This is a genomic window from Bifidobacterium commune (assembly GCF_900094885.1).
In the GTDB taxonomy this organism is placed as follows: Bacteria; Actinomycetota; Actinomycetes; order Actinomycetales; family Bifidobacteriaceae; genus Bifidobacterium; species Bifidobacterium commune.
In genome coordinates, this window is sequence record NZ_FMBL01000001.1 from 671908 (window position 1) to 729578 (window position 57671).

Genomic DNA, 57671 nt, shown 5'->3' on the forward strand with positions numbered 1-57671 from the left:
ATGTTGTCGAAGTTGAAGCCAATGGCTTCAAGCTGTTCACGTCCCTCTGGACGAATCATATCGGTTGTCCAATGCGGTTGCCAGGTCCAATCAATGCGGAACTCCTCGACAAGACCCGCCAATGTGGATGCGCACTCATCCTCAAGCAAATCTGTCAATGGACATGCCGGTGTGGTCAGTGTCATCGTAATGATGGCACGTCCCTTCTCATCAATCTCAATACCGTACACAAGACCAAGATCGATGACATCAATGCCAAGCTCGGGATCAATGACCTGATGCAATGCCTCGCGCACATCCGCTGCCGTCGCCTTGCCGATATCACTGAACGAAGTCAGTGGTATACCGGTCTGCTCATCCTTCACCGTGTTGCCGACAAACTTACCTTCTTCAGGCTCATTCGGTTGGTCCGAATCGTTAGATCCTGTGCTGCTTTTATCGCTAAATGCTCCCACCGCCCTTGGATTCGCGACAGCCGCCTGACCCATTTCATCGCTGCCAAGTGACTTAACCGCCGAGTCCAACACCGACGACTGCGGAGCAGGAACGAGATTGTCGTTATCCGTCATATTACTTCCTTTATTATTTGCATCGTTGGAATAAAGTTCCATTGTCATCGGGACTCAACTTGCAGCCAACGCTTTGGCAAGAGAATCCTTGAGCCCGGCCCAACCCAACAACGCACATTTGATACGCATCGGGTACTTGGAAACACCTTGAAACACGACCGCATCCCCCAACGCTTCCTTCTCGTCGGCATCGTCAAGTCCTGCACCACGCGATTGCATGAGCTGCTGGAACGCGGACTCCAACTGCATGGCCTCTTCAACGGTTTTGCCATCAACCAAATCAACCATCATCGACAAGCTTGCTGTCGAAATGGAGCAGCCGCTGCCATCCCAGACAAGACGTTCGATTCTGCGCGGTTCAGAATCAGAAACCTCAACATGAACCGTCACCTGGTCTCCGCAAGTCGGATTGAACTGATGAGACTCACCCGGCGTGCAATATTCATGGTTGGCCTGAACACCCGTTTCCGCTGTTGCGCTACTTTCGCTCGTAACGTCGAGAGCGAACTGTTCCTTGCCATGCGGATTCTTTGAAGCATCAAGAATGACTTCCTGATACATCTGTTCAAAATCATCGCTGCTCATACCAAAATCACTCATATTCAAACCCCAAAGAACAAACGAACTTCATCGGCCGTTTCAACCAGTTGCCGAGCTTCCTCGGCGGTATTGTACACGCCGGTTGAGGCTCGATTGGAGGCAAACAAGCCGAAATGACGATGAACCGGTTGAGCACAATGATGCCCAACACGCACAGCAATTCCCTTTGAATCGAAGAACTGGCCGACATCGTGTGGATGCACGCCCTGTACATCGAACGAAACCGTACCAATGCGGTTCCGTTCATCCACTGGCCCCAATACACGGAAGCCAGCAATATCGTTTAGTTTCAAAAGCTCTGCAGTTATGGAGCGCTCATGAGCCTCGATATTCGCCATGCCGATCTCGCGCATCCAGTCAGCTGCCGCACCAGCCGCAACAACCTGCGCAACCGGCTGTGTCCCCGCTTCAAAGCGCTCCGGCGGCTGCATATACTGAGCCGGTTTATCCATCCATGCAAGCTCGACCATCGACCCTCCGAAATTGGCCGGGGGCAACGCCTCCAGTAGGTCCCGCTTGCCGTACAGGAAGCCGACTCCGGTCGGGCCGTACATCTTATGAGCACTCCACACCGCAAAATCGACATCCATCTGATGAAGGTCAATGTCCAGATGCGGCACAGACTGGCATGCATCCAAGATGAAGAGGGCCCCAACCTCATGCGCCCGCCTAATGATGAGTTCAACATCCGTGATGGCGCCAGTTACGTTGCTTACATGGGTGATGGCGACGACCTTCGTCCGTTCGGTAATGATCTCATCGGCCATATCCGAACGAATCCTACCGTCATCGGTCAAATCGAACCATTTCAACGTGGCACCAGTACGCAAAGCAAGCTCTTGAAACGGCAGCAACACAGAATGATGCTCAGCTTTGGAAACGACAATCTCATCACCCGGCTTGAGCGCGAACCCTGCAGCCTCATGTCCGCCTCTACCTTGCGAGGCATTGCCGAATGAAGTTGCCAGAAGGTTCAACCCGGCAGTGGCTCCCGACGTGACAACGATTTCCTCTTGTCCTTCCCCATACGCAGCACCGACTAGTTTGGCGACCTTTGTCCGGGCTTCTTCGAATGCAACGGTGCTGCGTGAAGCGAGTTCATGAGCCCCCCGATGCACACCGGCATTGATGGTCTCGTAAAAATTACTTTCAGCATCAATCACACACCGAGGCTTCTGTGCTGTGGCAGCCGAATCGAAGTAAACAAGCGGATGCCTATGAATCTTTTGCCCCAGAATGGGGAACTGATCCCTGATGTCATTAAAAGCCACCATCATCGACCTCTTATCGTGATTAGAATTATAACTTCCGGCTCTCAAGGCGGGAACACCGCACACCTTCGACACGTTAGCAGTCGAAAAGCAGGCATTACGCCCGACAAGCCGAGCATAGCCGGAGTTCCACCGGTTGTCGAGTGAAATACAACAACCGGCGAATCTGCAATTCATTTTTTCGCGCCCCGCATCATGCCTTGGGGCAACCAAAGATCGACAGGCTTGCGGACACCCAAGACACAAACCGCAAGCTTGAAAACCGGCTTATGCCAAAGCGGATTCTTTAGAACCTTCAGGCAGATACTCGTCATAACCGTTCTCTTCAAGTTCATCAGCAAGCTCAGGACCACCGGTTTTGACAAACTGACCGCCAGCGAAGACGTGAACAATATCTGGCTTGATGTACTTGAGAATCCTGGTGTAATGCGTGATGAGCATGATACCGAGACCGGTGTTCTCCTTGGCACGGTTCACACCGTCGGAGACAATGCGTAGCGCATCAACGTCAAGACCGGAATCAGTCTCGTCCATAACAGCGAACTTCGGCTTCAATAGCTCAAGCTGCAGGACTTCAGCACGCTTCTTCTCACCGCCGGAAAAACCCTCGTTGACTGAGCGTGAAGCAAACTTCTTGTCCATGCGCAAGTTTGTCATAGCATCTTGCAGTTCCTTGGTCCACGTACGAATTGCCGGAGCCTTACCGTCGATTTCAGTTTTCGCAGTGCGTAGGAAGTTCGTCATGGACACGCCCGGCACTTCGACCGGGTACTGCATAGCCAAAAACAGACCGGCCTTTGCTCGCTCGTCCGCCGTCATCTTCAGCAGATCTTCGCCATCAAGCAACGCCTCACCCGAATCAACGAAGTACTTCGGATGACCGGCCAGCGTGTAGGCCAAGGTCGATTTACCCGAGCCGTTGGGACCCATAATCGCATGGGTTTCACCAGAACGGACGGTCAGGTTCGCACCCTTGAGAATCTGCTTGCGACCTTCCTTCGTCTCCACAGATGCATAGAGATCTTTGATTTCCAATGTTGACATTTACTTATCCTCCAATACAGCTTGCATTTCCGCGCTTTCACCGCGGGCAAGCCTACGCTCAATAACACTCATAAGGTGCTCTGCGATGCTTGGCACACCAATTTGTTCAATCAAATCCGCAAAGAAGCCACGAACCACAAGCTTTCTGGCTTCCGATTCCGTGATGCCGCGCGACTGTAAGTAGAACAGCTCCTCATCGTCGAAACGACCGACGGAACTGGCATGTCCGGCTCCGACGATGTTGCCGTTCTCAATCTCGAGGTTCGGCTCGGAATCAGCCACCGGTCCGGGGGTCAGCACGAGATTGCGATTAAGCTCGTAGGAGTCGGTGTTCGGAGCCTGTGGCTTGATCAGTGCATTGCCCACCCAAGTCGAGTGTGCATCTTCGCCGTCAAGTGCTCCCTTATAAACCACTCGAGATTTGCAATCAGGATAGTTATGAACAACCATCGTGCGGTGCTCCAAATGTTGTCCCGCCTCAGCAAAGTAAATGCCTAGCATGTTCAGATCGCTTTGCGGTCCGCCGAAGTCCTGATCCATGCGCATCCGGACCACGTCTCCCCCGAGGGTTACCACACCATGACGCAAAAAGGCATTGGCACCAACTCGGATACGGTGATTTGCCACATGCTTGGATCCTTCGTCCCATTCCTGAACAAACGTTATCGAGACATGCGAATCCTTGCCAGTGTTGATTTCCACGCCTTCAGCAAGACGAGCCAACCCTTCGTGCCGTACGACGATATCGCAGTGCGTACCATCAGTGACATCAAGCACCAGATGCAGAGCGTCAAGATCAGTGCCATGCCCCTGAACATCAACCAGTACCGGCTGGTCCAAGTCTCCTGAAACGCAGACAACGACGGCTTTATCACCACTGTTCCATTCGACCGCCGAAACACGATCGTTGGGCTTCATCACGGTTCCTGACGGAGCCTCTCGGCGATCGACAACCGACTGGCTGACCCTGCTCCCATCGATTGTGCTTCCGTCGATATTGCTCACACTGACTGCGGTTTTGCCACTAGGCGTGAAAACCTCGAAGAACTCGCTAATGCGCTCAACAGGTGTATATCGCCAATCTTCTTGCTTACGTGTCGGCACAGCAAAAGCGTCCACGTCGAACGAGCGCGGCGAGTTGTCGGCACTCGACGGCATTGCTGCTGGCAATGTGTAGGGATCTTTGGGATCCGCGACCGGAATATTGATTTCTTGTTCGGCCATAAATCAGCCCACCGATCCTTCCATTTGCAACTCGACAAGCCTATTGAGTTCCAACGCATATTCCATGGGAAGCTCACGGCTAATCGGCTCGACGAAACCACGAACAATCATGCCCATCGCCTCCTTCTCCTCAAGCCCACGGCTCATCAGATAGAAAAGCTGGTCTTCCGAAACCTTGGAGACGGTCGCTTCATGCGCCATCGTCACTTCATCTTCGCGAACGTCGACGTGCGGGTAGGTATCGGAGCGAGAATAATCGTCAACCAACAACGTATCGCAGGACACCGAGGAACTCGACCCCTCGGCACCGTCGACGATTTTGACGAGCCCTCGATAGGCACAACGGCCGCCTCCACGCGAAATGGACTTGGCTACGATGGTGGAGCTCGTGTGCGGAGCCAGATGAATCATCTTGGCGCCCGTATCCTGATATTGTCCTTTGCCGGCAAAGCTCAACGACATGGTGGATGCCTTGGCATAAGGCTCAGCCAGAATGCAGGCCGGGTACTTCATGCTGGCCTTTGAGCCGATGTTGCCATCGACCCATTCCATCGTGCCGCCCTCCTTGACGTAGGATCGCTGGGTGACAAGGTTGAATACGTTGTTCGACCAATTCTGCACGGTAGTGTACCTAACGCGCGCGTTCTTGCCCACGATGATCTCCACATTGGCCGCATGAAGCGAGTCCGTAGCGTAGATCGGGGCTGTGCAACCCTCAACATAGTGGACGTATGAGCCTTCCTCAGCGATGATAAGTGTGCGCTCGAACTGGCCCATATTAGGAGTGTTGATGCGGAAGTAGGCTTGCAGGGGGATGTCCACGTGCACACCCTTAGGCACATACACGAACGAACCACCGGACCATGCGGCTGTGTTCAAGGCGGCAAACTTGTTGTCATCATAAGGAATGACCGTTCCAAAGTACTTTTTGACAATGTCTGGATACTCACGCACCGCAGTATCGGTGTCGGTGAAAATCACACCCTGATTTTTCAGGTCTTCCTGAATGGAGTTGTAGATAACCTCGGATTCATACTGCGCCGCAACGCCAGAGATCAGACGTTTCTTCTCCGCTTCGGGTATGCCGAGCTTGTCATAGGTGTTGCGTATGTCATCTGGCAAAGCCTCCCAGCTTGTCGCAGGCTTATCGACAGGCTTGACATAATACTTGAAATCGTCGGCGTCAAAATCGGAAAGATCGACACCCCACTTTGGTACCGGTTTCTCGATGAAGGCACGATAGCCCTTCAGACGCATGTCCAACATCCACTCCGGTTCGCCTTTATCGGCAGATATGGCGCGAACCACGTTCTCGTCGATACCCTTTTTCGCAGCTTCGCCAGCGGCATCGGAATCATGCCAACCATAGTTGTACTCGCCGAATTCCTCGATGATCTCGTCATCTTGTTTGATTTTGTCCTCGTTGACACGCTCACGATCAGCCACATATTGGCTCATCTCCGTATCCGACGCGGCGTTTGGTTTCAGTTTCTCTGTCACCGTACGCTGCCTCCTATCATTGATTACACTCGCTTATAAATCTAACAGAATCGAGTTCTCTTTACCTGAAAATATAAGCAAACAAAGCTAACAACACAAGTGATTTATTTCACGTCAATTTATAGCACCGCACATTCCGCACAAGGTTTCCTTTTATCAAGTATCGCCCCAAAAAATCACAAGACCCCACCGAAGCAGGGTTTTGTGATTTTTGCTGTTCCACAGCCATTGCCGTGACCTAATGAATCGGCTACTAACTTCGCACTCAGTCCTCCACAAAACCACTCTTGCGAGCTTGCTTATGTTCGAGCGCAGCCTTTACCAAACCTTGGAACAACGGATGAGGCTTGGTCGGACGCGACTTGAACTCGGGGTGTGCCTGTGTTCCCACATAAAAGGGATGTACATCACGTGGCAACTCGACAAATTCGGTAAGATCGCCGTCGGGGCTTTGCCCTGAAATATCAAGCCCGCCTTCACGCAGTCGGTCCTTGTATGCAACATTGACTTCGTAACGGTGACGATGACGTTCAGTGACATTGGTCGTACCATAAAGATCAGCAACCAGCGAACCATCCGTCAAAACCGCAGGATACGAACCAAGGCGCATGGTATGCCCCATATCACCATTGGCAAGGATATCTTTCTGCTCCTCCATCGTTGCAATGACCGGATTCTTGCAATCGGTCTCAAACTCTGAGGAACCAGCATCTTCAAGCTCAAGCACGTTGCGCGCATACTCGATGACAATGCACTGCAAACCAAAACACAGTCCCAACGCAGGCAACTTGTGCACACGCGCATAACGCAGGGCGCCGATCTTGCCTCCGACACCACGGGTACCAAAGCCGCCGGGAACGACGATGCCGTCCATATCACGCAACGCTGCATCGGCACCAGCTTCAGTTTCACACTCATCGGCGGTCACAAGTTTTACATTTGCTTTGACATAATTGCCAAAACCGCCCGCCTTGACGGCCTCGATGACTGAAAGATAAGCATCAGGCAGATCAATGTACTTGCCCACGATGGCGATGCTGACTTCTTCCTTCGGGTGATGCACACGCTCAAGAAGTTCATCCCATTCGGCCCAATCTACCTCATGCGCAGGCATTTCCAGTTGACGGATGACATAAGAATCAAGTCCCTCATTGTAAAGAATCTTCGGCACATCGTAGATGCTCGGGGCATCCACGCAATTGACGACACCTTCCTCGTCCACATCGCACATCAGGGCGATCTTGTCCTTGATGTCGTTGTTCAACGGACGATCGCTACGCAGCACGAGCGCATCAGGAGTGATACCCAGCTGACGCAGCATCATGACGGAATGCTGCGTGGGCTTTGTCTTGAGCTCATGGGCAGCCGGAAGGTAAGGCACTAGTGAGACATGAACAAACATGCAATTGTGTTGACCAAGTTCGCGTTTGACTTCGCGCGCGGCCTCAAGGAACGGCTGAGATTCGATGTCGCCTACGGTGCCGCCGATTTCGGTGATGATCACATCGACATCATCCGCAGCCTGGGCACGCATTCGGCTCTTGATCTCGTTGGTAATGTGAGGAATAACCTGCACACACTGCCCCAGATACTTGCCGGCGCGTTCCTTCTCGAGCACAGACTGATAAATCTGTCCTGTGGTGACGTTTGCCTTCTGAGAAAGAAACACATCCAAGAACCGCTCATAGTGACCGATGTCAAGATCGGTTTCGGCACCGTCTTCGGTGACATAGACTTCGCCGTGCTGGAACGGGTTCATCGTGCCCGGATCGACGTTAATATAAGGATCGAGCTTCTGCTGAAGGACTCTAAGACCGCGGCTTCTTAATAGACGTCCAAGTGAGGATGCTGTAAGCCCTTTACCGAGGGACGAAACGACGCCGCCAGTGACGAAAATGTGCTTGGTGACATGTCCATGGGAATCATCATGTTGTTCTTTTGCCATGGGACTTCAGCATATCAGTCGCTCTTGACTCGGCGTGTTCGCAGACAAGCCTCCTCCCATCATTCATTCCTCTGACGGCGCAGTGTCTTCACCGGCTTAGGATAGAACGTCATACGGATTCGATTTGAAGCATAAATTCACATTCGTTCACGACTCAAGCAAGAACCGCTGTTTGCTTGGTAAATTGCAGAATCCAACCGTTGGAGCAACGGCGTCAGCATCACTCGGCAAGCAGATGCGCTACGGCGTCGAGAGCGAGTTTGTAGCCGTAGAATCCCATTCCTGTGACCGTCGCGGTGGCCACTGGGCTGATGACACTATATTTGCGGAACATGTCTCGAGCCGAAGGATTGGAGATATGCACCTCAATCAGCGGCAAGCCCGCTTTAGTGACCATTTTTGCTGCATCCGACAGACCATAGCTGTAATGAGTGAACGCCGCGGGATTCATGACCACCGGGGTCTGCTGATCGACAGCCTGGTGCATCCAACCGATAACCTCGGCTTCATCGTCCGATTGGCGCAGTTTCACTTCAAGACCGAGCGATGTCCCCCATCGCTCACAGTCTTGACGAAGCGTTTCCAAATCCTGATTTCCGTACACATCGGGTTCACGTACTCCCAAACGTCCAAGATTTGGCCCATTAACGACAATTACCTTGGTCATTGCATGTCCTTTGCTTATTGATTGATCGTTAACCGATAGCTGTATCGCTGCCCTAACATCGCTTTTATCAACATATGCAAGAGCATTCGAAAAAATCACTCATAATCGTATCGACTCTGAGCTGTCCAAAAAGCAATCATCATGACGTTTGAATCCGATCAAACGCTTCAACAAGTGCTTCCATAGGAGGATCTTCAAGATGAATCGGATGTCCAATACCGTCAAGGATAACGAATCGCAACGTATTGCCACGAGCCTTCTTGTCCTTGTGCATCAATGCCACAACCTCATCCCAGCTCCCGCCGTTCCACGACGTGGGCAAACCAAGAGACGACAAAATCGAACGGTGCAGATCAACATCCTCCTGATCGAGATAGCCGAGAATATGCGAGAGTTCGGCGGCGTAAACACAACCGACCGCTACCGCATTCCCATGACGCCATCGGAAATGTTCAAGCTTTTCAATGGCATGAGCGAGAGTGTGACCATAGTTCAGAAACTCACGCAAACCGGTCTCTTTGAGGTCGTTGGAAACGTGATACACCTTAACTCGTACTGTGTGCTTGATGAGCTCTGAAACCACATCTTCAAGCGATGAGCCAAGGAATGCGTCGCCGTCAAAGTTCCTCAAATCCTCAGCATAATCACGCAGAATCTCAAGAATCTCCGCGTCTCGGATAAACCCTGATTTGGCCACCTCACCAAGTCCCTCGATGAAAATATCGCGCGGTAGCGTCTTGAGCGCACGCAGATCAGCAAGCACGCCGGCCGGGGTATAGAACGAACCGACGAGATTCTTACCCTCTTCGGTATTGATTCCGGTCTTTCCACCCGTTGAGGCATCAACCATAGCCAGCAGCGAGGTCGGGCAATTCACATAACGAATTCCTCGCATCCAGGTTGCTGCCATGAAACCGGCGAAATCGGTTGTTGCGCCCCCACCCAGACCGATGATGGCATCCGAACGGGTAAAGCCCCGTTCTCCAAGCTGTTTCCATATCATTTTCGCCACATCAACGGTCTTGCCGCTTTCGGCATCTGGAATGACCATGTCATGGACTTCATAGCCCGCCTGTCGTAGAAGTGCACGTGCCTGATCACTATGACGCTGTACCGATTGTGTATGAATCAGCGCGATTCTCAACACATCGTCGCCGATTATTTCCACCAAACGGTTCAATGCACCTTCCCCGATGCAAACGTCGTAGGGTTCGATATCCGAACCGGTGACATGGACGATGTGTTCCCGGATCATGTTGCTCAACTTCCTTGCCGCCATGCGCGGCGTCGAACCATGCGTACGTACACGAAGATTGGCGATGTCATGGAACACCGGATCGCGCTCCTCGTACAGTTTCATCCAGCGTTTGTCCGCATCACCATTGAGCATCGGACGATTGCCGCTGCGGGAAGCTCGCTCCATGGCCTCACGCTTGTCTGCTTCCAGATAAACGACCTTACCGCCGTCGGCGGTGTAATCGGCCAACGCTTCTCGGATGTCGACATTCATCGGCGCCCCTCCGCCAAGTGCCAGTAACCCCTCACAGGATTCAAGAAGGTTGATGACCGTCTGCGACTCTAACTTTCTGAAAGCCCGTTCCCCATATTGATCGAAATACCGGGAAATTTTCATCCCGATTTCCTTTTCGATTTCAATATCGGTATCAGTGAAATCAACATCAAGAATTTGCGCCGCTTCACGCCCGACTCGTGTCTTGCCGGCACCAGGCATGCCGATAACCACGGCCAGCGGACGATGATCACTCATGATCGTTGCACCTTATCGCTCTCTGCATCGCATACTTCCCTATTTCGGCATCACACTCGCCAACCCGTTCGGTTTCTGACATTCATCGCATGTGCTGTGGCCAGGAATCGAGATAATTTTGAGCATTACGCCGAGTTTCCTCAACGTTGTCACCACCGAATTTCTCAAGTACGAACGAAGTAAGCGTCAGACGCACCATCGCCTCCGCAACCACAGAGGCAGCCGGCACCGCGGTGGTATCGGAACGCTGATTGATGGCCTTTGCTTCCTCACCCGTCGCAACATCCACTGTACGCAAAGCTCGCGGAATGGAAGGAATCGGCTTCATTGCAGCACGAACACGTATCGGTTGCCCATCCGACATGCCACCTTCGGTACCGCCGGAACGATTGGAATAGCGTCCTATACAACCACTTTCGTCGACGAACATCTCATCGTGAGCTTCGGAGCCGAAACGATCGGCCTCTAGGAAGCCATCTCCAATCTCGACACCTTTGATGGCCTGAATCCCCATCAGCGCCTGCGCCAAAGCCGCATCAAGCCTGCGATCGCTCTCCACATACGTACCCAGTCCGGCAGGGACATTATAGGCGATGACCTCAATTACACCGCCGAGTGTGTCTGCTCGCGACTTGGCCTCATCGACCTTTTCCAACATGCGCTTTTCTGCATCCTTGTCCAATGTGCGGACCGGAGAAGCATCAAGCGTCTCAAGATCATCGGGCGTCGGCAACGGAGTCTCCGAAGAGACTCTTTCACCGCCGAGTGAGACAACGTGCGCAATGGTGCGAATATCAACCGCCTGTTCAAGAAACTTCGCCGCAACGGCACCCAGAGCGACACGAGAAGCTGTCTCACGAGCACTTGATCGTTCCAGCGCGTTTCTCGCATCATCAAAGCCGTATTTACGCATTCCTGTCAGATCGGCATGTCCAGGACGCGGACGGGTCAAAGGTTCGTTGCGTCCAGTCGGCTCAAGATCATGGTCAAGGGGATCGGAGCTCATGACTTCCGTCCATTTGGGCCATTCGGTATTGCCGATCTCGATAGTGAGCGGCGACCCCAAGGTTCGACCATGTCGAAGGCCGGTCAGCATTCGAACCTCGTCCTGCTCAAACTTCATACGTGCGCCACGACCATAGCCCAACCTGCGCCTCGCCAGCGCATCCACGACATCCTGCGAACGTACCTCGATACCGGCCGGAAGACCTTCAATCATGGCAACCAATGCCTCACCGTGTGACTCACCCGCAGTCTGCCAACGCAACATGCCTACTCCTTGTCAAACCTTGACCAATATATTCTCATCTTGAATTTTCCGCATTTTCGCGTTTGCGATTCGCCAAAATATGAATGTAGAACCTATCTTACCGATATGGCCTACATTGAAACACTACCGAGTCTGATCTGTGGACTTTTGCTCGCAATCAAGGACCTTCGTCATTTCCTTGTACCACGCACTTGGGTTGCAATCGGTTCGATGAGTCAATTTGCTGTTTTTGTGCTTGTTGCCGTTATCCGATGTGATCCCGCTGAAGCTTTTCTGCCCCTTTGTTATGCAATCCTCACCGCAACTGTTCAATTTGTTCTGTCTCGGTTCAGGCAGGAGACGTTTGGGTTGGGAGATGTTACCGCATCTTTTATGATGGCCCAAGCCGTCGGCGCTTTCGGACTGATGGCCTATTTGTTTTGGTGGCTCATCATGAGCGGTTTGGGCATACTCTGGATTGCCTTTTGGCAGGTTATGCATAGTGTCAGCAAAGCCACCAAAGCGCCTTTCGTGCCGGTAATCGTGATATCAGCCATCATTGCATCACTGTTGTAAGAGCAAAACTCACTTTTCAGTTGGCATTCGGATTCTGCGTCTTGTACTCTTGGCGAATTTTACTGAATTCATCTTCTGTTGCAACGAATTTAGTCTCGCCCGTCTGCAGATTGGTTGTAACAAAATAAAGCCAATCCCCTTGCACGGGATTCATCGCAGCCTTAATTGCGTCGTCTCCCGGTGTGCTGATCGGCGACGGGGGCAAGCCCTTGTTGATTCGTGTGTTGTAAGGGTTTGAGGCGTCGCTGAGCATGGCGTCGGTTAATTTGTTTGCCGTCACGTTGGCGCCATAAGCAACCGTGGTATCCATACCGAGTGGCATATTATGGTCAATTCGGTTGAGAATGACGCGCACCACCTTGCCGTAATATTCAGAACGATTCACTTCACATTCCGCAATTGAAGCCATAGCGAGGATATTTTCACGTTCTCCCCCGGCAGGCACATGAAGACCGTCAAGCTTGGCAACTCGTTTATCCACGAGTTGCTTCAAAATAGAGCTTGCAGTGGTGCCCTTCTTTTTTACGTCATAAATACCAGGCTCAAACCACCCCTCAAATTTACCACCTGCTTCCGGCGGGAGAATACCTTGTCCTCCTGAGGAAACAACGGCATCAAACTGAGCCTTATCGATTCCGGACAGTTGGACCGCGTGATCGATGACATCGGTGCTGCGCTCTCCGGCTTTGACTTCAAGGAAGCCGGTCGCCTTGGTTTTATCGGATAGTATCTTCACAACAGCAACCGATGGCAAGTGCTTTTTAAGACGGTACATGCCCGGATAGAGAATGCTGTTGTTGGCAGACACTGTGCTCGCGAAAGTATCGGCGTTCTTAACGATATCCGCCTTGACAAGTTTTTGTGCAATTGAGCCCACTCCCTCACCTGTATCGACGGTGAACCAGACGTCTTCAGTTCCGGAACCGGTGTAATCAGTGGACTCGTTCTGAAAATCATGTTCTAGATGCCGGAACGCAGCCTTTGCTCCGAAGAAAGCGCCGCCGCCTACAACCAGTACAACGACAAGAGCGATGGCAGTAATCATCATTTTGCGTCGACGCTTGCGGCGACGTCGCTGACGCATCTCATGACGTGACACGGGCGGTTTCGGGGGCTGAAGATTGTTGGGCTGGGCTTCGTTTGAATCAACCCACTGTGCATGGGTATCAAACAATTCATTGAAGTCGTTAGGCATGAAATCCTCTTTCTGTGCGAAACGTCATTCACACGCATCCAAAGCCGACTGGAGAATAATAACAGCCGACTGTTGGTCTACCACAGGCCTATGGTTTCTACTTTGAACCTTGGCAACGCTTAACTGGCGGTGCGCACTCACCGTACTGAGTCTCTCATCCCGGAAAACGATTTCAGGAATCGTTTTGATCGTATAATCGTCGCTATGGACGGCAACTTCCAAACGTTTAACAAGATTACCCGCCCAACGTCTCGCCTTTTTTGCACTCTTCCCCTCTTCACCGTTCAGCTGGAGCGGTAGACCGATGACCACAAGATCGATATCAGTATGGTCATCGATGAAGTCAACAACTTGGTCCAACGCACGGAATGAGTCACCATTTGCTTCGATATTGCCTTCCGGGTGCGCGAAGGAAAGCTCAGGGTCGCTCATTGCCAAGCCAACCCTGGCATCTCCCAAATCGACACCAAGCCATACCATCGGTAGTTCAGTCCTTGCGCACGACCTGACGCAACGCTTTGAGCGCCTCGTCTATCTTGGATGCGTCAGAACCGCCACCCTGAGCAAAGTCCGGCTTGCCTCCGCCACCGCCGCCGAGTACCTTAGAGGCAACGCGAACCAGATCACCCGCCTTGAAACCGGCTTTACGAGCGTCATCGTTGGTCGCCACAGCAACCATCGGCTTTCCTTCCTCACTGACACCGGAAAGCGCGATAATCGTAGATTTCTTATCTCCGATTTTGGAGCGAAGATCCATCACGGTTTTACGCAATGCGTCGAAAGAGCCGAAATGACCGACATTGGAAACAACCAGTTCCACAACCGAATCAGCATCTGCTTCGGCTTGCGCAACCAACCCGGGAATGGCCGCCTCAAGCCGGGCCTCATACAGTGTGTTCAGTCTCTGATCAGTCTCCTTGACCTTGGCTTCAAGCGAGAGCACACGGTCGTACAGTTCTTCTGGACGAACCTTGAATTCGTCAGCAAGACCGGTGACGGTCTTATGTTGTTTATTGTTGAATTCGTAGGCTTTCTTGCCCATGAAGGCTTCAATACGGCGTACACCAGAACCCACTGAAGACTCCGAAGTGATGACGAACTCACCGACCTTTCCGGTCGCGTTCAGATGGGTGCCACCGCACAACTCACGACTCCAAGCATCCTCGCCAATGGTAACCACTCGTACACGGTCGCTGTATTTTTCACCGAACAAGTGCATGGACCCGAGATCCAAAGCCTCCTGATACCCCATCTCTTCCATGGTAACCGGCAAATCATCGCAAACGCGTTCAACAACACGTGCCTCTACCTGATCAATCTGCTCACGGGTCAAGGCTGCGGGCCATTGGAAATCAAAATGTAGATAATCTGGAGCCACCAGAGAACCGCGCTGAGTGGCCTGATCCCCAAGTACCTCACGCAATGCCTTGTGCAACATGTGAGTGGCGGTGTGAGAACGCGCAAGTCCCCTGCGACGTTCCTCGTCGATGGAGGCATTGACTTGGTCACCGACGCTAAGTGTGCCTTCAGTCAAGCGACAGCTTTGAACAATCAAATCCTTAATGGGCTTCTGCACATCATCGATTTCAAGTACAGCGCCATCGTCGGAAATCATCTCTCCTTCGTCGGCCAACTGACCGCCCTGCTCCGCATAGAACGGCGAACGATCAAGAACAATCTCGACGTTAGCCGGTCCTTCGACCTGTGTTACGCTGCCCGCTCCCTCGACAAAAATGCCAAGGACGGTGGATCGACTGGAATGTTCCTTGTAACCGACGAATTCGATCGGATTGGTCAACGTTTTCTTGAAATCATCGTAAACACTGAGGTCCACATTATGGCGTTTTTTCAGTGCATCGGCACGAGCACGCGACTTCTGTTCGTCCATTAGTTCACGGAAGCCCTTTTCGTTGACGTTGACACCCTGTTCGCCAGCAATCTCGAGCGTGAGCTCAATGGGGAAACCATACGTGTCATGCAGCGTGAATGCATCTTTGCCGGACACTTCACCAGCATTCGACTGCTTGGCTTTCTTAACAGCGGCGTCAAGGATGGTGGTGCCGTTTTCTAGCGTACGACGGAAGGCGTCTTCCTCACCATAAGCAGCCTCTGAAACATCGTGGAACGTATCGTTCAATTCCGGATAGCTAGCCTCCATCGCCTCTTTCGAAATCGGAAATAGAGTTGGCAGCACAGGCTCATTTACACCCAGCATCTTCATCGAGCGCACAGTGCGACGAAGCAAACGACGCAGTACATAACCACGGCCGACATTGCTCGGGCGCACACCATCACTCATAATCATCAGAGCACTGCGGACGTGATCCGCCACAACACGGAAACGAACATCGGACTGTTCATCTTCACCGTACCGATGTCCGGAAAGCCTTTCAGCCGCCTCGATGACCGGATAGATTTCGTCGGTCTCGTAAATGTTTTCCTTGCCCTGAAGCAAGTAGGCAATACGCTCAAGACCAGCACCGGTATCAATGTTCTTGTTGTCGAGTTCGCCAACGATATGCATGTCGGTTTTCGACTTGACATTATCCACCGCGTAGTTCTCGAAAACCAAATCCCAGATTTCGATGTAGCGGTTGTCGTCGACGCTGGGCCCGCCTTCCTTTCCGTACTTGGGGCCACGGTCGACGTAAATTTCGGAGCAGGGACCGCCGGGGCCTGGACCACCTGTGGTCCAGAAGTTATCTTCCATGCCAAGGATTTCCATATGTTCCGAATCCATGCCCTCATTCACCCAGAGCGAGCGCGCCTCATCGTCGTCGGTGTAAGTAGTCACCCAAAGCGTTTCAGGGTCAAAGCCTAAGCCGCCCTTGTCTTGCGGCATCGTCAGCAAATCCCAAGCATAATGAATCGCTTCGGCCTTGAAATAATCACCAAAAGAGAAGTTACCCAGCATTTGGAAGAACGTTCCATGACGTGTGGTCTTGCCTACCTCGTCAATATCGAGAGTTCGCACGCACTTTTGGTTGGAAGTAACACGACGATTCGGAGGGGTCTGTTCACCAAGCAAGTACGGAATGAACGGCACCATGCCAGCTATGGTAAACAATGTCGTGGGATTAGGCGAAATCAACGAGGCCGAGGGAAGGACCAAATGGTCTTGCTTCTCGAAATAATGCTGGAACCGACTGGCGATCTCAGAGGTGCGCATGCTGCTCCTTGCTTCACTCGCAACATTTTCGTTGCGATTCTATTTGCAGATTTAAAATGACTAAATGAAAATATTCGTCTACACAGCATTCATATCTGTATTGACTCCAACCGAACTTGTCACGTCGCAAAGCGACAAAATCGTTGAATGATAAGCTAGGCAACCAATCAGCTGAGCCTGTCGGCGTATTGCGCGTTGAGTTGCTCTTCCCGTGCGATACGTGTTGCGTTGAATTCCTCGAACAGTCCGCGAAGCGAACGTTGCATAACGTGATCTTGATCGGGACCGAGTAGAAATTGACGTGCCTTGTCAGGAGTGTTGGCCCTCACGTAGGCTTCGGCCTTCGATACCGCTATCACCCCAAGAACAGCGCCTACAGATACCCAAAAGAGTCGTTTAAACATCGTTACTTCACTCCGCCTTTCGCATTACCCGCCGTGGATCCTCCCACTTTCGTGTCACCCATCGGGCTCTTGCCTTTTTGGTTCATAAAACTACCTGCTGCGGATTTGAGCGCATAGAACGAAGATGCCACTTTGATGACCGGCTTGCCGAGGAACGAGCTATAGAGATCCGTAAGAGCACCGATGTTGTCCGCCGTGGTCGAAGCAGCGGAAGAGATCTTGTTGATATCCTCAAGCGACTTGTTGACTTGGCGTACGGTAGTCACACCCTCGTCGAGCGCAGGAATAGCATGGTCGCCCGATTCCTTGACGGTCTGCGCAAGCTGGTCAAACAACTTGCCCAGTCTGATGAGCGGATAAATCAGGAACCCTGCCAACACAGCAAATGCTGTGGCGGCAATAAGTCCCGCAATGTCCCCAATACTCATGTAATCCTCTTTCAGCTATAATCTCGTGAGGCTTCAACATTATTACCGTCTCACGTTACCCAATGGCCGCGACGCTGCCCAATAAATCATTGGTTGTAAGAAACCACTTTCACTGCCGATTCGATTGGCCTGTCGGTATCAAAATGCAGCATGGTGACACTGCCATTTGCGGGCCGTTCGGAAAGATCATAGCCTTGGGGCGCAAAGCGATGCATCAGGCTTAGCAACGTATTCCCGTGCGAAATTTGAAGAATATCATCGCCATCCTTGAGTGCAGGATTGGCAGCTATGAGCGCAAATCCCTCCTCCACCCGTTTCCAATATTCATCGTCACTCTCGGCGTCGTGGAACGGATCGGCTTCCTTAAGAAAGTCCCGAGTGGCCGCAAGACCATACCTCTCAACAATCTCGTTGTATGATTTCGCGCCGTGTGGGGCACCAGCCGCCCACCATGCCATGTTCATATCCTGACCTTCGAAATATCCATAGCATTGCTCGCGAAAATGTATATCGGCAACAAGCCGGGGACGAGTATGACCGGCATTCTCATTCATATCGAGAATACGAACGGCGGTCTGCTCGGCACGTGTGGTATCGGAACAATAGGCAAAGGCGAAATCGATGTCTTCAAGCTTTGCTCCAGCCTTGTCCGCGTCCATGAGACCGGATTCAGTCAACGGAGAATTCGACCATCCTTGCAGACGGTTGTATCGATTGAAATAGGTCTGCCCATGGCGAACCAGATGAAGATGCAACAACATAATCGTATTATCTCATATATTAGGCACCGCTACGAGCAACTCGACCATTTTGTTCATACGTTCCCCTAACCTCGAAATATATTTGGAAGCGCCAGGAAAGGAGAGGCAATGACGAACGTGTCATTACGACTCTCGTCGCGTTTCGATTGGCGTGGCTGGCGCAGCTAACACAAACGTTAAGCAAACCAGAACTCACTATCGTGCCTTCGCAGGAACATCATTCATTCAGTCGCATAATTATGTGCTGCAAGCGGTGTCTGTTGAAAACGGCCGTTCTTACATTTTTTGCAGTTGCGGCATTACAACCAACACCACACGTCACCCTGGCCCAGAACACGAACGAACAATCGAAAGAGCAACGAAACCATGAATAACAACCATCATCAACCCGCCCGCGGCAGAGCTTTGACCGCCACCATCATCGTCATTGCACTCATCCTCGTAGGCGACTTCGTCTACCAACTTGGTAAACACAACACATCAGGCGAAAACTCTTCGAAGCATCAAATCGCACGCGTCGGCATCCTGCAATATGTTAGCCACCCCGCACTAAACCAAATTCACAAAGGTGTCGTCGACGGTCTGAAAAAAGAGGGATTTGTAGACGGCAAGAACATCCAGATCTTCGACCAGAACGGACAGGCCGATCAAAGTAAACTCGCAACAATGAGCGAGCAGCTTGCCAACAAGAAGTCTGACGTTCTAGTCGGCATCGCCACTCCTGCCGCACAGGCACTGGCCAATGCCACCTCATCAATCCCAATCGTGCTTGGCGCCGTCACCGATCCTGTTGCAGCAGGACTGGTGAAAGATATGAAAACCCCAGGCAAGAATATTACTGGAGTATCAGATCAGCCACCAGTGACTTCGCAGATCCAGCTCGGCAAAACCCTTATGCCTCAAGCCAAAACAGTCGGTATGCTCTACTCCTCCACCGAAGCCAACTCCAAGTCTCAAATTGATACCGCTAGCAAAGCAGCCAGCGATTTGGGAATGCAGGTGAAGAAATTTGCCGTCCCGTCAAGCAACGAAATAGCCCAAACCGTGCAGGTGATGAGCGACCAGTGTGACTTCATCTATATTCCTTTGGATAACACCATTGCCAACGCAATGCCTACCGTCACCGACGAAGCCAACAAGAAACAGCGTCCCGTAATCACCTCGGTAGATACCATGGTTCGGCAGGGAGGTCTGGCAACCATCGGTGTCAACCAATACCAATTGGGGCTCGAAACAGGACGAATGGCCGCTGAAATACTGAAGGGATCGAGCAAGCCGGCGAATACACCCGTCTATACGTTCAGCACCGGAGACACCATCATTAACAAGGACCAAGCTCGTAAACTGGGCATCGAAGTGCCGGAAAGCGTGCTGAAGAAAGCCATACTCGTAAACACGGAAGCAGGCAAACAGTGATTGTTTCATCCATCGGACAGGGCATGCTCTGGAGCATGCTCGGCTTGGGCATCTTCATGACGTACCGTATCCTCGGATTCCCCGATATGACGACCGAGGGTTCGTTCCCCTTAGGCGGAGCAGTCTGTGTGGCGGCTATCAGCGCAGGCGTGAACCCATTCCTCGCCACATTGCTGGGAGTCTTGGCCGGCATGTGTGCGGGATTGGTGACAGGACTGCTGTACACCAAAGGCAAGATTCCGGTTGTTCTGGCGGGTATTCTCGTCATGTCCGCACTCAATTCAGTGATGCTCTTCGTTATGAAGTCCCCAAATCTTTCCCTGCTGAACCTCCCGAAGATACAGGATGTGCTTATCCCGCTCAATCTTCCGGAAAACTTTGACACGATCTTCATTGCTCTGTTTTCGGTATCGATCGTCATCGGGTTGATGTCCCTCTTCTTCAACACGGAATTCGGCCAGGCATACATCGCCACCGGCGACAACGAATCCATGGCCAAATCGCTGGGCATTCACACAGAGAGAATGACCAATGTCGGACTGATGCTTTCCAACGGTCTTATCGCACTTTCCGGTGCGCTCATTTCTCAACATGACGGTTACGCCGACGTAAGCAAAGGCGTGGGTACCATCGTCATCGGCCTTTCCTCCATCATCATCGGCGAAGTGTTATACGGAGAGCTTTCCTTCCTGCAGCGTATGCTCGCCACGGTGGTCGGCAGCATCATCTACCAACTGTTGATTCTTCTGGTCATCCGTCTCGGCTTTGACACCACGTACCTCAAGTTTTTCTCAGCCATCGTGCTCTCGCTGTGCATGCTCATTCCACAGTTCAAGAGGGCATTGCATCTGAACACGGGATTCGAACAATACTTCAAAAAAAGCAGCGCTGTTGTTTCTAACGGAAAGGCAAAGGCATGAACAGAGCGATCACAGGAGAACTGAACGAAAACGATGCCGTCTTCACATCAGAAAGTGCTGAGAAGCTAGATGCTGGCAATACGAACAACATTCGTCTGGCGCTTGAACACTGCTCAGTGAAGGTTGACAACGGAATCAATGACACCAAAGAAATCCTTGTTGATGCCAATCTTGCGCTAAAACTTGGAGATTTCGTTACCGTCCTCGGAGGCAACGGCGCCGGTAAAAGCACCTTGTTCAACGTCATTTCTGGCGGTATTCGCCCAACCACCGGGCAGGTGTTGTTCAACGGAGAGAATGTTACTTCAACTTCGCAAGAGGTGCGAGCCAAATACATCGCACGCGTTTTCCAAGACCCTAAAATGGGTACGGCGCCGCGTATGACAGTAGCGGAAAATCTGCTGCTCGCTACTCGTAGAGGCCAGAAACGACGGTTCAAGATGCGTGAAATGGCTGCGAATCATGTTCGCTTTCTTGAGCTGTGTAGGGGCATCGGCAACGGGCTTGAGGAACATCTCAACACCCCTGCCGGCAATCTTTCCGGTGGCCAACGACAGGCATTAAGTCTCATCATGGCTACCATCACCAAGCCTGACCTGTTGCTGCTCGACGAGCACACTGCGGCTCTTGATCCAAAAACAGCTAAGCAACTCATGTCCATCACCGCGAGCACCGTCACCGAGCAGCACCTGACTTGTCTGATGATTACACACCGTCTCGATGACGCCCTCAAATACGGCAACCGACTCATCGTGCTGCAAAAAGGCCAAATCGTTCGGGATCTCGACGCCAAAGCGAAGGCGGATCTGACCATGAACGACCTTCTAGAGTTTTTCGAAGACGGCTTCTAAACTCGAGGAAGAATTTGCAGAACCGATATCGGATCCGGCATGAAAAGCCATGCATTTTATTTATGCATTTTCATACCGATTTTGTTATTTTCTGCAGTTCTGCCTGTCTGCAGCAATGAACCAGTATCCGCAGATTCCACCAGTAGCTAATTGGTTGAGAGAAGCGGGTTTCCTATTGTCATACTTATCTTATGAAACGTTTTTTTACCCGCTGGTTTATCATGACGATCGCAGCAGCCGTTATGGTACTGCTCATTCCCAGTATGCACGCGATCGGAACCCCTCCGATTCTCGGCATTGCTGCATTTGCGTTGTCCTTGGCACTGGTCAATGCGGCGGTGCGGCCAATACTAAACTGGGTAACACAGATTTTTGCACTGCCGTTGTCGATAGTTTCGCTCGGACTAATTTCCCTGCTGTTGTACTTGGTCGTCAATTGGTGGTGCATGCGCATGGCATCATGGATTTCTGTATCGCTGTTTGGTGTAGGAGTGATGGTTTCAGGCTTCTTTGCCTCGATTATGGGCACCATCATTATGTCAATAGTCTCAACTGTGGTCAACGCAGTTATCAGACAATAACCGACAGTACAACGCCAAGGGCCCTGTGAGCGCGAAACTCACAGGGCCCTTGCGGTATGTCCTTAACAGGAATGGAATTCAGAAATCAGCGAGCGTAGAACTCGACGACGTACTGAATGTTGACCTCGACCGGAATCTCTTTGGTTTCCGGCTTACGAGTAAGAGTTGCCTTTAGCGAAGTCAGGTTGACGTCCAAGTATCCGGGGACGGCGGGCAGCACATCGCGGTGTACACCTTCAGCGGCAATCTGGAAGGGAACCATGGTCTGGCTCTTCGGACGAACCTGGATGGTCTGGCCCGGCTTGACTCGGTAGGACGGACGATCCACCACGTTGCCGTCAACCATGATGTGGCGGTGCACGACAAACTGACGTGCTTGGGCGGTAGTGCGGGCAAAGCCTGCACGAAGCACCAAAGCGTCGAGACGAGTCTCGAGATCGATGAGCATTGCATCGCCGGTCTGACCCTTGGTGTGGGTACCCTTTTCATAAGCTGCGCGAAGCTGCTTCTCTGAGACGCCGTACTGAGCGCGCAAACGCTGCTTCTCACGCAGACGTACTGCGTAATCCGATTCGGTGCGGCGACGCGTGCGGCCATGCTCACCGGGAGCATACGGACGTTTCTCAAAGATGCGCTGAGCCTTGGGGGTCAGTGCGATGCCGAGAGCGCGCGAAAGGCGCACCTGACGGCGAGAACGCTGAACGTTAGTCATTGCATTGTTCCTTTATATTCTGTCGTTATCTGAACGGAACGCGGAATCGCAAGAAACCGCGCTGAGCCGGCCTCTCCAGTGCTTCAAGGCGCTAAACGCCAACGATATACTCGTTTTATCGAGTGTACCGCCGACCCACTGATGGGCTAAGACTCCAGATAGTGCATACCTTATGGCAAACACAGAAATATATTTTACTCGCAGACTATGGACGATAAAACGGCATGGCTTTGCAAGGTTGCTCTAAAGCACCGAAATAGCCCGATCCAACAACTCTGGTGCACAAAACGCCTTCCGATCAACAACCGCATCAAAGCTGACGCAATTAATGACAACGCTCCTATATCAACCGCCAACCAGTACACGTCACCTGACAATTTACCAATTAGGACGGCCGTCCTGCAAAAATCGACTTACAACTTTTCGATTGGAGCTACGCGAAGCATCAGGCGCTTAATGCCGTCAGATCCGAAATCAACCGTAATGATTGAGTTGCGGCCTTTATCTTGGGTGTCCACGATCGTACCCAGACCATACTGATCATGGGTCACCTTGTCACCGATGGCAAAATCGGAAATGTTCAACTTGTTGTCTTTGTTCAAAGCCGAAGCCGGCACAGCCTTCGTGGAAGCCGTAGGCGTGGTTCGACGCGTAGTTACTTTGCCGCCACGAGTGCCGGTACTGGAACCATACGATGACGAACCGTATCTAGCACGCGAACCGTACGAGGAGGAACCGGGCGAACCCGAGCCGTAACTGCTTCCGGCAGACGACCCGCTGTATCCGGATCGTGAACCGTAGCGTGAAGAGTACCCAGATTTAGAACTGTACGACGAACCTGATCCATAGGAGGAACCCGAACGCGAAGCATAGGAAGAGCCATAATTTGAACGACCAGACCCTCTCGATCGCCCATATGATGACGAGGAGCGAGATCCCCCAAACGAGGAACCGGAAGAGAAACCATCATCATCGCCCCAGCCTCCGAATTCGTCATCGAACTCATCGCCGTCACCTGAGCTCCAGCCCGATCGCATCCGCTCGACACCTGCTTCGCGACGCTTCCATTCAATAAGCTCGTCGGGAATCTCATCAAGGAACTGGCTGGGGAGCATTTCCGCCGCCTGCCCCCACTGCGAACGCACAGCCGCACGGGTGACGTAAAGCCGCTGCTTGGCACGGGTGATGCCCACATAAGCAAGTCGCCGCTCCTCACTGAGTTCCTGCTCATCTTCAAGTGAGCGCGAATGCGGGAACGTGCCTTGCTCCATGCCGGTCAGAAAGACCACCGGATATTCGAGACCCTTGGCGGTGTGCAGAGTCATCAACGTAATCTTGCCGGAATCCTCCCCCTCACCGGGCAGCTGGTCGGAGTCAGCCACCAGCGCCGTCGTTTCGAGAAATCCTGAAAGTGTGGCATCAGGTGTTTTTTGCTCGAATTCGGCAGCAACAGACTGCAACTGGGACAGGTTTTCCACTCGCGACTCGTCCTGAGGATCGGTGGAACGCTGTAATTCTTCGAGAAGCTTGGACTTGCTCATCACTTCAGCAACAATTTCGGAAGGCTTTGTATCATGATCCACCGCAAACTTCGTAAGATCCAGCATCAGGTCACGGAATTCACCGAGCTTGGTACGGGTTCTCGTCGGCAAATCGGCAATCTCGTCCATATGCTCGATGCCATACCAGAATGGAGCATTGTGCTCATCAGCATAGCTGGCAACGACCGATTCCGCACGGGCACCCAGCCCGCGTTTGGGCGTGTTCATGATACGACGCATGTTGACGCTGTCGGCAGGATTCGTGATGGCTTGCAAATACGCAATGGCATCCTTGACTTCACGACGTTCATAGAATTTCGTGCCGCCTACAAGCTGGTAAGGAATTCCCGCGTTGATCAGCGCTTCTTCAAGTGCTCGAGACTGTGCATTAGCACGGTACATAATTGCCATATCCGAATACGCATATCCTTGCTCTGTATGCAGGTTTGCAATTTCATTGGCGATCCATCCGCCCTCCTGTTGAGCATTGTCGGCGGCATAACCGACGATCGGCTCTCCTTTGCCGAGAGCGGTCCACAGGTTTTTGGGTTTTCGTCCAGCGTTCTTGGCAATCACCGCGTTGGCGGCATCAAGAACGGTTTGTGTCGAACGATAATTCTGTTCAAGCATGATAGTCAACGCACCGGGAAAATCCTTCTCGAAATCCTCGATGTTACTGATATCTGCCCCACGAAAAGCATAGATCGACTGGTCGGAATCACCAACGACAGTGACCCACGCCGGCCCTTCACGTCCTGCAGAATCACGTTGGGGTGCGCCGTCCTGCTGCCTATCGATACCACAAAGCTCACGTACCAACAGGTACTGGGCATGGTTAGTGTCCTGATACTCATCGACCAGAATATAACGGAACTTATGGTGATAGTAATCGGCGACTTCCGGATGGTCGTGTAACAGCTCTACCGTCCTGAAAATTAGATCGTCGAAGTCAACGGCATTCGCGGCGGCCAAGCGATGCTGATATTCCGCATATACCACGGCATAAAGTGCTTCAGCATTGCCGTAGTTGCCAAGCTGATAGCCTTGCTGTCCCGGCGTATAGTCCGGAGCATACGTTTTTAGCAATTCCTTCCAGCCGATCATCCTGTTCTTATAGTCGGAAATCTGAGCAAGAATCGCCCTAGGAGTATAACGTTTGATATCAAAGTTCAGGCTTGTGGCGATGAGTTTGATTAGCCTCTGGCTATCTGCGGTGTCGTAAATCGAGAAACCGGAGCGCAGACCGATGGCTTCCCCATCGCGTCTCAAAATACGTACACAAGCTGAGTGGAAGGTTGAAATCCACATGCGTTGGGCCACGGGCCCAATGAGCGAATCAAGACGTTCACGCATTTCAGCGGCAGCTTTGTTGGTAAAGGTAATGGCCAAAACCTGGCTGGGCCAAGCACCGAATTGAGAAAGAATCCACGCGACTCGACGAGTGAGCACACGCGTCTTACCGGAACCTGCACCTGCACCAATCAGTAGCGCCGGTCCACGATACTGCACGGCCTTTGCCTGTTGCTCATTGAGATCACCGACAAGTTCCTTGGCGCTGCGTGCCATAAAATCCGGATCCTGTGCCACACCTGTTCCCTTCGAAAAGCCGTCTGCGAGCGCCCATGATTGGGGCAGACCCGTCTTTAATAGGTCTCCATTTTTATCACACACAGTTGTCATCCATCGATTTTCCCTTGCCGGAAAAAGATTCATATCTCATCGCAAAAGCTCGGGCACTAAAGATTCCAGCGATGTATGCAAAGCCAACGGCACTCATCACAAGAGCACTTTCCCTCGCATTCCCGCCTCGACGGACGTCACCTCCCGCGATTATGCTCATATTCCGTACATTGCCACAACACGAGTGGCATGGTGACAATTTCACAGGAGAGCGAAAAGCTGACATGAAAGAACTTGAAGACCGGATTCGACGAGATGGAACAGTCAAGCCCGGCAACGTACTCAAAGTCGATGCCTTCCTTAACCATCAATGCGACGTAGAGCTCTTCAACAAGATGGGTGCCGAATGGGCTCGCATATTCGCCGGTCGCCGCATCGACAAGATTCTGACCATTGAAGCCAGCGGTATCGGCATAGCAACTATCGTTGCGCAACATTTTGGCAACGTTCCCGTTGTCTTTGCAAAAAAGACGCAGTCCATCAACCTCGACGGGGATCAATATACTTCACTTGTATACTCCTTTACCAAGCAGAAGGAATTTCCTGTCATTGTTTCGAAGCGCTTTCTCACTTTCGGTGAGCATGTCCTATTGATTGACGATTTCCTTGCCAATGGCAAAGCGATGCATGGGCTTATTGACATCTGTAACGAGGCTGGCGTAATCATCGAGGGAATAGGCATCGCCATTGAGAAGGGTTTCCAGAATGGCGGCAAGGAGTTGCGGGAGGCAGGTCACGACGTCGCATCACTGGCGGTCATCAAGTCGATGGACGGAGAAAAAGACACCATCGAATTCGCCTAGCTTGACGATTTGAGTCAAGCTGATATTTGCACAATTGAAAGTGCCGATCCTCGCTAAAGGGTCGGCACTTTCAATTTTCAACCACGGATTAACAATGCACGACCACCGCTACTTTTTGATGCCCATGTATTCGTTGATGATATCGATATAGATGCCGATGAAGTCGAAGTACATCTGCTTCGGCAGACTTTCGTTGACACGATGCGGCGTGTCGTTGCCGGGACCGAACACGACGTAGGCGGTGTCTTTCGGGCTGTCGAGAAGCAGCACGCTTCCATCGGTAGCCCCGGACACACCATACATCGGGATATCTCCGGACTGACCCTGAGCCTCGAGATGCTTCTTGCCAGCGGACTTGACCACGTTGACGAGTTTGGCTTCCTTAGGGCCAATGGCCGGCTTGATATCCATGCCGATTGTGTAGGAAACGTTCGCTTTGTGGTTTTCGTTGAATTTCTTCACTTCCCCATCAAGAAGCGCAAGAATTTCCGTGTTACTAAACTCAGGAATAATGCGAATGTTGATTTCGGCACTGGCGGACTCAGGAATCGCGTTGACCTGCTGGCCTCCACGAATCACATCGATGTTGAATACGGTATCGCCAAGATCTGGATTGTTCTTTCCTTCTGCGGCACCATTGATGCGCTTGGTGATGGTGTCAAGGAACTCGAGCAGGTTCTCGACTGCATTGATTCCGGCAGCAGGCGTCGAGCTATGTGCGGCTTTGCCTTGCATATTGATGTTGAGATTCAGCTCGCCCTTTGTGGCATAGACAATGTTGTATCCAGAAGGTTCGCCAACAAGCAATGCCTCGACGCCCTTCATATAACCCTGTTTGAGCATGGCCTCGGCACCGGGCATACCAACCTCTTCGCCGGCCGTAGCCAGGAAGCGAACGGTTCCGTGCATCTGATTCTCATGCTCCTTAAGATTGAGCATGGCGAAGACCATGGCGGCCAAGCCTGCCTTCATGTCGGTGACACCTCTACCGTAAATCAGATCACCTTTCTCGGTGACATCGAACGGATCAGTCTCCCAGCCTTCCTGCTGAGCCGACACCGTGTCCATGTGACCGGTGATACCAAGTACGGGCTCACCGTGGCCCAGTTCGGCAACAAGATTTGCTCTCGACGGGTCCTGTTCAAGCTCAATTACCTTGCAAGGCACCCCAGCTTTGTCGAAAATGGCCTTGATCTCGTCTGCAACGACTTTTTCATTGCCGTTTTCGGTCTGGAATCCAACGAATTTACGCAGCAAATCCATAGCTTCGTTCTCGTTCATATAACTGCCTTTCAGGAAAGAGATTACGCGTCTATTAAATCACTATCCGTGGTTATTGATAAGCCAACCACAGAATCAAATATGGCGTTATATCAACAAACTTCTGATAGCGTCTTTGCTGTTCATCTAAAAAATGGTCGAGAAACCTGACTTACCTCCACTACAATTTAAGCAAATCCAACAAAAGAGGAACAAGTGCTTAATCTGGAAATCGGAACAATGACAGAATGGGCTACAGCGGTCGCTGAGACGGCATCCGTACTTGTCCGCGCTCTTCCTGCTTTATATGGAACGTCGAAGGGCCGCCAAGAAAGACTCACGCAACCTCAAGATTATGCTTAGAGGAATCATCAGCCGGGCCTTGGAAGATAATGATGCTCGCTCGCTTGAACTGTTTCTGACTGTCTCCACTTTCACCGACGCCGCAGAACGTGACTGCCAAACGATTAACACAGCTCAACAGGTTCTAGAACTTTTCAACAACACCACCATGGAACTGCAGCAGCGCGACAAGGAAATCAATGCACTGCGTGACACCATCCATCCGTGAAGCAAACGACATTCGCAATATTAGCGTTGCAACGATAAAGAGAGGTGGCTCACTTTGATTCGCCAAGATTCTCAGTACATCGTCAACGTCGACAACTTGATAAATACTGCGTTTTCTTGCCTAATATTCGAATGAAGAACCCAACCCTTCAAAGCGTTACGTATGGAACCCCGTCAAATATCACAATTTGGCGGGCCTTTTAACATATTCTGAACGCCATAAAACAAGCAACGATAGCCGCTAGTCAGCACAGCTATCGTTGACTAGGATTATGCCCATTTGGGTTTGAATTGGCGAAAGCCCTGAGCAGGTCCATGTCTGCGCCGTCAATCACGAAATCAACCTCAGCATTCGACTTGTTGCCTTTGGCAGCGGAAGTACACCGTTTCTGAATACAGAAACGAATCGCGAGCTGCGCGGTCGAAACACTGTATTTATTAGCCATCACTGCAAGATCGTGTGATTTGAGCAGCCCTCCGGGTGCAAGAGCGAATACGCCTCGACCAGCACAGCGTGCGACTGCTCAAATATCCGGTTGCGGGGTTCGGTAGCCCCTATGTAATATTGCATTTGATTGACCGTCGGAATTATCTCGCCACGATCAAGAATGTTCTCCAAATCGTGATCATCAAAATTTGACACGCCAATCGCCCACACGACCAGAGCGATAAATTTCTTTCATATGACCTCAAACAGCCAGATTCTCGTTGTCCATCCGCATGTGTCCCGCATGGTTCGCGGACATGGAGCGTGAATGAGATGAAGGTCGAGCACTTCCAGACCAAGATGCTTCATGGTCTTGTCAAAATACTTCTGGACTTCATCAGCCTGTTTTACTTTTGCCAGCAACTTCGTGGTCACGAATATCCCATCACGAGACACACCTGAATCCCGGACAGCACGTCCCACGCTGCACTCATTGTCGTAGACATAGGCCGTATCAATATGCCTGTAACCTGCTTCTATCGCCATGCGCACTGAATTATAGGCCAAGTCACCATTGGGAATTTCAAGTTCCAAACCTGATCTTTGGGATTTCTACACCATTATTCAACGCATATGTTTCAGAGGGAACCGTCATTGCTTCTACCATTCAAGATTGATATCAACTTCATAATTGTGAGTCTATGTAGCTGTCGAAGTGATAAGGACGACACTGAAGATGAGACATGCTGTCTAAAAAGGCGATGCAGCGGCCCATTTACCGCTGCATCGCCCGCAGTCACGCGCTTCAGCGCTACATCCCGCTTATTCCCATTCGATGGTGGCCGGCGGCTTGGAAGTGCAATCCAAAACCACACGATTGATTCCTCGGCATTCGTTGGTGATGCGTGTGGAAATCGTGGCAAGAACGTCATACGGCAGTCGGTACCAGTCAGCAGTCATCGCATCATCCGAGCTAATCGGACGCAGCACGATCGGTGAGCCGTAAGTACGTTCGTCGCCTTGGACACCTACTGAATGCACATCGGCCAACAACACTACCGGGCACTGCCAAATGTCTCGATCAAGTCCGGCTTTGGCCATCTCCTCACGAGCGATAGCGTCAGCATCACGCAGAAGATCAAGACGATCCTTGGTGACCTCGCCGATGATTCGAATGCCCAGACCCGGACCGGGGAACGGCTGCCGCCATACAATATTATCCGGTAAACCGAGCTTGGTGCCGATGGCACGGACCTCATCTTTGAACAGGTTACGTAGCGGTTCGACCAATTCAAACTTGACGTCTTCGGGCAATCCCCCGACATTATGGTGCGACTTGATATTTGCCGCACCATCGCCACCACCGGACTCAACGACATCCGGGTACAGCGTGCCCTGAACCAGGAATTTCACTTCCTTTCCGCGTGCACCGGCTTCTTCAAGCACTTCCTTCTGCGCCTTCTCAAACGTACGGATGAACTTCTCGCCGATGATCTTGCGTTTGCGCTCCGGCTCCGTGACACCTTCCAGAGCGGTAAGGAACTCCTCTGAAGCGTCGACTTCGATAAGTTTGATTCCTGTCGCTTCAACAAAATCGTGACGAACTTGTTCAGCCTCACCTTTACGCAGCATGCCGTGGTCAACAAACACACAGGTTAGCTGATCTCCGACGGCCTTGTGCACCAAAGCGGCTGCCACGGCCGAATCGACACCGCCGGAAAGCCCACAGATTACCTCCGCATCGCCCACCTGCTCACGAATCCGCCCAACCTGCTCATCGATGATGTTGTCTGCATCCCAATCGCTGGCAAGCCCTGCACATTCATGCAAAAATGCAAAAAGCAGCTGGTTGCCGAGCACGGTGTGTTTCACTTCCGGATGCCACTGCACACCATAAAGCTTACGGGATTCATCTTGCATCGCAGCCACAGGAGCGCCTTCCGTATGCGCCAGAACCTGAAAACCTTCTGGCGCCTCCTCCACTGCAACACCATGACTCATCCATGTTGTCTGCTCCGCCGGAGAATCAGCAAGAATTCCTTCAGCTTTATCAACCACAGCCTCGGTTTTCCCGTATTCGCCGAGCGCTGCCTTGTTGACCTTACCGCCGAGCTCGTTGGCCATGACTTGAAACCCGTAGCAGATTCCCAATACCGGCACACCAGCCTCGAATATCGCTTTATCGATGCTCGGGGCACCCGGTTCATATACGGAAGCTGGCCCGCCGGAAAGTATGATGGCTTTCGGATCCTTGGCGAGCATCTGTTCGACAGGCATCGAGTGCGGTACCAATTCGGAATAGACATGAGCCTCACGCACACGCCGGGCGATAAGCTGAGCGTATTGTGCACCGAAGTCGACGACGAGCACTGGACCGTTTGCCATGAATTCTCCTCTATGCGCTGTTCGTATGCGATCGCATACACAAATAAAGTAGTATCCATTCTCTCGATTCAAGCAGACAAAATGAGCCGTTCACTGACGTTTATCCGAATAAACAAAAAGCGACACGACGAAAAGCAACACGCCGCGTAAATTTCGTACCGATCGAACATCCTCAACTGTTTATGCTTTTAAAGCTTCGACTCAGTTTCAACGTTTACAAGACTTTTTTTACGTTCGAAAAATTAAAAACTGCTTATTTCTCGCTACATTCAGCGACAAATACATCACTTTTTCGCACATAGGTGCAAAAAAACGTCCAAAAGTCTGAGATACAACGTAAAGTAAAGCCTGAATGGGCATAAACCTCAGCAAATGGTATCAAGGGTTTGTGCCCGAGGAAAATAATCAATATGTACTTAAAAGTACAGGAGCACAGGAGCATAAATGACCAGTCCTGTTATTGGCACCCCGTGGAAGAAACTCGGCAAGCCTGTTTCCGAGGAGGCTCTTGAAGGAGTCGACAAGTATTGGCGCGCCGCCAACTATCTTTCCATCGGACAGATTTATCTGCGCGACAATCCTCTCATGAAGGAACCCTTCACCCGTAAGGACGTCAAGTACCGTCTTGTCGGCCACTGGGGCACTACCCCGGGCTTGAACTTCCTGCTCGGCCATGTCAACCGCTTCATCGCCGATCACCAGCAGAACACCGTGTTCATCATGGGACCTGGCCACGGCGGCCCTGCGGGCACCTCACAGTCCTACCTCGATGGCACTTACACCGAGTACTTCCCGAACATCACCAAGGACGAAGCTGGTCTGCAGAAGTTCTTCCGTCAGTTCTCCTACCCAGGCGGCATCCCTTCCCACTTCGCACCCGAAACACCGGGTTCGATTCATGAGGGTGGCGAACTTGGATACGCCCTGAGCCACGCATACGGTGCCGTCATGAACAACCCGAGCCTGTTTGTCCCCGCAGTTGTCGGTGATGGTGAGGCCGAGACCGGCCCGCTGGCGACTGGCTGGCAGTCCAACAAACTCGTCAACCCGCGCACCGATGGCATCGTGCTGCCGATCCTGCACCTTAACGGCTACAAGATCGCCAACCCGTCCATTCTTGCCCGCATTCCCGATGAGGAGCTCCACGAGTTCTTCGAAGGTATGGGCTATGAGCCTTACGAGTTCGTTGCCGGCTTCGATGACGAAGACGATATGTCCATCCACCGTCGTTTCGCCGATCTCTTCGAAGAGGTCTTCGACAAGATTTGCGACATCAAGGCCAAGGCTCAGACCAACGATGTTGATCGCCCGACCTACCCGATGATCATTTTCCGCACGCCTAAGGGCTGGACTTGCCCGAAGTACATCGACGGCAAGAAGACTGAGGGCTCCTGGCGTGCGCATCAGGTGCCGCTGGCCAGCGCCCGCGATACCGAAGCTCACTTCCAGGTTCTCAAGAGCTGGCTGGAATCCTACAAGCCGGAGGAGCTCTTCGACGACAAGGGTGCAATCCGTCCTGAAGTCACCGCGTTCATGCCTGAAGGTGAACTGCGTATCGGTCAGAACCCGAACGCGAACGGTGGCCGCATCCGCGAAGACCTGAAGCTTCCGGATATCTCCGCTTACGAAGTCACCGGCGTTAAGGAATACGGCCACGGCTGGGGCCAGGTTGAGGCCACCCGTCAGCTGGGTAACTACACTCGCGACATCATCAAGATGAACCCGGATTCGTTCCGTATCTTCGGACCGGACGAGACCGCTTCCAATCGTCTGCAGGCTGCTTACGATGTTACCAACAAGCAGTGGGACAACGGCTACCTTTCCGAGCAGACCGATGAGCACATGAGCGTTACCGGTCAGGTCACCGAGCAGCTCTCCGAGCATCAGATGGAAGGCTTCCTCGAAGGCTACCTCCTGACCGGCCGTCACGGCATCTGGAGCTCCTACGAGTCCTTCGTTCACGTTGTCGACTCGATGCTCAACCAGCACGCCAAGTGGCTTGAGGCAACCGTTCGCGAGATTCCGTGGCGCAAGCCGATCGCATCCCTGAACATGCTGGTCACCTCTCACGTATGGCGTCAGGACCACAACGGCTTCTCCCACCAGGATCCGGGTGTGACCTCGCTCCTGCTGAACAAGACCTTCAACAACGATCACGTCACGGGCATCTACTTCCCCGCCGACGGTAACTTGTTGCTGGCCGTGGCTGAGAAGGCCTTCAAGTCCACCAACATGATCAACGCCATCATCGCCGGCAAGCAGCCCGCCGCTACGTGGCTCACCCTTGATGAAGCTCGCGCTGAGCTCGAAAAGGGCGCTGCCGTTTGGGATTGGGCTTCCAACGCCAAGAGCAACGATGAGGTCGAGGTTGTGCTGGCCGCCGCCGGTGATGTGCCGACGCAGGAACTCATGGCCGCTTCCGAGAAGCTCAAGGCATTGGGCGTAAAGTTCAAGGTTGTCAACGTTGTTGATCTCCTGAAGCTCCAGAGCGCAAAGGAAAACGACGAAGCTCTTACCGATGCCGAGTTCACAGATCTGTTCACTGCTGACAAGCCGGTTCTCTTCGCTTACCACTCCTATGCTCACGACATCCGCTCCCTCATCTTCGATCGCCCGAACCACGATAACTTCAACGTTCACGGCTACGAGGAGCAGGGCTCCACAACGACGCCTTATGACATGGTTCGCGTTAACAGGATGGATCGTTACGAGCTGACTGCCGAAGCTTTGCGCATGATCGACGAGAACAAGTACGCCGACGAAATCGCAAAGCTCGAGCAGTTCCGTGAGGACGCTTTCCAGTTCGCAGTTGACAAGGGCTACGATCACCCGGATTACTCCGAGTGGGTCTACTCCGGCGTCAAGGTTGATCAGCAAGGCGACCTTTCCGCAACTGCTGCAACCGCAGGCGACAACGAGTAGTTCCATTTTGCACCTAATACAACGCATAACGTTGTAAGGCAAAACAAAAGAGGATGTTCGGCATCAGCCGGCATCCTCTTTTGTTTTGCCTACGGTCCTGAAAACCATGACGAAACTGATTACGATTTCCGTCATAGCAACGCTTAGAATATGAACGGAGGCGAAAGGAGATACACCCTCGCCTAAGCAATGGACGCACCTTCGACAAGGAGCACAAGGAGTTTCATAGTGGCAAACGAAGTCGTTTACATCGCCAGCCCGGAAGGTGGCAACGGTCGCAACGTGGTAGCCTATGGAGTAGTTGCAGCCCTTGCATCAGCGAAGAAGACGGCGATATTCCGCCCCGTGGCTTGCAAGAAGGAATCATTAACCACAGAGCTCCTCAACGTCGCCAATGCCGCTCAGAAGATTGATAATGTGCGTGCGCTATGTCCTAGATGCGCGAGAAAAGATAAAAGCACTGCGCGTGGTGACATCGTTGCCGCATACAGCGCGGAGGTGGAGCGCACCTGCTCCGAGTTCATGGTTGTCGTCGGCAGCGACGGCTCCCCCATCTTTGATCCGGAAGAATTCCAATTCAATGCGAATGTGGCCACCGACCTCAAAGCCAAGACCTTCCTCGCCATCTGCACAATTCGCCGCAACGGCGAACAGGTGAAAGCCACTGTCGAAGCCTGCACCGCATCCGTCAAACAAGCGGGTGGCAAAGTAGCAGGCATATTCATCACAGGCTGCACAGATGAAAAAGCAGCCGACGCTAAAGAGTCACTGAAGGACTGGACAGTACCGGTGTGGACCATCCCTGCAGTTGATTTCCCTTCGAATTCCGATCCTGATGCTGCCACCAAAGCCGCTAAGGCATTCTCCGAGAACGCTCCGACTGAACAGGTTGTTAAAGCCGCTCGCACACCGTTCACCGCTCCAACCACGCCGTATGCTTTCCAAAATGAACTGCTGGCAAAAGCGAAGGCAGACAAGAAAACGATTGTGTTGCCTGAAGGCTCTGAAGACCGTATCATCAAAGCGGCCGATTATCTACTGCAACGAGATATCGTCAATCTGATCATCGTCGGCGACAGGGACGCGATCCTCGCACGAGGCAAAAAACTTGGTCTTGCCTCGCTGAAAAAAGCATCGTATCAGACAATGGACGATGAAACCGTCCTTCAACCCATGGTTGCAAAGCTCTGCGAACTTCGCGCTAAGAAAGGGGTGACCGAGGGACAGGCACGTCAGCAACTGCAAGACCCAAGTTACTTTGGTACTATGCTCGTCGCGCTTGGCAAAGCGGATGGCCTGGTTTCGGGATCAGTCGATTCAACTGCGAATACAGTGCGCCCAGCGTTGCAGGTCATCAAGACCAAGCCTGATGCATCGCTGGTTTCCGGCGCATTCCTCATGTGCTTCGAGGACCATGTCGCTGTGTTTGCCGACTGCGCCATCAATCTCAACCCCAACCCCGAGCAACTGGCAGACATCGCCATTCAATCCGCTGGAACCGCACGCGCATTTGGCATTGATCCCAAAGTAGGAATGCTGTGCTACTCCACACTGGGTAGCGGCCAAGGACCGGATGTCGACATGGTCGAAAAAGCCACCAAACTTGTTCATGAAAAAGCTCCCGATCTCCCCGTTGTCGGCTCAATCCAATTTGACGCCGCATGGTCCCCCACAGTTGCCGCCACAAAGGCGAAAGGCAACGACGTGGCCGGACATGTCAATGTCTTCGTCTTCCCTAGCCTTGCGGCAGGTAACATAGCCTACAAGGCCGTGCAGCGTACCTCTGGCGCCATCGCCATCGGTCCAGTGCTTCAGGGACTGAACAAGCCGGTCAACGATCTTTCTCGAGGTGCGTTGGTGGAAGATATCATCAATACCGTCGCCTTTACAGCTGTCGAAGCACAACAGTGACAAACCTCCGTCGTCAACCGGCATCGGTATGGTTTCACGTGTCTTTGTGCAGTAAAAGTTTACTGCTTGAAAAGATAATGTATACCATGCGTCCAGTTCGCGAAGCCGTAAACGAACAAGAATCACTGAACCGGACACACGCATCAACGGCATAATTATTTACACCGTTTCATCAACCTGACCCAACCTTAAGCGTTATGTTTCTCACCGTCTTCGGTCTTGGGATCCTTCCGGAATCGAATACCACTCAGATCACAACGGGCAGCTACTCACAAAGAATTTGGTATATGACAGCAAAAGCAGCGTTTGTAGGCTTTTGTAACAGCTCATGAGTAAACTAGTACTTGGTAACCGTGGTGTGTCCACGGATCAATTAATCTATTTGGAGGATGTACGCTATGGCGCAAACCGTTCTTGTCATCAATTCCGGTTCCAGCTCTATCAAATATCAGCTGGTCGATCTCGAGTCCGGAGAAGGTATCGCCAGCGGGCTCGTCGAAAAGATCGGTGAGCCAATCGACGGCCATTACAAGCATGAGTTCAACGGCGAAAAGCACGAGCTTGAAGAGCCTGTTCACAACCACGAAGAAGGACTCAAACGCGTGCTTGGCTTCTTCAAGGAATATGGCCCCGATCTTGAAAACAGCGGCATTGTGGCCGTCGGCCATCGCGTCGTTCAAGGTGGTTCCATTTTCCCGAATCCCGCTCTCGTAAACGACAAGACCATCGCCGAGGTCAAGGATCTCGCGGTGCTGGCACCTCTTCACAACGGCCCTGAAGCGGAAGGTGCCGAAGTCATGGGTAAGCTGCTCCCCGATGTCCCCCAGATCTTCGTCTTCGATTCCTCGTTCTTCTTCCAGCTGCCGAAGGAAGCAAACACCTACGCGCTCAACAAGGATGTCGCCCAGAAGTACAGCATCCGTCGCTACGGCGCCCACGGCACCAGTCACGAATACGTCGGGTCCATAGTCCCCGATATCGTCGGCAAGCCTGCTAAGGGCCTCAAGCAGATCGTGCTGCACATCGGCAATGGTGCTTCCGCATCCGCTCAGGTCTCCGGTCACCCGATCGACACTTCCATGGGCCTGACCCCGCTCGAGGGTCTGATGATGGGAAGCCGTACCGGCGACATCGATCCGGCCGTCGTTTTCCACCTGATTCGCAATGCGAACATGTCGGTCGACGAGCTCGACGATCTGTTCAACAAGAAGTCCGGCATGATCGGCATGACCGGTTACGGAGACATGCGTGAAATCGATCGCCTCTTCGAAGAGGGCGACGAGGACGCCATCGTCGCGATGAATGTTTATGTCCACCGTATCGTCGGCTACATCGGCAACTACACGGCCCAGATGGGCGGCGTGGATGTCATTACATTCACTGCAGGCGTCGGTGAGAACGATGACCTCGTTCGTGCCATGGTGTGTGAAAAGTTAAAGCCGTTCGGCGTGAAACTTGACAAGGAAAAGAACTCCACACGTTCCAAGGAACCACGCATCATTTCCACTCCTGACAGCTCGGTGACGATCGCGGTTGTCCCGACCAACGAAGAGCTTGCCATTGCTCGCAAGGCCGCTAAGATCGCTGCCGCAGGCGTGGACAGCTACGGCAACACAGTTAAGTAATAATTGCTTCTCTAAAGGTCATTTTTCATCCAACTTTTGTTGATATGACTACAATAGGGCCCGGAATCGGTAAGTTTGCCGATTCCGGGCCCCGTTGTTACAAAGACATCACTTTCAGCAAATCAATCCTGACCCAGCATTCGCAACCACATACCCGGAAAATCGGGGATAGTCTTGTTAGTGGTCTCGATATTACGAATCCGGGTCCCTGGGACAACGAGGCCGATCATTGCCGCGAACGTCGCCATACGGTGATCAGCATAGGTTTCCATAATTTCACCGTGCAGTTTACGGTGATCCACTGGCGTGATGGCGATGCCATCCGGCAACTCGCGGGCACCTGCCCCGATGCGATTGATTTCTGTCACCAACGCGGCAAGCCGGTTCGTTTCATGTCCACGAAGGTGACCAATGCCGACCAACTCACTAGGACTATCGGCCAATGTTGCGAGGGCAGCGATGCTCGGGGCTATCTCCCCTGCCGCGGATAGGTTAAAACCTTCACCCAACCCGTGAATCGAACCATTCATCGAGACTGTCAACGTTGCATTCCTCAGTACGTGATCATCGTCTGAGCCCGTCACTTTTTGAGTCTGAGCAATTCCCATACCCTCGTCGAACAGTCGCCCATTCAACGTTACCGTAGCCCCCATCTTTTGCAAAATACCAGGAAGCAGGCCTCCTGGTTGAGTCGTCGAAGTCGGCCAGTGGGGAACACTAACCGATCCATGAGCAATCATTGCCGCTCCCAGGAACGGCGCGGCATTCGACAGGTCCGGTTCCACCACCACGCCGTTCGGCAACATCAAATCACGATGCGGTACAGTCCAGTGACCGATTTCAGTCATCTGCACCCGACCACCAGCATCATTGACATCAGCCATCGTCATGAGGATATGCGGCATACTGGGAAGTTTGTTGCCGTTATGCTTCAGATCCATGCCATGCGGGAGTTTCGAGCCGATGAGTAACAGACTTGAAATGAACTGGGATGACGACGACGAATCAATAACCACCTTTGCGGGAGCGTCATTCGACGCAAAAGTGCTTGGTTCTGTCTGAACGGGCGGAACAACGGTAAACGGCAGGAAACCTCGCTCACCGTCATACTCAACATGTGCCCCCAGTTGTTCAAGTCCGTCGAGCACCGGATGCATGGGACGTGCATACGCCTGTTCATCTCCATCGAAATGGACCGGGCCATCTGCAAACAGTGCAAGACCTGGAACGAAGCGCATCACTGTGCCGGCCAAACCGCAGAAAACTGTGCTGTTTCCCTTGAATTTACCGTTGGCAGGTGGTGAGACCGTGACTGTCGTCTCGTCCTGTTCATCAAAACTGACATCTACACCGAGCGTACGCAATGCGTCAGCCATCAAATCCGTATCACGCGAACGCAATAATCCCTTGATGACCACTACTTTATGTCCCAAAGCGGCCAAAATAAGATATCTATTCGACAGTGATTTGCTTCCGGGAATCACAGCCAGCGATTGCAACGCTTGATGGGCGACAGGAGCGGGCCATAGATTAGATGCCTGAACACCCTCATCGCTCACAGCGTCTGCGACTTCTGCAGACCGGAGCTTCCTACCATCATCCGTAGTGTCAGCAGTATAGGCTTCAATGCTTGTCATAATCGAAATAGTAGAGGAACTCCCCTACAGCACATCGTTGCATCAACCGGTCAGATAGAACAGGCATCCACAATTGCTGATGTACAAGCCAATCCGAATGAACACTTCATCGGCTTGAAGACCAACCTACGATAGATATCTATCGTTTCAATATCCAGTCAATACGTCTCACACGTAGGCAATCGAGAACCCAGCAGGCAACAACTGCCGAGTTTCAATAAGCAGACAATGGCATTCGGATTATCTCTAAAACGACACGCCAATCATCATCCAAAACGTTATGAGAGTTCCACTTACAGGTTTTCAGGTACCAGCGTAAGCTGACACACGTCGGCCTTGGGTTCGACAGTGACGGTTCCGATCGTACGAGCGACCTCATCAACGGATTGGCTCGGTGCATCAAGCAAGGCACGTGCGAGCAGGCCCCGATAATGCTTGGCCATGTGGGATATGGTTTTATTCTTCGAGTCAACGATTCGTATGTTCCACCAACGGGTATGGGCTTCGGTGGAACTGGGACCGGTGACACGGTACAGTTCCGAACGAAGATCGACGATGTCTTCAATTTCTGCATCTTCTGGACAATGGTCTATTGCTATTTCATTACAAGTGCCACTGATCGTTTGAGACTGGGAGCCATTGACTTGGCGCATCATTGTCTTGCTCGGCATCCAGCCAGCAAGTTCGTTACGCCAGAAGGTTTTAAGCGGTCCTATCCCGGGAAGCGAGACATTCATCGACAGCCTGTAGGAAGGAATAAAGTCCTCTCCCCTGGTTACGCCAAACAGACCGGAAAACACCATGACATCGTCACCTTGGTGAAGCTGAGCGGCCTCATAGAGCACACCGGTATAGATTTGACGTGCCGGCGCACAAGGAGCAGTAAGAATATCACGCTGTGCAATAATCTCCTTGGCCCCCTTGGCTCCCACGTTTAGGCTCTGTGCGGCATCCTCGCGACGCGATACCTCCATCAACGCCGAAAGAACCTTGCTCCTGGCCTGATTGAGTTCAGGAAAGGACAAACGATCCAGGTCTAACGTCGGCCCGTAATCGGGCGCAAACTTTCCTTCAGACGGAGGCAGCAAAAGCAACATGTACTTAAGTCTATCGAGGTCTCAAACATAGTCGTTCAGCCACCGCTACACAATTCAAAACATTGCCGTGTCGAACAACCATAACTAGACAATCTTCGTTTTTGACTATTTATTCAAAAATAGTTATACTGGCAAGTATGGCACGACCTAGAAATTTCGATGAAGACATCGTAATACAACAATGCCGTCAGGTCTTCTGCACCTATGGCTATGCAGCCACATCTATCGATGACCTTGTAGAAGCCACAGGACTCAAACGTGGCAGCCTGTATCAGGTATTCGGTAGCAAACGAGGAATCTTCCTGGAAGTGTTGCAAAGCTCACTGTGCGTCGTGGAACAAATAGAACCCTCGGGCAACCACGAACCGGCAGAAGATGAACAACAGAACAAAGAACCGGACAGCGAACTTACTTACGATCGACCTGAGCAGACAGTTATGCCAGAACCCCAAACCGAACATCAGGGGACTTCTCCCATCCCAGACAGCACGCTAACCTTGGCAGCCATCGCCTGCTTGGAGCTGGCATCACACGATGCAAAAATCCGCATGATCATCGACCAGTGGGCAGCAAAGCAACAAGAGCTTGCATCGGCCCTTGGAAGCAATTTACTTAAACATGCGGGCATCATCGGCAAACCTTAACATTTCGAAGCAACCACGTTACCCATAACCGAACCAACAAAAGGAGATACCATGTCGGTAACAACCCAGCAAGCCATGAACGAATCCAACGGTGAAATTCACCCTGCTAGCGACACAACCGCAAGCAATACCATTGAAATCGCGGAAACAACGCTCAAAATCACACCCAATGGCCTGAACAAGCTCTGGTCACTTACAGGCAGCATGGAGATTCCACTGGATCATGTCGCAGGCGCCACAGTTGACCCAGGATTCATCAGGAGCGAGCGCAAGGCCATCCGAACCCCCGGATTATCAGTACCCGGCAAAAAAGTCGGCACATTCAAGTTTCCCGACGGTGACGTTGAATTCTGGAACATTGCCCAACCCGAGCAGCCTCTCATCATCCAACTTCGTGACGAGAAATTCGACCGGCTCGTGCTGGGGTTGGCGGATCCACGGAAAACCGCAGATGCCATCAATGAGGCAATCTGAAGCACAAAAGAACCCACGGCCACCGGTAGCAATCTCACCTCGTGTCAATGCAGGGCCTCGGCATCAGAACATCTTGGATGCAGCGGCAATCAAAATCTCGGTCCATGCACCGCCACACTCGTTGGGAGCATTAGATTGTTGTTGGTGGCAGCGTAAGTTGCAAAGCTGCACATGCAATCTCTACCAAGTTACTTTCAAGAAAATCGAGCAACGTCGCGAGCCCCATCGTTTCCAACGTTTTCGTCGGGATGACAGGATTTGAACCTGCGACATCCTGTTAGATTGACAGCTAAAACGACTGGTAACGGACAGTACCGGAAACTGCCGATAACGCTGGTATTTCAAAGTAAACCCAAACCATCCAAAAAAAACGATCGAGACGGTTGAAAACGGTAAATGACGAAGGCCATCGTGTCTGAATCGTGTCTTGAATAGAAAATAATACCCAATACCGTAATTAATTTTTATAGAATCTTTCTTTATCTAGATTCACTTTATGGCGTACCCCTCGAATATCCCGGTTTTCTGTTTCTAACGCAAATTCCATATACCATATATGCTCTGGGAATAATTAGAAACTAATGCACCTTATTTAATCAAATAAAGCCCAAGACTATTAATCAGAAATATCCAAGCACAGTTCTAAATCTATCTACATACTACAAAGAGCAAGTATTGTAATCTCATAGTTTTATTTTCTCACAGAACATATTCCAGAATTGCTTTCGCACTAACAGGCTGTTTATCCCAAACATCAACAGTCGGTATTCTTATGTTTTTTGACTTCAAGTTTTGAACAAGTGAGTTCGCGATCGATTCTGCCAATAATGGAGCCAAGCAAGTATCCCACACTAGTTTATGAGCTTGAGGATTAGGGCACAACAATATCGCTAAAATTTGAAAATGCTTTTTATAAATAGCTAGATTCGAGGTAAGAGACTTACTGTACGCTTTGAAAACTGATATGAGAACATCTTTAACTACTACCTTTAATACAGCAGCAGTAAGACCAGATTGTCTATCCGCAACCTTGCGTGTTGTCTTGTTGCGATTTTTATTAATAGTTCCAGGTTTATTCCCATAAGAAGAGGCACGGCTCTTTTCGATAGAATCAAATACCATTGTGATAAGAGCGTTCGAAACTCCCTCAGCAACGGCCTGTTGAACTTTGTTAATAGTCAATTGGCCTTTATCGATCAGCTGTACTAATGACGCAAAGAAATCACACCAGAAGTGATCTGCAAACCTTATTTTTTGTTTCTCTGTTAAACCTGCTATTGCTTTTTCAGCACTCGCTTGAAACGCATCGTTCACTGCTTCAATTTGTGCTCTTTCAGACGGATGTGCTATCAACCAATCTACAACTTCGATTGTTCTTAAATGCTCTTGTGAAACCCTGTTACTTCTTTGTGTGGGCACTTTCCGAGAAATTTTAATTGTCTTGAGATTCTTCACATTAGCTTCGGCGCCAGCTTGAGCTTTCTTGCCATCTGGACAGATTGTCTGTACAGAGCTGGCATGACTCCAAGCTAAGCGCCCCACTCCATGATTGATTCCACAACAGGGGCAAACGCATACAGTACCAACAGCAGATTTACAACTACTTGTACATGACATACATGAAATTATACTCACAGATTACGCAAATATCTACTCCAAACGAATATATTCGAGCACAATTTCATTTCATTAATTTTATGGATTCAGCCGAGAAGTTCCTTTTTTGCCAATTCTTCTATCTCTTGAATGAAATCAGAGAAACGCATGGTTTCAGATTGTATGGTGTCATCATAGGTCCCTTTCACTTGCTGGGGCATAACTAGATGGATATGCAGTTCATCCATCTGTTTGAGTTTGGAATCGGTCACATCTCCCGGTGTCATGGTGAACAGGTGCTTGTCTTGGATTCGCACGGCTTCGTCGGCGACTTGTCTGAATCTGTCCTTGAGCGATGTCTTCGATGCCAGCATGCGCAGCTGAGTGTCAGGAAACGTCAAATCATCGTAGGCCTCCTGTGAGGGGAATAGGAAATCCGGTTTCTTGCCGTTTTCGGTATGGGCTTGCGCTTTATACGGAATATGTCTTACATCAAGGATTCGCGCGATATGCAGTTCCAGACTGGTTCCCGCGCGGCTCATGCGCCGGTTACGCACCTTAGTATAGAAAGTAGTAAATGATTCCACATCAATGATGCCGTTGGACACAAATGGTGCTTGCTCAAATTCATGCTGGATGACTGCCTTCTCGAAAACCTTGAATAGAAGGAAATTCTGGTTGTAATAGGCCATTACTACGTCATCGGGATCATCATGGGCCGGATCCACGTCTTTCAACGATTCCTGCGCCAAAGAAGCGAAATCGGCATTTGTGGGGAACGAATACCCCCACTTGTCAATCATGACACCCAGCAGCTCATCGTCTTTCGGCTGAACGATGATGCCCAGAGCCTCAAGAATCTCAGCTCCGAGAGCGTCGATGTCATGGCTTGTGACGTCATGCAGGTCATAGGACCGTTCGGATTCATTATGGATGTCGAACAGCCATTTTATCTGCGCCTCTATGCTGCTGCCTTGGTCGACGATGAGGATGAGCAGGTGCCCATCGCTCAACTTACCCAAACACATGAGATCACCAGTTTTTGCCTGACGAATCGGATCACAATCCTCGTAGTAAAGTCGCCATTCAGGAGTTCGTTTGGGCTGGTTTCGTCGCGTGTCGTACCAGCTTGTGTTAATGTCGGCAACCAACGGAGCTTCGTCATCATCCATGTACATGACAGCGGTAGGAATGTTTTTCCTGTCTTGACTGCCGAGAAGACTCCGGATTCCTGCTTTACGATCTCCGAACTCGTGTTGGTGGCTCGCCTTTGGATCGATATCGACCGCAGACAACCTCTTCGAAGCGACCGTACCAATATAATCGCCGATGACTCCATAATTACCCATGACTTATAAGGTACCATCCACGAAAGAGCACCGAACGATATCGGAACATATTCAACACAGAAAACAGCCCTTCACCATCTTCTGGCATCTGTATCTTGTCCAGAAGAATCCTGATTTCAAGCGGCTTCTTGAAGTCAGTCCTGACTGGCCCCTTCGATGGCGCGCCTGCGGGCCTTGCTGATGGCCCTGGCCTCCACGCCCGCATCCTTGGAGTCATGGCCAGTGTCATCCTGTTGCATGACCTGGAGGATGTGAGGGCGCATGATGCGGGCGACCTCGGCCACGGCGGGCACGACGACGCTGTTGCCAAACTGCCGGTAGGCCTGCGTGTCGGAGACGGGGATGCGGAAGTCGTCGGGGTAGCCCATCAGGCGGGCGCACTCGCGCGGGGTGAGACGGCGGGGCCGCTCCCCCTCCTGCTTGACGAGGATCTCGGAGCCGTCCTTGTAGTAGCGGGCCGACAGGGTACGAGAGACCATGTCCGGGGTCACCAGCCCGTAGCCGAACCCGTGACCTAGAGCCTCGTGCTTCTTCTTGTAGTCCTGCAGGTACTGCCACAGGCGCGGAGTGAGCGTGTACTTGTCCTGAACCTTTTTATGTTCGAAGTCAAAGAACCGGTCGCCGTCCCATGGCAGGGACGGCTCGCTACCGTCGGTTTTGTGCAGGATGTCGGAGAGGACCGGCTTGCGGTCAGGGAACTTCAGGTCGTCCCAGGTGAAGCCGGTCCCAGAGCGGAAGCCGGCGATGTAGATGCGCTCACGGTGCTGCGGGACGAAATGCCGGCCGTCGATGACCTTCCAGTGGACCTCATAGCCCAGCTCGTCCCTGAGGGTGTCGAGGATGACCTTGAAGGTGCGGCCCCTGTCGTGGCTGGTCAGGTTCTTCACGTTCTCCAACAGGAACGCGGCAGGCCGTTTGGCGGCGATGATGCGCGCCACGTCGAAGAACAGGGTCCCCTGGGTCTTGTCACGGAAGCCCGTCTCCCGGCCCAGGCTGCGCTTCTTCGACACCCCCGCCACACTGAACGGCTGACACGGGAAGCCGGCCAGCACCACGTCGCAGTCCGGGATGTCATTGGCGTCGACCTTGGTGATGTCGCCCGTCATCTGTTCCTCGAACCCGTAGTTGGTCCGGTAGGTGCGCGTCGAGAACTCGTTCCACTCCGAGGAGAACACCGCGTGCCCGCCCGCCGACGCGAACCCGCGCCGGATACCACCGATGCCCGCGAACAGGTCCACCGTGTGGAAGTCGCCCCCGGTCTCCTCGGTGGTGCCGTGGTACAGCTCCTGCAGCGCGGGGATGTAGGCCGCCTTGCACGGCACCGTGCCCAGCTCCCAGCGCTCCACCGTCGAGGTCGACACCCCCATCGACTCCGCCAGCTGCCGCCGCGTCATCGACTCCCGCAGCCGGGAAATCAGTCCCGCCGCGTCGTCGACGCCGCCCGGTTCGGCCCCATCATTCACATCCAATGCCAATTCATCACACATGGGGAAGAACGTACCCCATAATGATGACAAATATTCCCTATTTGGCATGTTTCACTCAGCATCGCTATCGTAAAGTTCAAGTTCCGTCGAGAAGTGCAACATCCCGTCCGCTCTCTAACTTCAACAAGCAATCCCATCGGGCAATCATGACCGATACATGGCATCGAGTCTGGTGAACACGTCGTCGGCCCTGCCACGTATTCCGAGCAGGCCGGCGTGGTTTGAGGTCGACGCACACCATTGGGGTGCCGTGTGGTGGTGTGGGGATGGTCTGGGTGCCGATGACGACGAGCAGGTCGCAGCCGGCGATCAGACGCCGGCCCGCGGCGACCTGTTCGGGGTAGGTGGCGAGCCTACGGGTGACGAAGTCGGGGACCACGATCCCGCCGCAGGAGCTGCGATGGTGTTGCCGGTGCCGGTGTCGCGGTCCCAGTCGCAGGCGCGCCCGCAGGCGGCGCAGTGGTTGAGGCGCATGTCACCCCAGTACTCGCACACGTGCCGGCTGCCGGCCTGTTGGCGCAGGCGGTCAATGTTCATGGTCGCCACCCCGTCCAGCCGTCCCTCCCGTTCCAGGCGGGCGAGGAACCGGTGGGCGGCGTCCGGCCGGACACGCGGTCTGAGGAACCTCGACTCCCCCATATACTGTTCCTTCATGCGTTCCTTTCCGCTGGACGCGTCCGCACTGGCAGGCACCACGCTAGGCTATGAACCATGGTTCAACGCAAAACGACGACACGCCCGCAACAACCAAGACTGGAGGAGGCTGACACGGACACCATGCGCATCAGCGACGTCTCCCGGCTCACCGGACTGCCCGTCCCCACGCTAAGGTACTACGAACGGCGCGGCATCCTCGACCCGCACCGCGACCCAGAAGGCCACCGATCCTACACCCGCCACGACCTCGAATGGATCACGTTCGTGCAACGCCTGCTCAGCACCGGCATGCCCCTGCGCACCATCGAACGATACTCCCGCCTGCGCGCCCAAGGCGACGCCACCATCCCCGAACACCTCTCCATGCTTCACCAGCAGGACCGGCTGCTCGCCGAACGTATCAAAGAAGCCCAGGAGCAGCGCGAATTCCTCGCCAAGAAGATCAACACCTACAACGGTAGGCTCAAAGAAACCAAAACTGAAAACACCACAGACCAGGCTATGGTCAACAAACAAACTTCACAGGCCGCGCATATCCGTTAAACGCGGTTGCACTCCAACCTCACTCATCACGTTCTCGTATAAGCCGGTCGAGCACATGTGTATCATACGGCCGGGTATCATAATCAAACTCAAGCGCAGCCCCACCCTGTAGCAGGTACTTTCCATTCTGTTTTGTGGGTTCAATCCGATACGCCTTCCAGAATGCCCGGTATTCCGAAGGATCGAGTTTCTCTATGGATTCCACTTTAGACTGAAAATCGGGATGTTGCGTAGGATTGATGGGCCCATCCAACCAGAACCGGAAACCCAATTGGACAATGAGGGCTTCAGCATCATATGGGCGGCTGCCATAGTCCTTGTGTTGCACGATTCTTTTGGCGACTGCATCAAAATATCGACTGACTCCACACTCATTGATCGCTGATGTAGTCAAAGCCAGGCCACCGTCAATTGACGATATTGTTCCGTAAAGATTCAGGCAGGAACGATAGCAATACATTCGTTCTGCCGGACTGACCGTGATGCCAATTTTTCGTTCGGCTTCGTCGAATATGGACTCGAACGCCTGCATACACGCGGCATCCATTTCCTGGATTTGCTTGAAATCGGAATCCGTGAACCGCTTGGTCATCTGTTTCAGCCTTTTGTCAAAGATGAGTTTCACGAGCCGATTCGGCACATGCCGCACCTCCGAATGCATGACGGATATCGCGTTGGTTTCCATACGGCTCTGGACGGCGAAGTATTCATCATCTCCCATCCTGTCCACATAATCGAGGAACTCCTCATAGTCCGCGGAATGGGTGAGATCATCAGTGTCGAACATCTTGGTGAGTATCTGCTCGTCGTCGATGGCCTCTCTAAGTTGCAGTAAAGCGTGCTTGTTGGCGAGCTCGTTGATGAAGTATGCCGAAGAATTGCTGCTGAAGTCGGTGGGGTTCGTGTTTCTGGGCTGGAATATGAAGTCCATGTATTGTTCGACTAATGGCTTCGCCGTTTCCTCCTTGGCCTCGTTCGAATCGGTGTCCTTCATGTTCTTGAACACCCCGGCTGTTACCGGATCGGTGGCATTCGAATCTTTCTTGGGCAGCCAATGGTCATAGTACAGCTTCTCGTACTCACTCGGATGGAACAAATACAGGTAGATAACGAAAAGTTCCTGGTCGTGCTGGACCCTGTCTTTCTTGTCTTGTCCGATGAACTCGGCTTCCACATAGGCAAGGAATCTGTTCGCGTCCCGGGCCGTACGATGCTCGTACACGAACATGGTCTCCACCGATGACAGGTCGACGTCCTTCCCCAGCAATTCGGCGACCGCCTCGCGGATTCTCTGGGCGACGTTTCCGGACTGCAATGGAAGGGGAAGCATGATTTTCTGGTCGATGATCTTGCCCAGATAATTGTCTTTGAGGGATTTGAGATTCCATTGGTCACCGACAAATATGATTGCGGTACGACCATGGACGGCATTGAAGAGCGTATAGAGTTCTTTCTGAAGGCCTTCGCCCAAACGATCGAAATCGTCGATGACCAATACTTTTGGTCTCCGTAGACTCGTCAGCGATCGGATCGAGACCGTAAGCAGGAAGCGGTCAGTGTCGAACCACCTGCTATTCAAGAATCCGTGCAAGGTCGTCAGAACCACGGATATGACCGTGACCGGCAAGGTGAACGGGTTCAGTCTTTTCAATACGGGGACGCTACCCTGCAGAGCCAAAAGGATAGCTCCGATGACCGCGAAGACAAGGAGAACCAGACCCGTTCCGTAAATGATTTTCGCGAACCTGGGGAAAATCGCGGAGAACAGGTTCTGAGCCAAAGTGTTCCTGTTCGTCGGCTTCCACAATGCAAGATCGATGAATCTGTAGTTTTTCATTGCATTGGTCTTTTTGACCTTCTCCAGATATTCGGTTTTGCCACTACCCCAACTGCCTTGGAGAAAAAAGGTCCTGTGTCCACCGGCTATACGTTTTGCGAAAGCCTCCGCCTGCCCTGACGTATCGATGTCGCTTATGCACAAAGATTCCGGCTCTACCGCAACTTTTTTGCTACCCCGCATCATGTCCCAGCCCCTAGAAACAGCAACAAAAACCGACCGCTAACAACCTATCTATAAGACTAGCAGCAAAGGAGCGATGCTAATCAACAGAAAATAAATGGAAGAAAACCAATTCACGGATCCAACGGGACGCTGCTTTAAAGCGGTAAACCATATTACGCCAGTCGTTAGCTGGTATAACAGTATCAGTAAAACATCATCAATCGCAAAGACCACGACCGCGGACACGTTTCTACAACGATTTGCCTAAATCTCTTGCATCAATTATTCACCCCTGTCGCATACCGATAGGTGATGACGTAGCCGAGAGCTTGCATGAGCAGGCCGATGATGAGATAGGCCTGGTTCCATGTGCGCCAGTCGGTGATATGGGTGGGCTGGTCGGCGGCGGCGAATGTGGTCAAGTCCCGGTAGAGGGTGAAGTCCCAGCCTCCGGTTTCCGGGTCGCTTTCTCTGTTGCGTCTATGTCCTGTTCGTTGGCCATGAACGAGCGGACCTCGTCGATGCGCCCGGCGCGCTGCTCCCCCAGCCAAGCATGGCCTCTTCGGGAACGGGTTCGTCCTCACGCTCCCAAGCGAGCACCCTGCTCGCATCCACGCCCAACCGGTCCGCTAGGCTTCGACGGGCAGTCCCAGTGAGAATCGGTAGACTTCTACGGTCATGTCGGTTCCTGTATCGGTATCGGTATTGGGGTTGTCGTTCATCATTGTCGCTCCTTTTGTGATGTTGGCTCCAGCATATCCGGAAATGGTGTATGCCGTCTGACATTCGCGCCCCTGTGGTCGAATGTTCCCGCTGGTTGTCACGCTCTCAATATTCTTCTTCCGGCTTTCCTGGTCTGTGCGCTGCGGGACGCGGAAGCTGCTGCGGGGACATCCATACCGGTGTTCGTTCGCGTAGTGGTTTTCGCCATGGCTCGTTCCTTCCTGCGCTCGGCGTTGTAGGCGTGCATCCTTGCACTTTGCCGTTGCCGGCATTCCGGGGCGTCACGGTACCGTTGGCGGTGCTGGGCGTTGTAACGGTCCTTCTGCTCGCGGGTCTTGGGGTGCTCGATGTGCTGTTGTGTACCATCTCGCGCCTGTGTTGCCGGCATTGGAGGTCGGTGGCGAACCGTTCGCGGGCACGTGCGTTGCGCCGGTCCCTCTGCTCGCGGATCAGGGGGGGTGTTCGGCTCGGTAACGTCCGGCGTATTCCCGCTTCTTCTCGCGCATGCGTTCCAGACGTTCGGGGTCGGCTTCCGGTTTTTGTTTCCGTTTCACGTAGGCGGCGCGGCGTTTGCGGGCGTTCCGTTTGTCCTGTTGCCTGGCTTTCTCGCGCTGTTCCGGGGTCGGGCCCTGTTTCCTCAACGCGCGTTGCTCCCGCTTTTTTGGCGCGTTGTTCGTGGTGGGCTTGGTAGCAGGCGCGGCGAGCGACCCGTATGCGTTCCCGGTACTCGGGGTCTTCAGCGTTGCGCCGCCGGTCGCGTTCGCGTATGTGTTCGCGGTGGTTGTCGCGCCATCTTCCGGCCTGCTCCCGACACTGTCGCCGTTGTTCCTCGGTGGGTGGCGGTTTGCGTCCGGTATGGCCCAGCTGTCGTTGCCATCTAATCCATTCTTTCGAGTCGGCAATCCACCGACTATAGCTTTCCGGCGCGTCCAGGTGTTGTCGCGAGCCATCAGCGGGCGGCGGGCAACGGCACGTAAGCCATGGCGTTTACGGACGCGGTTTCATCCTCGACTGGCTGCCCGATTCGACGTTCCGTAGTGTCTTGCTTTGTGAGTTTTCTTTTATTGTCTGCGGCCGACCAGATGACGGTCGTCTCGCGTGGTCCGGTGCCAAGGATGCGGACGAATCGGGTTTTGGTGACGCCGCATTTCGCTTCCAGTTCCTGTGCAAGTTGTCGTGCGTTGTGATTGGTCGCGCCATTGGCCGAGCCTGTCCGCTATGGCTCGTAGCCATTCGCGTTTGGCTTTCAGTCGGCGAGTTCGGCGTCTACGGCCTCGTCAACCAGCCGGTGCATTTTTTGCTTCTCTCAGATGGTTTCGGCATTCCCCCCCCTGTTTGTTCGGAATAGGACCCTACCATGAAACAGGAAAAGAAGACGCCTGCGGACGGACAAGAAAGTACACGAGCTAGAAGGAACACAGGATTCATCGGCCGTTCAAAGCCGGAACAACACGACAGGGATTCGAAGGAATACGGTAATCCGTCCGAACCACAGCGAAAAGGAAGCAAGACTGGCATATGGGATTCCTCTATGGATACGGGGTTCCCGTTTGCGGGGTGGTTTTGTCATAGCAAGCCAATATAAGACGAACATGGGCACCTCATATTGGGCAAGCTCAAAAGCGATAATCGCGAATGTGGCCGTACCGGCATTCCTCGTGAGACAACTTCATAACGAAATGAACGGGTGCGAACAAAGCGATTTCGCATTCAGGGCATCCCGAGGGGTCCAATCAACGTCCATAATTGGCGATACCGGACATGGAGGAAAGCGCTCAACTTTGCCGGAATGGAGGATGAAGGCATCACCATTCATTCCCTACGTCATTCATACGCTTCGATTGCCATAGCCCATGGCGCCGATATGAAAACATTACAGAAAAAAACTGGGCCATGCTAGCGCCACCATAACCCTCGACCGATACAGAGCACGGCTCAATGAAGTCGCAGGCACGGCGGGACGACGCGAAAAGCAAGGCAATTGTGTTCAATCGTTCATGAAAGAAAAATCCCCAGATTCCCAACGAACCAAATCGTTGAAAATCCGAGATCTATGAGTCGGGATGACAGGATTTGAACCTGCGACATCCTGCTCCCAAAGCAGGCGCGCTACCAAACTGCGCTACATCCCGATGTCATGCGCATGAGCACATAACGTAGAAATTGTATCGATCATCTTGGACAAGACACCACATACGATGACGGTATACGGTCGGCCGCAAAGACGCCTCCGCTGCCGACACCATACATCAATGCACAGCGACAACGGCACAACAGCCCGATAACGAAAAAGTTCACGGATCTATTTATTTTGAATCCAGGCCCTCGCGCAATCGACGTATCTGCTCATGCTGTATGGCAATGGTTGCATCAGCAGCTCGAATGCCTACATGAGTCAACTCGTCCCATGTCACCCACGCGGATTGCACATGCTCATCTTCGTCAAAATGCCTTGGCCCATCGACCCAATCGGCAAGATGAATCACGTAAATATGCAACACCTCATCGGTCATGCCTGCTGAGGAATAGAAATCACCAACCGACTCGATGCGAGCAGAGGCACTATCGCTAGGACGAACCCCGGTCTCCTCTTCCAATTCGCGTAAGGCTGCGGCCTCCGGATTTTCGCCTTCTTCCATGAGACCTGCCGGCAGCCCGTATGCGAATGCGTTGGGCCCGACACGGTACTCACGCACCAGCAGATAACGGTCGCGGACCTCATCATGGACCAGCATTACGACGGCCGGAGAATGAACGATGATCTGCCGATGGACCGTCACTTCCCCACCGTCGGTGTCGGCGAGCGCAACCTTTCGATCATCAATATGGAAAATAACCCCACGATATACAGTTTCACTGGACATCACTGTTACCGGCGCTTCCATATCCACGCCATCGTTCGAATTCTGCAACCGGGCATTCACTTGTTCCCGAATTGCCACTTCCCGCGTTGTACTCATTTTGCTTCACACCTTCCTTATCAAAACCTGCATCAATGCATTAAGACCCGAATACCAGCTCCTCAATACGCACACCAACAAACACTCCACGAAGCATCTGACGACTACGGAAACATACTCAATCACGCATGCTCCGGAGCACCACGACCCACAACCAACTGCCACGGGTCAGTGACGATGCCCACCCTATGCGTTTCAGGGCGATAAGCAGTATCGCACTCGACCGCGTCAGCAACGTCTTCAAGCGCATATCTGAACCACATTGACTCGATGGCAGAATGCGGTGTATTGATTAACGCAGGTCTCACGGTCGTTCCATTGAGCCGAGCCTCGTGCAACGCCTGTTGCAGCGCATCCGTGGCCGGATGATGGCGCAAATCGCTGGTGACATAGGCATCGGCACCACTGGCGCGAACCGCATCGAATTCCGAATCACCGGAACCGGGCAACACTGCGACACGACGAACCTGCGCATCAAGGTCCCCGGCCACTTGAATGCCATATTCGGTTTTCGGGACTTGTTCAGCCACCCTCTGGGCGAATGCACGCAGTGTCATCGGCTCTTGTAAAACACCTACCCGGCCCAATCCAATGGCATGCCCATCGCGCTCACCCGTCATTTCGAGCGGCGTTTGGTGTTGCAAACCGAAAGCGTCTGCGGCAGCTTGGGCCACACCTCGATAAGCAACATCGGCATTGGTGTGCCCGACCCAAAGTGCGCAATGGGTACGGTACAGTTTGCCAACAATGGCGCCACGCTCCCCGAAGCCGGACACCTCATGCACTGAACGGAAGAACAGCGGATGGTGGCACACCAGCAAATCCGCACCCATATCGATGGCTTTATCAACTACAGCCATGGTTGGGTCAACGGCAAAAACAATCTTCGCGACGGTGTCGTTCGGATCACCGACAATCAGCCCCGGATGATCCCAATCCTCAGCAAATTCAAGCGGGTAGAGCCGCTCGAGTGCTTCGACAATCTGCGCAAGCCTCGGAATCTGTTGGTCTGACATGTTTCTCCTCTTCTTTATCGCTTCAACCGTAACGACTATTATCCGTCAACTTCGCACGCCATTGCGATTCGCCAATTGCAAATGCTGCACGCAAACAACGCCCGAACCGTCAACGTCAGTGAGCCGCCGCTTGCCAGTCTGAACCGACACCAATGGAAACATCCAGAGGCACCGCCAAATCAACAGCATGCTCCATGGCGTTGCGCACCAGTTCGCTGGCCTGTTCGCTTTCACCTGGTGCAACTTCCAACACCAGTTCATCGTGAATCTGAAGAATGATACGGCTTTTGAGTTTGGCTTCCTTCAGCGCTTGGTCCGCACGTATCATGGCGATTTTCATGATATCCGCGGCAGAGCCTTGAATAGGAGCGTTCAGTGCAGCACGCTCAGCGGCATCACGAACCTGTCGACGCGAGGAACGAAGTCCGGGGAAATAACGGCGCCGCCCGAACATGGTCTCCGTATAGCCCTTTTCGCGCGCAGTCGTCACCAACGATTCGAGGTAGTCATGCACCTTACCGAAGGTCGCGAAATACTTGTCTTTGAGCACATCAGCCTCTGCAGGACTGATCTTAAGCTGCTGCGAGAGCCCAAACGTACTCAAGCCATAAGCCAGCCCGTAGCTCATCGCCTTAACGTGGCTGCGCTGATCGGAAGTAATATCATCAACCGGAATATCGTAGACTAGACTGGCCACGTACCGATGAAAATCAGTACCTGACTTGAAGGCCTCGATCAGCGATTCATCGCCTGACAAATCAGCCATAAGACGTAGCTCGACCTGCGAATAATCGCAACTGAGCAATGACTGATAGCTCTCACCTGGCACGAAAGCCGAACGTATCTCACGTCCTGCTGCATTCCTGTTAGGAATGTTCTGCAGATTCGGATCGACGGAACTGAGACGACCAGTGGCCGCAACAGTCTGCTCAAAAGTGGTATGAATCCTTCCATCTTTGTGGTTGATGGACTCAAGTAGCGTCTGCACAATTTGTTTGAGCTTGTTTGTTTCACGATGTCGGAGTACCGCCCCGAGAAAATCGCTCGCCCTCTCATCCTGGGCATACTTGACATACAAATCTTGCAGGGTGGCTGCATTCGTCGTATACGAGCCGGTTTTGGTTCGTCTCGAAGGCATGAGCCCCATCTCATCGAACAACACAGTCTGCAGCTGCTTCGGGCTTTGCAGGTTAAGATCATGCCCGGCAGTCGAAATCGCAATCTGCTGTGCTTGTGCGGCTTCGGCGGAGAATCCGTCAAGCAAATCATGCAACCGCCTCAAATCCACTTTAGCACCAGCTTCTTCGATACCGTATAGACTCCAAGAAACAGGCAATTCAATAGAACGCAACAAGCCGTATTGCTTGCGCTGGTCGATTTCTTTCTTGAGCAAATCAGCCAGCGAGCGCACGAGCGCCGCCCTCTTGACTGCGATTTCCCGGACCTCTTCGGAGGCCCCATAATCTTCCTTCAGGATTTGCCCGTCACCAAAGTCAAGTTCACCTTGCGCCTTTCTGGGTTTGGCTTCAGGAATTTCCACTTTTAAGAAATGTGATGCGGCTTTTTCCAGCATCTCGGCATGGAAATCAGGCTCCACCAGATAACCGGCGAGTTTCGTGTCGAACAAAGGAGCGGGCAAGTCGAGACCAGCCGAAGAGAGTATATGCAAATGCTCCTTGTATCCATGCACAATCATCGAAGTATGGAAGGTGTCAAACAGTCTCTGAAAAATATCATGAATCCGGTCATCGATATTTTCAGCGTTAATCACTGCTGCCTCATAGTCCGCCATAACGGCAACCGCTTCAAGATGGGCATCCCCCGGCTTTGAAACACCCAACGCATAAAGCACCCAGGAATGCTCAACAGCAGCGGTGCAGCTTAATTCACAAGCTACCGGTCCACGCACTTCGCCAGCCTTTGCAGGCGTCGGATCGTTATTCTCTGTCGTTGATTGGTTTCGAGCGTTGTCGGTCTTTTCGGTCTCGCTCGGCTTTTGTGTATTATCGGACTTATGCTCACCATCTCCCGACCGGGCTTTGATGTCCATAATTGCGGCTGACTGACCATTGGAAGGCCCAAAAGCGTCAGAACCAAAATAAGGATCAGACTCGGCCTCTGTGAAAACTGATGTGATGTGTTTGTCAAGCCAATCCTCAAGTTCATCCGCATCGCTGATATGAATTGGATGAGGATCACTGATCGTCAATTCATTGGCGTCAATCGACGCTTCAAAAGATGAATCCATGTCATCGGGAATAACTCCGCCGTTAAACGACTTGACCAAACGTACCTTGGACCGGTCGCTGAACTCGAGCTTGGAGAAAGTCTTGTTCACCTCGGACATATCCATGCCGCCGAGGACAAAATCATCGATGGAGGCACCCAAATCGACGTCTCTAAGAACTTTATTGACGCGTCTGTTGAGCTTGACCTGGTCGATGTTGTCACGCAATGCCTGACCTTTTTTGCCCGGCAACTCGTCAGCATGCTCGATAATGCCTTCAAGCCCACCGTATTGATTGATCCATTTGGCCGCATATCCATCACCGACGCCCGGCACCCCGGGGATATTGTCCGCGGTTTCACCGCGCATGGCGGCAAGGTCCGGATACTGCTGCGGGGTAACATGATATTTCTCCACGATCGACTCAGGAGTCATATGCTTCAAATCCTTGAAATGGTGCCCTGGATACAGCACAGTAGTATCGTCATCGATCAGTTGGAAGGCGTCACGATCACCGGAAAGCACAAGCGTCTTATATCCCGCTTTTTTGCCCATCGTGGCCATGGTGCCGATGATGTCATCCCCCTCATAGCCCTTCTTCTCAATGTATTTGACACCCAACGCCTTCAGCAGCTTTTGTATAACCGGCAGCTGACTCAACAGATCTTCAGGTGCGGCATCCCTGGTCCCCTTGTATTGAGGCAGCATTTCGTTGCGGAACGTGCCGCCTGCCATATCAAAGGCAACGGCAAGATGCCCCGGCTTCTCATTGTCCAAAACCTGGGCGAGCATCGTCGCAAAACCCCAAACAGCATTGGTCGGCTCACCGGTCGACGTGGTGAAGTTTTCCGCAGGCAGCGCGTAGAAAGCACGAAACGCTAACGAATGGCCGTCTACGACAAGCAGAGTGCCTTCAGATTTCGCCTCACTCGCGTTTTGGTGTTCGTTGATATTCTTGTCCATCATCGCCGCCATTCCTGAATCGATTGCCATGTTCGTGTTTTGTCTCTGTCTCTACTATACAAATGTCGCCTGCCGATTCCCATACGAATCGACAGGCGACATAATCAACAAGTGTTGCTCAGTTCTGGCCTGATTCAGACTTAGCATCACCATATTTGGCAATAATAGCCATTGCCAGACGCTTCTTAGGAATACGCTGGTCCATCGAAGTCTTTTGAATCCAGCGAAACGCGCCTTGCTCAGAAAAGTCCGCCTTGTCCATCAACAGACCCTTTGCACGGTCGACGAGCTTACGCTCTTCGAGAGTTTCTTCGGCCTTCTT

General features: G+C 52.4%; 49 protein-coding genes and 1 tRNA gene (2 of these 50 only partly in view). 13 read left to right on the plus strand and 37 right to left on the minus strand.

Annotated elements, in window-relative coordinates:
* From GA0061077_RS02675 to aroC, 10 genes are all read right to left on the minus strand, one after another.
* Positions 1-569, minus strand: partial view of a metal-sulfur cluster assembly factor gene (locus tag GA0061077_RS02675; RefSeq protein ID WP_091847620.1) — the 5' portion only. Its footprint begins 13 nt before the window's first position; the window shows 569 of its 582 coding nt (coding positions 1-569); the start codon lies at positions 567-569; its stop codon lies off the left edge, out of view.
* Between the two features lie 54 nt (positions 570-623).
* Entirely contained in the window at positions 624-1169 is a 546-nt protein-coding gene (sufU, locus tag GA0061077_RS02680; RefSeq protein WP_183193107.1) for a Fe-S cluster assembly sulfur transfer protein SufU, read from the minus strand.
* A gap of 2 nt (positions 1170-1171) precedes the next feature.
* Positions 1172-2443, minus strand: coding sequence for a SufS family cysteine desulfurase (locus GA0061077_RS02685; protein ID WP_091847622.1), 1272 nt, complete (start codon positions 2441-2443; stop codon positions 1172-1174).
* Positions 2444-2707: 264 nt separating this feature from the next.
* The gene (sufC, locus tag GA0061077_RS02690) at positions 2708-3484 is read right to left on the minus strand and encodes a Fe-S cluster assembly ATPase SufC (RefSeq protein WP_091847351.1); all 777 of its coding nucleotides are present in this window, start codon (positions 3482-3484) and stop codon (positions 2708-2710) included.
* Positions 3485-4708: a Fe-S cluster assembly protein SufD gene (sufD, locus tag GA0061077_RS02695; protein ID WP_091847352.1), complete on the minus strand. Its 1224-nt coding sequence runs from the start codon at positions 4706-4708 to the stop codon at positions 3485-3487.
* A gap of 3 nt (positions 4709-4711) precedes the next feature.
* A complete protein-coding gene (sufB, locus tag GA0061077_RS02700) occupies positions 4712-6166 on the minus strand; it encodes a Fe-S cluster assembly protein SufB (RefSeq protein ID WP_091847353.1) in 1455 nt (484 codons plus the stop codon).
* A gap of 307 nt (positions 6167-6473) precedes the next feature.
* Entirely contained in the window at positions 6474-8153 is a 1680-nt protein-coding gene (locus GA0061077_RS02705; protein WP_091847354.1) for a CTP synthase, read from the minus strand.
* 220 nt (positions 8154-8373) lie between these two features.
* The gene (locus GA0061077_RS02710; RefSeq protein WP_091847355.1) at positions 8374-8820 is read right to left on the minus strand and encodes a type II 3-dehydroquinate dehydratase; all 447 of its coding nucleotides are present in this window, start codon (positions 8818-8820) and stop codon (positions 8374-8376) included.
* Between the two features lie 139 nt (positions 8821-8959).
* Positions 8960-10588, minus strand: coding sequence for a bifunctional shikimate kinase/3-dehydroquinate synthase (locus tag GA0061077_RS02715; protein ID WP_091847356.1), 1629 nt, complete (start codon positions 10586-10588; stop codon positions 8960-8962).
* Between the two features lie 82 nt (positions 10589-10670).
* Positions 10671-11858: a chorismate synthase gene (gene aroC, locus GA0061077_RS02720; protein ID WP_091847357.1), complete on the minus strand. Its 1188-nt coding sequence runs from the start codon at positions 11856-11858 to the stop codon at positions 10671-10673.
* 105 nt (positions 11859-11963) lie between these two features.
* Here aroC and GA0061077_RS02725 point away from each other — a divergent pair, with 105 nt between their 5' ends.
* Positions 11964-12413, plus strand: a complete 450-nt coding sequence (locus GA0061077_RS02725) for a hypothetical protein (protein ID WP_091847358.1) — start codon at positions 11964-11966, stop codon at positions 12411-12413.
* A gap of 16 nt (positions 12414-12429) precedes the next feature.
* On the opposite strand, the gene mltG is transcribed toward GA0061077_RS02725, so the two are convergent.
* The 6 genes from mltG to GA0061077_RS02755 form a co-directional block, all read right to left on the minus strand.
* A complete protein-coding gene (gene mltG / locus GA0061077_RS02730) occupies positions 12430-13608 on the minus strand; it encodes an endolytic transglycosylase MltG (RefSeq protein WP_091847359.1) in 1179 nt (392 codons plus the stop codon).
* Between the two features lie 24 nt (positions 13609-13632).
* Positions 13633-14088 (minus strand): Holliday junction resolvase RuvX, encoded by a 456-nt coding sequence (ruvX, locus tag GA0061077_RS02735; RefSeq protein WP_091847360.1) that lies wholly within the window; start codon positions 14086-14088, stop codon positions 13633-13635.
* A gap of 7 nt (positions 14089-14095) precedes the next feature.
* Positions 14096-16777 (minus strand): alanine--tRNA ligase, encoded by a 2682-nt coding sequence (gene alaS, locus GA0061077_RS02740; protein WP_091847361.1) that lies wholly within the window; start codon positions 16775-16777, stop codon positions 14096-14098.
* Between the two features lie 167 nt (positions 16778-16944).
* Positions 16945-17181: a hypothetical protein gene (locus GA0061077_RS02745; protein WP_091847362.1), complete on the minus strand. Its 237-nt coding sequence runs from the start codon at positions 17179-17181 to the stop codon at positions 16945-16947.
* A gap of 2 nt (positions 17182-17183) precedes the next feature.
* Positions 17184-17609, minus strand: a complete 426-nt coding sequence (locus GA0061077_RS02750; protein ID WP_091847363.1) for a DUF948 domain-containing protein — start codon at positions 17607-17609, stop codon at positions 17184-17186.
* A gap of 86 nt (positions 17610-17695) precedes the next feature.
* On the minus strand, positions 17696-18370 hold the full coding sequence (locus tag GA0061077_RS02755; RefSeq protein WP_091847364.1) for a histidine phosphatase family protein: 675 nt from the start codon (positions 18368-18370) through the stop codon (positions 17696-17698).
* Between the two features lie 366 nt (positions 18371-18736).
* Between GA0061077_RS02755 and trpX the strand changes: the two genes are divergently transcribed.
* The 4 genes from trpX (at position 18737) to GA0061077_RS02775 (ending at position 22138) form a co-directional block, all read left to right on the plus strand.
* Positions 18737-19786 (plus strand): tryptophan ABC transporter substrate-binding protein, encoded by a 1050-nt coding sequence (gene trpX, locus GA0061077_RS02760; RefSeq protein WP_091847365.1) that lies wholly within the window; start codon positions 18737-18739, stop codon positions 19784-19786.
* Positions 19783-20706 carry an ABC transporter permease gene (locus GA0061077_RS02765; protein ID WP_091847366.1) on the plus strand — a complete coding sequence of 308 codons (924 nt, stop codon included), beginning with the start codon at positions 19783-19785 and terminating at the stop codon, positions 20704-20706. The genes trpX and GA0061077_RS02765 overlap by 4 nt, the downstream gene beginning before the upstream one ends.
* Positions 20703-21557, plus strand: coding sequence for an ABC transporter ATP-binding protein (locus GA0061077_RS02770; protein WP_091847367.1), 855 nt, complete (start codon positions 20703-20705; stop codon positions 21555-21557). The genes GA0061077_RS02765 and GA0061077_RS02770 overlap by 4 nt, the downstream gene beginning before the upstream one ends.
* A gap of 191 nt (positions 21558-21748) precedes the next feature.
* Positions 21749-22138 carry a phage holin family protein gene (locus GA0061077_RS02775; RefSeq protein ID WP_091847368.1) on the plus strand — a complete coding sequence of 130 codons (390 nt, stop codon included), beginning with the start codon at positions 21749-21751 and terminating at the stop codon, positions 22136-22138.
* An 85-nt stretch (positions 22139-22223) separates the two neighbouring features.
* Here the strand turns inward: GA0061077_RS02775 and rpsD are convergent, their stop codons facing one another.
* Complete coding sequence (gene rpsD, locus GA0061077_RS02780; protein ID WP_091847369.1) at positions 22224-22850, minus strand: 30S ribosomal protein S4; 627 nt, start codon at positions 22848-22850, stop codon at positions 22224-22226.
* Positions 22851-23263: 413 nt separating this feature from the next.
* The gene (locus tag GA0061077_RS02785) at positions 23264-25957 is read right to left on the minus strand and encodes an ATP-dependent helicase (protein ID WP_260281738.1); all 2694 of its coding nucleotides are present in this window, start codon (positions 25955-25957) and stop codon (positions 23264-23266) included.
* Positions 25958-26295: 338 nt separating this feature from the next.
* On the opposite strand from GA0061077_RS02785, the gene GA0061077_RS02790 reads away from it, so the two are divergent.
* Positions 26296-26874 carry a xanthine phosphoribosyltransferase gene (locus GA0061077_RS02790; RefSeq protein WP_091847371.1) on the plus strand — a complete coding sequence of 193 codons (579 nt, stop codon included), beginning with the start codon at positions 26296-26298 and terminating at the stop codon, positions 26872-26874.
* A gap of 108 nt (positions 26875-26982) precedes the next feature.
* On the opposite strand, the gene GA0061077_RS02795 is transcribed toward GA0061077_RS02790, so the two are convergent.
* On the minus strand, positions 26983-28155 hold the full coding sequence (locus tag GA0061077_RS02795) for an ArgE/DapE family deacylase (RefSeq protein WP_091847372.1): 1173 nt from the start codon (positions 28153-28155) through the stop codon (positions 26983-26985).
* Between the two features lie 286 nt (positions 28156-28441).
* Between GA0061077_RS02795 and GA0061077_RS02800 the strand changes: the two genes are divergently transcribed.
* Entirely contained in the window at positions 28442-28705 is a 264-nt protein-coding gene (locus tag GA0061077_RS02800; RefSeq protein WP_143249586.1) for a hypothetical protein, read from the plus strand.
* A 253-nt stretch (positions 28706-28958) separates the two neighbouring features.
* Here the strand turns inward: GA0061077_RS02800 and GA0061077_RS06940 are convergent, their stop codons facing one another.
* The 3 genes from GA0061077_RS06940 to guaA form a co-directional block, all read right to left on the minus strand.
* Complete coding sequence (locus tag GA0061077_RS06940; protein WP_200754435.1) at positions 28959-29153, minus strand: hypothetical protein; 195 nt, start codon at positions 29151-29153, stop codon at positions 28959-28961.
* A 230-nt stretch (positions 29154-29383) separates the two neighbouring features.
* Positions 29384-29725, minus strand: a complete 342-nt coding sequence (locus tag GA0061077_RS06945) for an aldo/keto reductase (RefSeq protein ID WP_200754436.1) — start codon at positions 29723-29725, stop codon at positions 29384-29386.
* 228 nt (positions 29726-29953) lie between these two features.
* The gene (guaA, locus tag GA0061077_RS02810; RefSeq protein WP_091847374.1) at positions 29954-31516 is read right to left on the minus strand and encodes a glutamine-hydrolyzing GMP synthase; all 1563 of its coding nucleotides are present in this window, start codon (positions 31514-31516) and stop codon (positions 29954-29956) included.
* Between the two features lie 444 nt (positions 31517-31960).
* Here guaA and GA0061077_RS02815 point away from each other — a divergent pair, with 444 nt between their 5' ends.
* From GA0061077_RS02815 to GA0061077_RS02825, 3 genes are all read left to right on the plus strand, one after another.
* Positions 31961-34438, plus strand: coding sequence for a phosphoketolase (locus GA0061077_RS02815; RefSeq protein ID WP_091847375.1), 2478 nt, complete (start codon positions 31961-31963; stop codon positions 34436-34438).
* A 189-nt stretch (positions 34439-34627) separates the two neighbouring features.
* A complete protein-coding gene (gene pta / locus GA0061077_RS02820; protein WP_091847376.1) occupies positions 34628-36349 on the plus strand; it encodes a phosphate acetyltransferase in 1722 nt (573 codons plus the stop codon).
* Positions 36350-36747: 398 nt separating this feature from the next.
* Positions 36748-37974 (plus strand): acetate/propionate family kinase, encoded by a 1227-nt coding sequence (locus GA0061077_RS02825; RefSeq protein WP_091847377.1) that lies wholly within the window; start codon positions 36748-36750, stop codon positions 37972-37974.
* A 122-nt stretch (positions 37975-38096) separates the two neighbouring features.
* Here GA0061077_RS02825 and aroA read toward each other — a convergent pair whose 3' ends face one another.
* Together aroA and GA0061077_RS02835 are read right to left on the minus strand one after the other, a co-directional pair.
* Complete coding sequence (gene aroA / locus GA0061077_RS02830) at positions 38097-39611, minus strand: 3-phosphoshikimate 1-carboxyvinyltransferase (RefSeq protein WP_091847378.1); 1515 nt, start codon at positions 39609-39611, stop codon at positions 38097-38099.
* 293 nt (positions 39612-39904) lie between these two features.
* Positions 39905-40708 carry a YaaA family protein gene (locus GA0061077_RS02835; RefSeq protein WP_091847379.1) on the minus strand — a complete coding sequence of 268 codons (804 nt, stop codon included), beginning with the start codon at positions 40706-40708 and terminating at the stop codon, positions 39905-39907.
* 137 nt (positions 40709-40845) lie between these two features.
* Between GA0061077_RS02835 and GA0061077_RS02840 the strand changes: the two genes are divergently transcribed.
* Both GA0061077_RS02840 and GA0061077_RS02845 read left to right on the plus strand, forming a co-directional pair.
* Positions 40846-41352, plus strand: a complete 507-nt coding sequence (locus GA0061077_RS02840) for a TetR/AcrR family transcriptional regulator (RefSeq protein ID WP_091847380.1) — start codon at positions 40846-40848, stop codon at positions 41350-41352.
* A 51-nt stretch (positions 41353-41403) separates the two neighbouring features.
* Positions 41404-41826 carry a PH domain-containing protein gene (locus GA0061077_RS02845; RefSeq protein ID WP_234696472.1) on the plus strand — a complete coding sequence of 141 codons (423 nt, stop codon included), beginning with the start codon at positions 41404-41406 and terminating at the stop codon, positions 41824-41826.
* Positions 41827-42525: 699 nt separating this feature from the next.
* On the opposite strand, the gene GA0061077_RS02850 is transcribed toward GA0061077_RS02845, so the two are convergent.
* The 4 genes from GA0061077_RS02850 to GA0061077_RS07230 all read right to left on the minus strand — a co-directional run bounded on the left by GA0061077_RS02850 (position 42526) and on the right by GA0061077_RS07230 (position 46912).
* Positions 42526-43443 (minus strand): hypothetical protein, encoded by a 918-nt coding sequence (locus GA0061077_RS02850; RefSeq protein ID WP_143249587.1) that lies wholly within the window; start codon positions 43441-43443, stop codon positions 42526-42528.
* An 86-nt stretch (positions 43444-43529) separates the two neighbouring features.
* Positions 43530-44771 carry a type II restriction endonuclease gene (locus tag GA0061077_RS02855; RefSeq protein WP_091847382.1) on the minus strand — a complete coding sequence of 414 codons (1242 nt, stop codon included), beginning with the start codon at positions 44769-44771 and terminating at the stop codon, positions 43530-43532.
* Between the two features lie 134 nt (positions 44772-44905).
* A complete protein-coding gene (gene dcm / locus GA0061077_RS02860; RefSeq protein ID WP_183193109.1) occupies positions 44906-46258 on the minus strand; it encodes a DNA (cytosine-5-)-methyltransferase in 1353 nt (450 codons plus the stop codon).
* 309 nt (positions 46259-46567) lie between these two features.
* Positions 46568-46912, minus strand: coding sequence for a Sir2 family NAD-dependent protein deacetylase (locus tag GA0061077_RS07230; RefSeq protein WP_091847383.1), 345 nt, complete (start codon positions 46910-46912; stop codon positions 46568-46570).
* A gap of 57 nt (positions 46913-46969) precedes the next feature.
* Here GA0061077_RS07230 and GA0061077_RS02870 point away from each other — a divergent pair, with 57 nt between their 5' ends.
* On the plus strand, positions 46970-47458 hold the full coding sequence (locus GA0061077_RS02870; RefSeq protein WP_200754437.1) for a MerR family transcriptional regulator: 489 nt from the start codon (positions 46970-46972) through the stop codon (positions 47456-47458).
* Between the two features lie 19 nt (positions 47459-47477).
* On the opposite strand, the gene GA0061077_RS02875 is transcribed toward GA0061077_RS02870, so the two are convergent.
* The 9 genes from GA0061077_RS02875 to GA0061077_RS02925 all read right to left on the minus strand — a co-directional run.
* Entirely contained in the window at positions 47478-49481 is a 2004-nt protein-coding gene (locus GA0061077_RS02875) for a P-loop NTPase fold protein (protein ID WP_143249588.1), read from the minus strand.
* 257 nt (positions 49482-49738) lie between these two features.
* A complete protein-coding gene (locus GA0061077_RS06725) occupies positions 49739-50011 on the minus strand; it encodes a hypothetical protein (RefSeq protein WP_143249589.1) in 273 nt (90 codons plus the stop codon).
* A gap of 269 nt (positions 50012-50280) precedes the next feature.
* The gene (locus GA0061077_RS02885; protein ID WP_091847387.1) at positions 50281-50571 is read right to left on the minus strand and encodes a hypothetical protein; all 291 of its coding nucleotides are present in this window, start codon (positions 50569-50571) and stop codon (positions 50281-50283) included.
* Positions 50572-50632: 61 nt separating this feature from the next.
* A complete protein-coding gene (locus tag GA0061077_RS02890; RefSeq protein WP_143249590.1) occupies positions 50633-51085 on the minus strand; it encodes a hypothetical protein in 453 nt (150 codons plus the stop codon).
* Positions 51086-52241: 1156 nt separating this feature from the next.
* A tRNA-Pro gene (locus GA0061077_RS02905) sits at positions 52242-52315 on the minus strand.
* A 174-nt stretch (positions 52316-52489) separates the two neighbouring features.
* Entirely contained in the window at positions 52490-53143 is a 654-nt protein-coding gene (locus GA0061077_RS02910; protein WP_091847391.1) for an NUDIX hydrolase, read from the minus strand.
* 122 nt (positions 53144-53265) lie between these two features.
* On the minus strand, positions 53266-54144 hold the full coding sequence (locus tag GA0061077_RS02915; protein ID WP_091847625.1) for a Nif3-like dinuclear metal center hexameric protein: 879 nt from the start codon (positions 54142-54144) through the stop codon (positions 53266-53268).
* 130 nt (positions 54145-54274) lie between these two features.
* On the minus strand, positions 54275-57349 hold the full coding sequence (gene polA / locus GA0061077_RS02920; protein WP_091847626.1) for a DNA polymerase I: 3075 nt from the start codon (positions 57347-57349) through the stop codon (positions 54275-54277).
* A gap of 118 nt (positions 57350-57467) precedes the next feature.
* A protein-coding gene (locus GA0061077_RS02925; RefSeq protein WP_375773969.1) for an ANTAR domain-containing response regulator crosses the window boundary here: on the minus strand, positions 57468-57671 show its end. It continues 561 nt past the right edge of the window; the window shows 204 of its 765 coding nt (coding positions 562-765); its start codon lies beyond the right edge, outside the window — the gene reads right to left on this strand; its stop codon occupies positions 57468-57470.

What these genes read in the sequence shown, in the direction of transcription:
- ruvX (WP_091847360.1), bottom strand. Translation starts at nt 14,088, where the DNA reads ATGGTATGGCTTGGTGTCGATTTGGGAGATGCCAGGGTTGGCTTGGCA.
- GA0061077_RS02725 (WP_091847358.1), top strand. Translation starts at nt 11,964, where the DNA reads ATGGCCTACATTGAAACACTACCGAGTCTGATCTGTGGACTTTTGCTC.
- GA0061077_RS02885 (WP_091847387.1), bottom strand. Translation starts at nt 50,571, where the DNA reads ATGCCGGCAACACAGGCGCGAGATGGTACACAACAGCACATCGAGCAC.
- GA0061077_RS02845 (WP_234696472.1), top strand. Translation starts at nt 41,404, where the DNA reads ATGTCGGTAACAACCCAGCAAGCCATGAACGAATCCAACGGTGAAATT.
- GA0061077_RS02910 (WP_091847391.1), bottom strand. Translation starts at nt 53,143, where the DNA reads ATGAGTACAACGCGGGAAGTGGCAATTCGGGAACAAGTGAATGCCCGG.
- GA0061077_RS02795 (WP_091847372.1), bottom strand. Translation starts at nt 28,155, where the DNA reads ATGAACGAGAACGAAGCTATGGATTTGCTGCGTAAATTCGTTGGATTC.
- GA0061077_RS02815 (WP_091847375.1), top strand. Translation starts at nt 31,961, where the DNA reads ATGACCAGTCCTGTTATTGGCACCCCGTGGAAGAAACTCGGCAAGCCT.
- mltG (WP_091847359.1), bottom strand. Translation starts at nt 13,608, where the DNA reads ATGCCTAACGACTTCAATGAATTGTTTGATACCCATGCACAGTGGGTT.
- GA0061077_RS02785 (WP_260281738.1), bottom strand. Translation starts at nt 25,957, where the DNA reads ATGGCACGCAGCGCCAAGGAACTTGTCGGTGATCTCAATGAGCAACAG.
- aroA (WP_091847378.1), bottom strand. Translation starts at nt 39,611, where the DNA reads ATGACAAGCATTGAAGCCTATACTGCTGACACTACGGATGATGGTAGG.
- GA0061077_RS02850 (WP_143249587.1), bottom strand. Translation starts at nt 43,443, where the DNA reads ATGTCATGTACAAGTAGTTGTAAATCTGCTGTTGGTACTGTATGCGTT.
- GA0061077_RS02755 (WP_091847364.1), bottom strand. Translation starts at nt 18,370, where the DNA reads ATGTTGTTGCATCTTCATCTGGTTCGCCATGGGCAGACCTATTTCAAT.
- GA0061077_RS02825 (WP_091847377.1), top strand. Translation starts at nt 36,748, where the DNA reads ATGGCGCAAACCGTTCTTGTCATCAATTCCGGTTCCAGCTCTATCAAA.
- sufU (WP_183193107.1), bottom strand. Translation starts at nt 1,169, where the DNA reads ATGAGTGATTTTGGTATGAGCAGCGATGATTTTGAACAGATGTATCAG.
- GA0061077_RS02840 (WP_091847380.1), top strand. Translation starts at nt 40,846, where the DNA reads ATGGCACGACCTAGAAATTTCGATGAAGACATCGTAATACAACAATGC.
- GA0061077_RS02875 (WP_143249588.1), bottom strand. Translation starts at nt 49,481, where the DNA reads ATGATGCGGGGTAGCAAAAAAGTTGCGGTAGAGCCGGAATCTTTGTGC.
- GA0061077_RS02705 (WP_091847354.1), bottom strand. Translation starts at nt 8,153, where the DNA reads ATGGCAAAAGAACAACATGATGATTCCCATGGACATGTCACCAAGCAC.
- GA0061077_RS02855 (WP_091847382.1), bottom strand. Translation starts at nt 44,771, where the DNA reads ATGGGTAATTATGGAGTCATCGGCGATTATATTGGTACGGTCGCTTCG.
- GA0061077_RS02745 (WP_091847362.1), bottom strand. Translation starts at nt 17,181, where the DNA reads ATGTTTAAACGACTCTTTTGGGTATCTGTAGGCGCTGTTCTTGGGGTG.
- sufD (WP_091847352.1), bottom strand. Translation starts at nt 4,708, where the DNA reads ATGGCCGAACAAGAAATCAATATTCCGGTCGCGGATCCCAAAGATCCC.
- sufB (WP_091847353.1), bottom strand. Translation starts at nt 6,166, where the DNA reads ATGAGCCAATATGTGGCTGATCGTGAGCGTGTCAACGAGGACAAAATC.
- dcm (WP_183193109.1), bottom strand. Translation starts at nt 46,258, where the DNA reads ATGTGTGATGAATTGGCATTGGATGTGAATGATGGGGCCGAACCGGGC.
- trpX (WP_091847365.1), top strand. Translation starts at nt 18,737, where the DNA reads ATGAATAACAACCATCATCAACCCGCCCGCGGCAGAGCTTTGACCGCC.
- GA0061077_RS02750 (WP_091847363.1), bottom strand. Translation starts at nt 17,609, where the DNA reads ATGAGTATTGGGGACATTGCGGGACTTATTGCCGCCACAGCATTTGCT.
- GA0061077_RS02775 (WP_091847368.1), top strand. Translation starts at nt 21,749, where the DNA reads ATGAAACGTTTTTTTACCCGCTGGTTTATCATGACGATCGCAGCAGCC.
- GA0061077_RS02685 (WP_091847622.1), bottom strand. Translation starts at nt 2,443, where the DNA reads ATGGTGGCTTTTAATGACATCAGGGATCAGTTCCCCATTCTGGGGCAA.
- sufC (WP_091847351.1), bottom strand. Translation starts at nt 3,484, where the DNA reads ATGTCAACATTGGAAATCAAAGATCTCTATGCATCTGTGGAGACGAAG.
- GA0061077_RS02835 (WP_091847379.1), bottom strand. Translation starts at nt 40,708, where the DNA reads ATGTTGCTTTTGCTGCCTCCGTCTGAAGGAAAGTTTGCGCCCGATTAC.
- aroC (WP_091847357.1), bottom strand. Translation starts at nt 11,858, where the DNA reads ATGTTGCGTTGGCAGACTGCGGGTGAGTCACACGGTGAGGCATTGGTT.
- guaA (WP_091847374.1), bottom strand. Translation starts at nt 31,516, where the DNA reads ATGGCAAACGGTCCAGTGCTCGTCGTCGACTTCGGTGCACAATACGCT.
- GA0061077_RS02710 (WP_091847355.1), bottom strand. Translation starts at nt 8,820, where the DNA reads ATGACCAAGGTAATTGTCGTTAATGGGCCAAATCTTGGACGTTTGGGA.
- rpsD (WP_091847369.1), bottom strand. Translation starts at nt 22,850, where the DNA reads ATGACTAACGTTCAGCGTTCTCGCCGTCAGGTGCGCCTTTCGCGCGCT.
- GA0061077_RS07230 (WP_091847383.1), bottom strand. Translation starts at nt 46,912, where the DNA reads ATGAAGGAACAGTATATGGGGGAGTCGAGGTTCCTCAGACCGCGTGTC.
- GA0061077_RS02870 (WP_200754437.1), top strand. Translation starts at nt 46,970, where the DNA reads ATGGTTCAACGCAAAACGACGACACGCCCGCAACAACCAAGACTGGAG.
- pta (WP_091847376.1), top strand. Translation starts at nt 34,628, where the DNA reads ATGGACGCACCTTCGACAAGGAGCACAAGGAGTTTCATAGTGGCAAAC.
- GA0061077_RS02790 (WP_091847371.1), top strand. Translation starts at nt 26,296, where the DNA reads ATGAAAGAACTTGAAGACCGGATTCGACGAGATGGAACAGTCAAGCCC.
- GA0061077_RS02715 (WP_091847356.1), bottom strand. Translation starts at nt 10,588, where the DNA reads ATGAGTGATCATCGTCCGCTGGCCGTGGTTATCGGCATGCCTGGTGCC.
- alaS (WP_091847361.1), bottom strand. Translation starts at nt 16,777, where the DNA reads ATGCGCACCTCTGAGATCGCCAGTCGGTTCCAGCATTATTTCGAGAAG.
- GA0061077_RS02800 (WP_143249586.1), top strand. Translation starts at nt 28,442, where the DNA reads ATGGAACGTCGAAGGGCCGCCAAGAAAGACTCACGCAACCTCAAGATT.
- GA0061077_RS02770 (WP_091847367.1), top strand. Translation starts at nt 20,703, where the DNA reads ATGAACAGAGCGATCACAGGAGAACTGAACGAAAACGATGCCGTCTTC.
- polA (WP_091847626.1), bottom strand. Translation starts at nt 57,349, where the DNA reads ATGGACAAGAATATCAACGAACACCAAAACGCGAGTGAGGCGAAATCT.